57 protein-coding genes and 1 other RNA gene (2 of these 58 running past the window's edge) are annotated in these 55,070 nt (G+C 66.3%); 34 read left to right on the top strand and 24 right to left on the bottom strand.

All coding sequences use genetic code 11. The features are described 5' to 3' along the window. From QRN25_RS06340 to QRN25_RS06330, 3 genes are all read left to right on the top strand, one after another. Positions 1-1,069, top strand: the 3' portion of a protein-coding gene (locus tag QRN25_RS06340) for a potassium transporter Kup (protein ID WP_036522556.1). The gene continues 884 nt to the left of window position 1, outside the view; only the last 1,069 of its 1,953 coding nucleotides appear in the window; the start codon falls outside the window, past its left edge; its stop codon occupies positions 1,067-1,069. A 103-nt stretch (positions 1,070-1,172) separates the two neighbouring features. Beyond that, positions 1,173-2,288: a TonB family protein gene (locus QRN25_RS06335; protein ID WP_285018050.1), complete on the top strand. Its 1,116-nt coding sequence runs from the start codon at positions 1,173-1,175 to the stop codon at positions 2,286-2,288. A 126-nt stretch (positions 2,289-2,414) separates the two neighbouring features. Next, entirely contained in the window at positions 2,415-3,245 is an 831-nt protein-coding gene (locus QRN25_RS06330; protein ID WP_285018049.1) for a hypothetical protein, read from the top strand. 21 nt (positions 3,246-3,266) lie between these two features. Here the strand turns inward: QRN25_RS06330 and QRN25_RS06325 are convergent, their stop codons facing one another. After that, positions 3,267-3,932, bottom strand: coding sequence for an extensin-like domain-containing protein (locus QRN25_RS06325; RefSeq protein WP_285018048.1), 666 nt, complete (start codon positions 3,930-3,932; stop codon positions 3,267-3,269). A gap of 198 nt (positions 3,933-4,130) precedes the next feature. Here QRN25_RS06325 and QRN25_RS06320 point away from each other — a divergent pair, with 198 nt between their 5' ends. From QRN25_RS06320 to QRN25_RS06310, 3 genes are all read left to right on the top strand, one after another. Further along, positions 4,131-5,276: a phosphoserine transaminase gene (locus tag QRN25_RS06320; protein ID WP_285018047.1), complete on the top strand. Its 1,146-nt coding sequence runs from the start codon at positions 4,131-4,133 to the stop codon at positions 5,274-5,276. Between the two features lie 180 nt (positions 5,277-5,456). Continuing rightward, a complete protein-coding gene (gene serA, locus QRN25_RS06315; protein WP_271181702.1) occupies positions 5,457-7,040 on the top strand; it encodes a phosphoglycerate dehydrogenase in 1,584 nt (527 codons plus the stop codon). Positions 7,041-7,179: 139 nt separating this feature from the next. Further along, positions 7,180-8,088 carry a bifunctional helix-turn-helix transcriptional regulator/GNAT family N-acetyltransferase gene (locus tag QRN25_RS06310; protein WP_285018046.1) on the top strand — a complete coding sequence of 303 codons (909 nt, stop codon included), beginning with the start codon at positions 7,180-7,182 and terminating at the stop codon, positions 8,086-8,088. Positions 8,089-8,092: 4 nt separating this feature from the next. Here the strand turns inward: QRN25_RS06310 and QRN25_RS06305 are convergent, their stop codons facing one another. Further along, positions 8,093-8,836, bottom strand: coding sequence for an EF-hand domain-containing protein (locus QRN25_RS06305; RefSeq protein WP_285018045.1), 744 nt, complete (start codon positions 8,834-8,836; stop codon positions 8,093-8,095). Positions 8,837-8,994: 158 nt separating this feature from the next. On the opposite strand from QRN25_RS06305, the gene QRN25_RS06300 reads away from it, so the two are divergent. After that, on the top strand, positions 8,995-10,119 hold the full coding sequence (locus QRN25_RS06300; protein ID WP_285018044.1) for an ATP phosphoribosyltransferase regulatory subunit: 1,125 nt from the start codon (positions 8,995-8,997) through the stop codon (positions 10,117-10,119). Here QRN25_RS06300 and QRN25_RS06295 read toward each other — a convergent pair. Further along, positions 10,116-10,979 (bottom strand): alpha/beta hydrolase, encoded by an 864-nt coding sequence (locus QRN25_RS06295; RefSeq protein ID WP_285018043.1) that lies wholly within the window; start codon positions 10,977-10,979, stop codon positions 10,116-10,118. The two genes, QRN25_RS06300 and QRN25_RS06295, sit on opposite strands and share 4 nt — an antisense overlap. Positions 10,980-11,216: 237 nt before the next feature. Here QRN25_RS06295 and QRN25_RS06290 point away from each other — a divergent pair, with 237 nt between their 5' ends. The 7 genes from QRN25_RS06290 to QRN25_RS06260 all read left to right on the top strand — a co-directional run bounded on the left by QRN25_RS06290 (position 11,217) and on the right by QRN25_RS06260 (position 18,294). Continuing rightward, positions 11,217-12,506 carry an adenylosuccinate synthase gene (locus QRN25_RS06290; RefSeq protein ID WP_285018042.1) on the top strand — a complete coding sequence of 430 codons (1,290 nt, stop codon included), beginning with the start codon at positions 11,217-11,219 and terminating at the stop codon, positions 12,504-12,506. A gap of 5 nt (positions 12,507-12,511) precedes the next feature. Then, positions 12,512-13,006 (top strand): L,D-transpeptidase family protein, encoded by a 495-nt coding sequence (locus QRN25_RS06285; RefSeq protein WP_285018040.1) that lies wholly within the window; start codon positions 12,512-12,514, stop codon positions 13,004-13,006. Between the two features lie 168 nt (positions 13,007-13,174). After that, positions 13,175-13,627, top strand: coding sequence for a MarR family transcriptional regulator (locus tag QRN25_RS06280; RefSeq protein ID WP_271181697.1), 453 nt, complete (start codon positions 13,175-13,177; stop codon positions 13,625-13,627). Further along, positions 13,624-15,678 carry an FUSC family protein gene (locus QRN25_RS06275; protein WP_285018038.1) on the top strand — a complete coding sequence of 685 codons (2,055 nt, stop codon included), beginning with the start codon at positions 13,624-13,626 and terminating at the stop codon, positions 15,676-15,678. The genes QRN25_RS06280 and QRN25_RS06275 overlap by 4 nt, the downstream gene beginning before the upstream one ends. After that, a complete protein-coding gene (locus QRN25_RS06270; protein ID WP_271181695.1) occupies positions 15,675-15,890 on the top strand; it encodes a DUF1656 domain-containing protein in 216 nt (71 codons plus the stop codon). The genes QRN25_RS06275 and QRN25_RS06270 overlap by 4 nt, the downstream gene beginning before the upstream one ends. Then, on the top strand, positions 15,887-16,846 hold the full coding sequence (locus QRN25_RS06265; RefSeq protein ID WP_285018037.1) for an efflux RND transporter periplasmic adaptor subunit: 960 nt from the start codon (positions 15,887-15,889) through the stop codon (positions 16,844-16,846). The genes QRN25_RS06270 and QRN25_RS06265 overlap by 4 nt, the downstream gene beginning before the upstream one ends. Further along, positions 16,846-18,294, top strand: coding sequence for an efflux transporter outer membrane subunit (locus QRN25_RS06260; protein WP_285018036.1), 1,449 nt, complete (start codon positions 16,846-16,848; stop codon positions 18,292-18,294). The genes QRN25_RS06265 and QRN25_RS06260 overlap by 1 nt, the downstream gene beginning before the upstream one ends. A 205-nt stretch (positions 18,295-18,499) precedes the next feature. On the opposite strand, the gene QRN25_RS06255 is transcribed toward QRN25_RS06260, so the two are convergent. Continuing rightward, positions 18,500-18,667, bottom strand: coding sequence for a DUF1674 domain-containing protein (locus QRN25_RS06255; RefSeq protein WP_008832636.1), 168 nt, complete (start codon positions 18,665-18,667; stop codon positions 18,500-18,502). A gap of 54 nt (positions 18,668-18,721) precedes the next feature. Between QRN25_RS06255 and QRN25_RS06250 the strand changes: the two genes are divergently transcribed. Beyond that, a complete protein-coding gene (locus QRN25_RS06250; RefSeq protein WP_285018034.1) occupies positions 18,722-19,954 on the top strand; it encodes an RsmB/NOP family class I SAM-dependent RNA methyltransferase in 1,233 nt (410 codons plus the stop codon). A gap of 102 nt (positions 19,955-20,056) precedes the next feature. Here QRN25_RS06250 and QRN25_RS06245 read toward each other — a convergent pair whose 3' ends face one another. Beyond that, a complete protein-coding gene (locus QRN25_RS06245; RefSeq protein ID WP_285018033.1) occupies positions 20,057-20,965 on the bottom strand; it encodes a M48 family metalloprotease in 909 nt (302 codons plus the stop codon). Between the two features lie 167 nt (positions 20,966-21,132). Here QRN25_RS06245 and QRN25_RS06240 point away from each other — a divergent pair, with 167 nt between their 5' ends. Then, a complete protein-coding gene (locus QRN25_RS06240; RefSeq protein WP_285018032.1) occupies positions 21,133-21,708 on the top strand; it encodes a TetR family transcriptional regulator in 576 nt (191 codons plus the stop codon). 33 nt (positions 21,709-21,741) lie between these two features. Here the strand turns inward: QRN25_RS06240 and QRN25_RS06235 are convergent, their stop codons facing one another. Next, the gene (locus QRN25_RS06235) at positions 21,742-22,917 is read right to left on the bottom strand and encodes an amidohydrolase family protein (RefSeq protein WP_285018031.1); all 1,176 of its coding nucleotides are present in this window, start codon (positions 22,915-22,917) and stop codon (positions 21,742-21,744) included. Positions 22,918-23,086: 169 nt separating this feature from the next. Between QRN25_RS06235 and QRN25_RS06230 the strand changes: the two genes are divergently transcribed. Both QRN25_RS06230 and QRN25_RS06225 read left to right on the top strand, forming a co-directional pair. Continuing rightward, positions 23,087-24,067 carry an NAD(P)H-dependent flavin oxidoreductase gene (locus QRN25_RS06230; protein WP_285018029.1) on the top strand — a complete coding sequence of 327 codons (981 nt, stop codon included), beginning with the start codon at positions 23,087-23,089 and terminating at the stop codon, positions 24,065-24,067. Between the two features lie 20 nt (positions 24,068-24,087). Continuing rightward, positions 24,088-24,870, top strand: coding sequence for an enoyl-CoA hydratase-related protein (locus QRN25_RS06225; RefSeq protein WP_285018028.1), 783 nt, complete (start codon positions 24,088-24,090; stop codon positions 24,868-24,870). Between the two features lie 137 nt (positions 24,871-25,007). Here the strand turns inward: QRN25_RS06225 and QRN25_RS06220 are convergent, their stop codons facing one another. After that, on the bottom strand, positions 25,008-26,249 hold the full coding sequence (locus tag QRN25_RS06220) for a CaiB/BaiF CoA transferase family protein (RefSeq protein ID WP_285018026.1): 1,242 nt from the start codon (positions 26,247-26,249) through the stop codon (positions 25,008-25,010). Positions 26,250-26,394: 145 nt separating this feature from the next. Between QRN25_RS06220 and QRN25_RS06215 the strand changes: the two genes are divergently transcribed. Further along, entirely contained in the window at positions 26,395-27,177 is a 783-nt protein-coding gene (locus QRN25_RS06215; RefSeq protein ID WP_285018025.1) for an SDR family NAD(P)-dependent oxidoreductase, read from the top strand. On the opposite strand, the gene QRN25_RS06210 is transcribed toward QRN25_RS06215, so the two are convergent. Both QRN25_RS06210 and QRN25_RS06205 read right to left on the bottom strand, forming a co-directional pair. Continuing rightward, positions 27,174-28,085: a GGDEF domain-containing protein gene (locus QRN25_RS06210; RefSeq protein ID WP_271181683.1), complete on the bottom strand. Its 912-nt coding sequence runs from the start codon at positions 28,083-28,085 to the stop codon at positions 27,174-27,176. The two genes, QRN25_RS06215 and QRN25_RS06210, sit on opposite strands and share 4 nt — an antisense overlap. Positions 28,086-28,213: 128 nt before the next feature. Beyond that, positions 28,214-29,254 carry a substrate-binding domain-containing protein gene (locus QRN25_RS06205; protein WP_285018024.1) on the bottom strand — a complete coding sequence of 347 codons (1,041 nt, stop codon included), beginning with the start codon at positions 29,252-29,254 and terminating at the stop codon, positions 28,214-28,216. Between the two features lie 173 nt (positions 29,255-29,427). Between QRN25_RS06205 and QRN25_RS06200 the strand changes: the two genes are divergently transcribed. Beyond that, positions 29,428-30,615: an acyltransferase family protein gene (locus QRN25_RS06200; RefSeq protein ID WP_285018023.1), complete on the top strand. Its 1,188-nt coding sequence runs from the start codon at positions 29,428-29,430 to the stop codon at positions 30,613-30,615. 168 nt (positions 30,616-30,783) lie between these two features. Here the strand turns inward: QRN25_RS06200 and QRN25_RS06195 are convergent, their stop codons facing one another. The 6 genes from QRN25_RS06195 to QRN25_RS06170 form a co-directional block, all read right to left on the bottom strand. Then, positions 30,784-31,947, bottom strand: coding sequence for a thiolase family protein (locus QRN25_RS06195; protein WP_285018022.1), 1,164 nt, complete (start codon positions 31,945-31,947; stop codon positions 30,784-30,786). Continuing rightward, positions 31,947-32,351, bottom strand: coding sequence for a Zn-ribbon domain-containing OB-fold protein (locus QRN25_RS06190; RefSeq protein ID WP_271181679.1), 405 nt, complete (start codon positions 32,349-32,351; stop codon positions 31,947-31,949). Before QRN25_RS06190 ends, QRN25_RS06195 begins: the two co-directional genes overlap by 1 nt. 98 nt (positions 32,352-32,449) lie before the next feature. Further along, entirely contained in the window at positions 32,450-33,454 is a 1,005-nt protein-coding gene (locus tag QRN25_RS06185) for a TIGR03619 family F420-dependent LLM class oxidoreductase (protein WP_271182135.1), read from the bottom strand. 70 nt (positions 33,455-33,524) lie between these two features. Continuing rightward, the gene (locus QRN25_RS06180) at positions 33,525-34,229 is read right to left on the bottom strand and encodes an alpha/beta fold hydrolase (protein WP_285018020.1); all 705 of its coding nucleotides are present in this window, start codon (positions 34,227-34,229) and stop codon (positions 33,525-33,527) included. Positions 34,230-34,347: 118 nt separating this feature from the next. Further along, positions 34,348-35,100 carry an SDR family NAD(P)-dependent oxidoreductase gene (locus QRN25_RS06175; protein WP_285018019.1) on the bottom strand — a complete coding sequence of 251 codons (753 nt, stop codon included), beginning with the start codon at positions 35,098-35,100 and terminating at the stop codon, positions 34,348-34,350. Between the two features lie 114 nt (positions 35,101-35,214). After that, entirely contained in the window at positions 35,215-35,703 is a 489-nt protein-coding gene (locus tag QRN25_RS06170) for a flavin reductase family protein (RefSeq protein ID WP_271181676.1), read from the bottom strand. Between the two features lie 395 nt (positions 35,704-36,098). On the opposite strand from QRN25_RS06170, the gene QRN25_RS06165 reads away from it, so the two are divergent. From QRN25_RS06165 to mmsB, 6 genes are all read left to right on the top strand, one after another. Further along, positions 36,099-37,523: an aldehyde dehydrogenase family protein gene (locus QRN25_RS06165; RefSeq protein ID WP_285018017.1), complete on the top strand. Its 1,425-nt coding sequence runs from the start codon at positions 36,099-36,101 to the stop codon at positions 37,521-37,523. Positions 37,524-37,597: 74 nt separating this feature from the next. Next, positions 37,598-38,110 carry a hypothetical protein gene (locus QRN25_RS06160; RefSeq protein WP_285018014.1) on the top strand — a complete coding sequence of 171 codons (513 nt, stop codon included), beginning with the start codon at positions 37,598-37,600 and terminating at the stop codon, positions 38,108-38,110. 28 nt (positions 38,111-38,138) lie between these two features. Next, a complete protein-coding gene (locus QRN25_RS06155; RefSeq protein WP_285018013.1) occupies positions 38,139-39,281 on the top strand; it encodes an acyl-CoA dehydrogenase family protein in 1,143 nt (380 codons plus the stop codon). A gap of 10 nt (positions 39,282-39,291) precedes the next feature. Next, positions 39,292-40,335 carry an enoyl-CoA hydratase/isomerase family protein gene (locus QRN25_RS06150; protein WP_285018010.1) on the top strand — a complete coding sequence of 348 codons (1,044 nt, stop codon included), beginning with the start codon at positions 39,292-39,294 and terminating at the stop codon, positions 40,333-40,335. Next, positions 40,332-41,117 (top strand): enoyl-CoA hydratase-related protein, encoded by a 786-nt coding sequence (locus QRN25_RS06145; RefSeq protein WP_285018009.1) that lies wholly within the window; start codon positions 40,332-40,334, stop codon positions 41,115-41,117. The genes QRN25_RS06150 and QRN25_RS06145 overlap by 4 nt, the downstream gene beginning before the upstream one ends. A 232-nt stretch (positions 41,118-41,349) precedes the next feature. Further along, complete coding sequence (gene mmsB, locus QRN25_RS06140; RefSeq protein WP_036522587.1) at positions 41,350-42,219, top strand: 3-hydroxyisobutyrate dehydrogenase; 870 nt, start codon at positions 41,350-41,352, stop codon at positions 42,217-42,219. 357 nt (positions 42,220-42,576) lie between these two features. On the opposite strand, the gene QRN25_RS06130 is transcribed toward mmsB, so the two are convergent. Genes QRN25_RS06130 through QRN25_RS06115 form a run of 4 tightly spaced genes read right to left on the bottom strand, consistent with a single transcriptional unit; the run spans position 42,577 to position 45,231 of the window. Next, entirely contained in the window at positions 42,577-43,125 is a 549-nt protein-coding gene (locus QRN25_RS06130; protein WP_008830418.1) for an NUDIX hydrolase, read from the bottom strand. Next, complete coding sequence (locus QRN25_RS06125; RefSeq protein ID WP_285018007.1) at positions 43,122-43,805, bottom strand: TPM domain-containing protein; 684 nt, start codon at positions 43,803-43,805, stop codon at positions 43,122-43,124. Before QRN25_RS06125 ends, QRN25_RS06130 begins: the two co-directional genes overlap by 4 nt. Before the next feature lie 3 nt (positions 43,806-43,808). Then, positions 43,809-44,624 (bottom strand): TPM domain-containing protein, encoded by an 816-nt coding sequence (locus QRN25_RS06120; RefSeq protein WP_285018006.1) that lies wholly within the window; start codon positions 44,622-44,624, stop codon positions 43,809-43,811. A gap of 4 nt (positions 44,625-44,628) precedes the next feature. Further along, entirely contained in the window at positions 44,629-45,231 is a 603-nt protein-coding gene (locus QRN25_RS06115) for a LemA family protein (protein ID WP_285018005.1), read from the bottom strand. 200 nt (positions 45,232-45,431) lie between these two features. Here QRN25_RS06115 and mscL point away from each other — a divergent pair, with 200 nt between their 5' ends. From mscL to QRN25_RS06100, 3 genes are all read left to right on the top strand, one after another. Continuing rightward, on the top strand, positions 45,432-45,896 hold the full coding sequence (gene mscL / locus QRN25_RS06110; RefSeq protein ID WP_271181666.1) for a large conductance mechanosensitive channel protein MscL: 465 nt from the start codon (positions 45,432-45,434) through the stop codon (positions 45,894-45,896). Positions 45,897-45,964: 68 nt separating this feature from the next. Then, positions 45,965-46,328, top strand: a transfer-messenger RNA (tmRNA) gene (gene ssrA / locus QRN25_RS06105). Between the two features lie 93 nt (positions 46,329-46,421). Beyond that, complete coding sequence (locus QRN25_RS06100) at positions 46,422-46,772, top strand: GFA family protein (RefSeq protein WP_271181665.1); 351 nt, start codon at positions 46,422-46,424, stop codon at positions 46,770-46,772. 9 nt (positions 46,773-46,781) lie between these two features. Here the strand turns inward: QRN25_RS06100 and QRN25_RS06095 are convergent, their stop codons facing one another. Further along, positions 46,782-47,057, bottom strand: coding sequence for a hypothetical protein (locus tag QRN25_RS06095; protein ID WP_271181664.1), 276 nt, complete (start codon positions 47,055-47,057; stop codon positions 46,782-46,784). Positions 47,058-47,353: 296 nt separating this feature from the next. Between QRN25_RS06095 and QRN25_RS06090 the strand changes: the two genes are divergently transcribed. Together QRN25_RS06090 and QRN25_RS06085 are read left to right on the top strand one after the other, a co-directional pair. After that, positions 47,354-49,459 (top strand): malate synthase G, encoded by a 2,106-nt coding sequence (locus QRN25_RS06090; RefSeq protein ID WP_285018002.1) that lies wholly within the window; start codon positions 47,354-47,356, stop codon positions 49,457-49,459. Positions 49,460-49,569: 110 nt separating this feature from the next. Continuing rightward, positions 49,570-49,920, top strand: a complete 351-nt coding sequence (locus tag QRN25_RS06085; RefSeq protein ID WP_008830426.1) for a hypothetical protein — start codon at positions 49,570-49,572, stop codon at positions 49,918-49,920. On the opposite strand, the gene QRN25_RS06080 is transcribed toward QRN25_RS06085, so the two are convergent. Continuing rightward, complete coding sequence (locus QRN25_RS06080; protein ID WP_285018001.1) at positions 49,917-50,303, bottom strand: winged helix-turn-helix transcriptional regulator; 387 nt, start codon at positions 50,301-50,303, stop codon at positions 49,917-49,919. The two genes, QRN25_RS06085 and QRN25_RS06080, sit on opposite strands and share 4 nt — an antisense overlap. A gap of 99 nt (positions 50,304-50,402) precedes the next feature. Between QRN25_RS06080 and QRN25_RS06075 the strand changes: the two genes are divergently transcribed. After that, complete coding sequence (locus QRN25_RS06075; protein ID WP_285017998.1) at positions 50,403-51,176, top strand: SDR family oxidoreductase; 774 nt, start codon at positions 50,403-50,405, stop codon at positions 51,174-51,176. A 40-nt stretch (positions 51,177-51,216) separates the two neighbouring features. Here the strand turns inward: QRN25_RS06075 and QRN25_RS06070 are convergent, their stop codons facing one another. The 3 genes from QRN25_RS06070 to QRN25_RS06060 form a co-directional block, all read right to left on the bottom strand. Beyond that, positions 51,217-51,660 carry a nuclear transport factor 2 family protein gene (locus QRN25_RS06070; RefSeq protein WP_271181660.1) on the bottom strand — a complete coding sequence of 148 codons (444 nt, stop codon included), beginning with the start codon at positions 51,658-51,660 and terminating at the stop codon, positions 51,217-51,219. A gap of 13 nt (positions 51,661-51,673) precedes the next feature. Continuing rightward, complete coding sequence (locus QRN25_RS06065; protein WP_285017996.1) at positions 51,674-52,360, bottom strand: SDR family NAD(P)-dependent oxidoreductase; 687 nt, start codon at positions 52,358-52,360, stop codon at positions 51,674-51,676. A 188-nt stretch (positions 52,361-52,548) separates the two neighbouring features. Next, entirely contained in the window at positions 52,549-53,256 is a 708-nt protein-coding gene (locus tag QRN25_RS06060; RefSeq protein WP_285017994.1) for a TetR/AcrR family transcriptional regulator, read from the bottom strand. A 242-nt stretch (positions 53,257-53,498) separates the two neighbouring features. On the opposite strand from QRN25_RS06060, the gene QRN25_RS06055 reads away from it, so the two are divergent. Both QRN25_RS06055 and QRN25_RS06050 read left to right on the top strand, forming a co-directional pair. Next, complete coding sequence (locus QRN25_RS06055) at positions 53,499-54,026, top strand: nuclear transport factor 2 family protein (RefSeq protein WP_285017992.1); 528 nt, start codon at positions 53,499-53,501, stop codon at positions 54,024-54,026. A 20-nt stretch (positions 54,027-54,046) separates the two neighbouring features. Further along, positions 54,047-55,070: the 5' portion of an aromatic ring-hydroxylating oxygenase subunit alpha gene (locus QRN25_RS06050; protein ID WP_285017990.1), read on the top strand. Its footprint extends 302 nt past the window's final position; 1,024 of the gene's 1,326 nt are visible here — the first part of the coding sequence; its start codon is at positions 54,047-54,049; its stop codon lies beyond the right edge, outside the window.

The raw sequence follows: 55,070 nt of genomic DNA, 5'->3' as shown, positions 1-55,070 counted from the left end.
CGCGCAGGCGGCGGTCGCGATGGAGAACCCGTTCTTCAACCTCGCCCCCGAATCGCTGCGCCTGCCGCTGGTGATCCTGGCGACCTGCGCCACCTTCATCGCCAGCCAGGCGGTGATCTCGGGCGCGTTCTCGATCACCCATCAGGCGATGCAACTGGGCTTCATCCCCCGCCTTTCCACCCGCCACACCAGCGAGCACGAGGCGGGACAGATCTACATCCCCTTCGTCAACTGGGCGCTGATGACCGGCGTGATCGTGCTGGTCCTGGTGTTCCAGAACTCGTCGAACCTCGCCTCGGCCTACGGCATCGCGGTGACCGGGGCGATGCTGATCGACACCTGCCTGATGGCGGTGATGCTGCTGGTCGTGTGGAAATGGCACAAGGCCCTGGCGATCCCGGTGATCGTCACGTTCTTCGTGGTCGACGGCGCCTATTTCGCCGCCAACGCCACCAAGATCCCCGACGGCGGTTGGTTCCCGCTGATGATCGGCGGCATCGCCTTCACGCTGCTGACGACGTGGAACAAGGGCCGCCGCCTGATGCGCGACCGCATGACCGAGGCCGCGCTGCCGCTCAACGTCTTCGCTAAGAGCGCCCACGGCAGCGCCGCGCGGGTGCCGGGCACGGCGATCTTCATGGCCTCCAGCAACATGGGTGTGCCTTCGGCGCTGCTCCACAACATCAAGCACAACAAGGTGCTGCACGAGCGCGTCGTTGTGCTGACGGTGGAAGTGCAGGACGGCCCCTATGTGGAGCCGGAGGATCGCTTCACCGTCGTCGATCTGGGGCAGGGCTTCTACCGGTTGACGCTGCGCTACGGCTTCATGGAGGAGACCGACATTCCCGCCGCGCTGGCCCATGCGCCGATGTGCGGCGGCCCGTTCGAGATGATGAAGACCAGCTTCTTCCTCTCGCGCCAGACATTGGTACCCTCGGAGAAGCCCGGCATGGCGATCTGGCGCGAAAAGCTGTTCGCGTGGATGATGCGCAATGCGGCGAGCGCAATGGAATTCTTCCGCCTCCCGACGAACCGCGTGGTGGAACTGGGCAGCCAGCTGGAGATTTGATGCGTCGACTTCGGCGCCCAACCGCATCGATTGTGGCGCCGATCTGTCCTTGTCCTGTCTTGGCAACGTGTTAGCCTGAAATCTCCGGACAAGGAGATCAGGCATGGTGGCGGTTGCTCTGGCAGTTCTGATGGCGGTGGCGGCGCCTCCTGCGGTCCCTCCGCCGCCGGTCGTCGCCGATGAATTCCGCCGTTCGAGCGAACGCGGCCTTGCCGCCTGGACGCCCGGGGACGTGCGCTGCGATGGCGGCGCTCTCGTCTCCGGCGCGCCGCTGCGCCGGCCGCTCAACACCATCGGCTGGCGCGGGCCGAACGCGCAGCAGTCGGTGACGCTGCGTTTCGACATCGACGCCAGTGGCCGACCGGTCTCGATCACGCGCGGGGATGCCCGCTTCGTGCCCAACGACGACATCGCGCCCGCGCTCGCCGCCAGCCGGTTCCCGGCCAGAGCGCACAGTGCATGCTCGGTGACGTATGCGGTCGCGGTCGCGCCTTTCGCCACCGCCGCAGTGCCCGATCTGGTGTCCTACACGGTGACGCCGCTGAACGGACGGCTGCCGATGCCGGGCTGGGAGCGCATCCGCGAAGGCAGCAACTGCGCCGACGCCCCACGCCCGCAGCCTCTGGTGCGCGCGCTCCCCGACTTCGCCAAGCTCCCTGGCACCCCCGGCATGAAGGAATGGGCGCTGGTGACGTACGACACCGATGCGGGCGGCAAGCCGGTGAACGTGCGGATCGGCACCGGCACCGGCAACAAGGCGCTCGATGCGGCGGCGGTCAAGGCGATGCGCGAATCGCGCTTCACCGGCGGTGCGCGCAAGGGGTGTTCCTATCCCTACTGGCGCCAGCCCGAAGTGCTCCCCGCGCCGCCGATGCCGGAAAAGAGCGCGTTTCCCGCAGGCGACAAGTGCCCGGCCGGGCAGGACTGGGCGAGCCAGCCGGTGCTGCGCTTCCCGCAGGCCTACAACCGCCGCCGGATCGAGGGCTGGGCGGTCGTCAGCTACGACATCGCGCCGTGGGGGGCGGTGGGCAATGCCAAGGTGCTGGCCGCGCAGCCTTCTGACGATTTCGGGCGGCAGGCGCTGCAGGTGATCCAGTCGGCGAAGGCGGCGCCCTCGCAGGAAGGCCGCAGCGGCTGCATCGAACGCATCCGTTTCGCGATCCATCCAGACGCGGGGGACAGCGACGACACACCCGACCCGGTCATCCTCGGCGGCTGAGCGGATATCCGGAGATGCCGATTCCACGCTTCGGTCGGAGGGACATCTGACGATACTTGTCATCCCTCTTGCACCTAGCAGTCTGATAAAGCACACTTTTGCTTGTCAGAGCCCAGAGGGGAAACCATGCGTATTTGTCTGATGGCTGCCGGAGCGGCCGTTTTCCTGCCGTCGATGGCTCAAGCCGCCACTTGCGAGGAGAGCTTTGCCAAGGCCGGCTCGATCATCAGCGGCCAGCGTTTCACCGCCAGCGTGACCGTGCCCGCGCTGACCCCGGCCAGCGCCATCGGGCAGATGCGCGGCATCGTCGCGGGCAAGGGTTATGATGTTCTTGTGGCAGAGCCTGAGGACGGTTCCATGCTGATCGAGCAGCCGCAGACCGGCAAGGCGCGGGCCTTCCCGATCACCATCACCGCGACCAGCAGCGGCGGGCAGGGTACGGTGCAGATGGAGGCCAAGCTGCGTGCGGGGCAGACCGTTCCCGCCGATGCCGCCAAGACCGAGATGTGCGAGATGCTGGGCGGTCTCAAGGGCGGGAAGGCAGGCCTTGCCGCAGCGGCGAGCGGCATGAAAGCGGTCAGCACCGCGCCGCCGCTGGAGATGGACGCACTGTCGCTCTCGCAGCAGATCTCCAAGGATACCGAGCGCAATGCGGCGGCGATCCCGCTGCGCTATCAGGGCAAGACCTTCATCATCAAGGGCATGGTCGATCTGGTGACCAAGGATCGCGGCGAATACATCGTCACGTACAAGATCCCGCACCCCTACCAGCAGGGGATCCGTCTTCCGGGTCAGGCGGCGTTCAAGACCGACATCGCCTGCGTCATGGCCAAGGGGCAGGCTGCATTCGCGCTCCAGCTCAAGCCGGGCAAGAGCATCCGGATGAGCGGCGTGTATCAGAATTTCAGCCCCACCGATCACATCCTGCTGCTCGAGAACTGCCGTTCGGCCAGCTGAGGCTCGGCGGCTGACGGGGGCTTAACGGCAGAAGCTGGCCCCGTCGGCTTCCAGGTGGAAGTGGTTTTCATGGGCTGCGTTGTATTGCGGCCCCAGCGTGGTGCCGAAGCGCTTGCAGGCGCTGTCATGCACCACGCGCAGGAAGCGGCGCTCGGCAGGCGTGCCGCCGTTCCAGTCGCCCAGTACGGTGATCCGCCGCCCGTCGCCCAGCACGAAGCCCGAGACGTCGATTGCATTGGCGCTGGCATGGCCGGACCGGCGTGCGGTGCCCGCGACGTTGCGGCACGAATAGCTGCCAAACGTCTCGATCTTCACCAGCCTGCTGCCCAGGATCTGCTGCGCCGCGCGGTCCACGCCGTAGCGTGCCCATCCGGCGAACTTGGTCGACGTAGCGCATGTCACGGGGCCGAGGCCGGTGACGGTGATCGTGGCGCTGTCGGTGTTGAGCGCGGCCAGCTTCACCGTGCCCACGGTGGAGCAGGCGTGGCCGTACCAGCGGTCCTCTACCAGCGTGAACACCGCCTGCTGCGCGCTCAGCGTGGCAAGGCACTGGCGCAGGTCCGCGCTTGGCGGTGCAGGACGGGGGCGAGTCGCGGTGCGACTCGGCTGCTGCTTCGAAGGCGCCGGACGGTCGATGCACCCGCTCAGCACGGCGAGCAGGGGGAGGGTGAACAAAATTCTGCGCATGGGTCCAAGCTCTTGGGGGCAGTGCCTTAACCTGCGCTTATCCGTGCCTTACACGGCGGCAGGGCGCCATATGCATGCGACCGTTTTGCACAGTGAACTGGCCTGCAAGACGATTGACATCCCCGTAGGTGCCACTAGGAGCGGCTCCGGGCCACGCGGTCCCAACGCCGCGCGTGCTCTCTGTAAGGAGAGTCAGAAATGACTGATTTGATTGCCGTTCCCGCGCGTAAGCCTGCTCGTCCGCAGTTCTCTTCCGGACCTTGCGCCAAGCCGCCCGGCTATTCCCCCGAAAAGCTCGCCACCGAATCGCTGGGTCGTTCGCACCGTGCGAAGATCGGCAAGACTCGCCTCGCCTACTGCATCGACCTGATGCGCGAAGTGCTGCAGCTGCCGGATACCCACCGCATCGGCATCGTCCCCGGTTCAGACACCGGCGCCTTCGAGATGGCCATGTGGACCATGCTCGGCCAGCGCGCGGTGACCACGGTTGCGTGGGAAAGCTTCGGCGAAGGCTGGGTGACGGACGCTGCCAAGCAGCTCAAGCTCGATCCCACCGTGATCCGCGCCGACTACGGCCAGCTTCCCGACCTCACCCAGATCGATTTCAGCACCGATGTGCTGTTCACCTGGAACGGCACCACCTCGGGCGTGCGCGTCCCGAACGCAGACTTCATCCCCGACGACCGCGAGGGCCTGACCTTCGCCGACTCGACCTCGGCGGTGTTCGCCTACGACATCGACTGGTCGAAGATCGACGTCGCCACCTTCTCCTGGCAGAAGGTTCTGGGCGGCGAGGGCGGTCACGGCGTCCTCATCCTCGGCCCCCGCGCGGTCGAGCGTCTGGAAACCTACACCCCGGCATGGCCGCTTCCCAAGGTGTTCCGCCTCGTCTCGAAGGGCAAGCTCGCTGAGGGGGTGTTCAAGGGCGAGACGATCAACACTCCCTCGATGCTCGCCGTCGAGGACGCGATCTTCGCGCTGGAATGGTCGAAGTCGCTGGGCGGTCTCGAAGGCCTGAAGGCCCGTTCGGACGCCAACGCCGCTGCGCTGGGCAAGATCGTCGCCGAGCGCGACTGGCTCGGCCACCTCGCGGTGGACGAGGCGACCCGCTCGAAGACCTCGGTCTGCCTGACCGTCGAAGGCGCCGACGCCGACTTCATCAAGAAGTTCGCCGCCCTGCTCGAAAAGCAGGACGCCGCCTACGACGTCGCCGGATACCGCGATGCCCCTGCGGGCCTGCGCATCTGGTGCGGCGCCACCGTCGACACCCAGGACATCGAGGATCTCGGTCCCTGGCTCGACTGGGCCTATGCCACCGTCAAGGCCGAGCAGGTCGCAGCGTAAGAACACCGTCGTCATTCCCGCGAAGGCGGGAACCCAGCTGATGACGGTGCAACCTGAAACAGCATCAGTTGGGTCCCCGCCTTCGCGGGGATGACGAGGATCTTGCTGCGCGATCGAGTTTCACTCAGCGATTTTTCACTCCGCCATGGCCCTTACGGCCAGCGTGAAGGAACCTATTCCATGACCAAGCCCAAAGTCCTCATTTCCGACAAGATGGACCCCAACGCCGCCCGCATCTTCGAAGAGATGGGCTGCGACGTAGACGTCATCACCGGCGAGAACCCGGAACAGCAGATCGCCCGCATCGGTGAATACGATGGCCTCGCCATCCGTTCGTCGACCAAGGTGACCAAGGAAATGCTGGCCGCCGCCAAGAACCTCAAGGTCATCGGCCGCGCCGGCATCGGCGTCGACAACGTCGATATCCCTGCCGCCTCGGCGCAGGGCGTCGTGGTGATGAACACCCCGTTCGGCAACTCGATCACCACTGCGGAGCACGCCATCGCCCTGATGTTCGCGCTCGCCCGCCAGCTGCCCGAGGCGAACGCCCAGACGCAGGCCGGTACGTGGCCGAAGAACGGCTTCATGGGCGTCGAAGTCACCGGCAAGACGCTGGGCCTGATCGGCGCGGGCAACATCGGCTCGATCGTCGCCAGCCGCGCGCTGGGCCTGCGCATGAAGGTCGTCGCCTTCGACCCGTTCCTTACCCCTGAGCGCGCCGTGGAAATGGGCGTCGAGAAGGCGGACCTGGAAACGCTGCTGGCCAAGGCGGACTTCATCACGCTGCACACGCCGCTGACCGACCAGACCCGCAACATCCTCTCGGCCGAGAACCTCGCCAAGACCAAGAAGGGCGTTCGCATCATCAACTGCGCACGCGGCGGTCTGGTGGACGAAGCCGCGCTGAAGGCGGGCCTCGATTCGGGCCACATCGCGGGCGCCGCTCTCGACGTGTTCCAGACCGAGCCGGCCAAGGAATCGCCGCTGTTCGGCACCCCGAACTTCATCTGCACCCCGCACCTGGGCGCATCGACCACCGAAGCGCAGGTCAACGTGGCGCTTCAGGTCGCCGAGCAGATGGCCGACTACCTCGTCAACGGCGGTGTCACCAACGCGCTCAACATGCCGTCGCTGAGCGCTGAGGAAGCCCCCAAGCTCAAGCCCTACATGAAGCTGGCCGAAGTGCTGGGTTCGATGGTCGGCCAGCTGACCGTGGACTCGGTTCCGCGCATCTCGATCCACGTCGAGGGCGCCGCTGCCGAACTGAACCAGAAGCCCATCACCGCCGCCGTCCTCGCCGGCTTCCTGCGCGTGCAGTCGGCCACGGTGAACATGGTCAACGCCCCGTTCCTCGCCAAGGAGCGCGGCCTCGAAGTGCGCGAAGTGAAGACCGAGCGCGAGGGCGACTACCACACCCTGATCCGCGTTTCGGTGAAGACCGAAGCGGGCGAGCGTTCGGTGGCCGGCACGCTGTTCAACAACGTCGAGCCGCGCCTCGTCGAGATGTTCGGCATCAAGGTCGAGGCGGAACTCGACGGTTCGATGCTCTACATCGTCAACGAGGACGCGCCGGGCTTCATCGGCCGCATCGGTACGCTGCTGGGCGAGAACGCGATCAACATCGGCACCTTCAACCTCGGCCGCCGCGCGGCTGGCGGCGAAGCGGTGCTGCTGCTCTCGGTGGACGGCGATCTCTCGGCCGGGCTGCTGGAGCAGGCACGCGCGCTGCCGGGCGTGAAGACCGTCAAGGCGCTGACGTTCTGAGCTGACGCTTTAAGAAGCTCCCAACGGAAGAGGGGTCGGTGCCTTGTGGCATCGGCCCCTTTTTCGTTGGGGAGGCGTCGTTCGCCTCGCGGTTCTCGATATTGTTGACTCAGTCAACATAATCGATCAAGGCTGGCGCATGAACCAGGCCATCGACGCGATCCGCACCTTCAACCGCTTCTTCACCCGGCACGTCGGCGCCATCGACGCGCGCTTTCTCGACACCGACGCGAACCTGCCGGAAGCGCGCCTCCTGTTCGAGATCGCACGGCTCGGGCCAGTGCTGGCCAATGTCCTGCAGGCGGAGCTGGGCCTCGATCGCGGTTACCTCAGCCGGATGATCGCCCGGTTCGAGGATCGGGGCTGGGTCGCGCGGGACCGGCTCGACAGCGACGCGCGTGCCCGCCCGATCCGGCTGACGCAGGCGGGGCAGGCGGCTTTCGAGGAGATCGACGGGCGCCAGCGCGATGCCGTCGCGCACGATCTGGAACGCCTGAGCGCGACCGAGCGCGACGATCTGGTGCAGGCGCTGACGCGGGCGCGGCTGCTGCTGGATCGCCAGGCGCCCGATGCCTTCACGATCCGCGACGCGCGGGTCGGCGAAGTCAGTCAGGTGGCGGCGCGCCAGTCGGTGCTTTACGCCGAAAGCCACAGTTGGGGCCGCGGGCTCGAAGTGGTGGAGGCGGAAACCACCGCTGCGTTCCTGCGAAACTTCGATGCGGAGCGAGAGCGCTGCTGGGTCGCGGATCTGGGCGGTGTCATGGCCGGCGCGGTGTTCCTTACCGACGAGGGGGAAGGCACCGCTCGGCTGCGCCTGCTCCACGTCGAGCCTTTCGCGCGGCGGCGGGGCATCGGCGACGCGCTGGTCGCCGGCTGCCTCGATTTCGCGCGGGAGAAGGGCTACCGGCAGGTGGTGCTATGGACGCATACCGTGCTCGAAGCCGCGCGCCGCATCTATGCGCGCAACGGCTTCGAGTGCATCGACACCCAGGTCCACCATACGTTCGGCGAACCGGTTCAGGGCGAGACCTGGCGCGCGCTGCTCTGAAGCATCAGCGCGGCGGCGGGCCGCCCATCGGGCCGGGGCTGCCGGGACCGCGCATGCGCTCCCCGTCCTTGCCCTTGGGGCGCAGTTCTTCCATCGACAGGTAGCCGTCGTGGTCGGTGTCGGCAGCGTCGAACAGCTTGCCTTCGTAGGCCAGCAGTTCCTCCAGCGAGACGCCTGCGTCGTAATTGGTGTTGGCGCGCGCGATCACGGTGCCGCTGAGGGGCTCGATCAACCGCGCGAGTGCGCGATCTTCGCCGACGTCGGGCATGACTGCCTCGACGATCGGGCCGCTTCGGTCACCGGTCGCCGCATCGTCGCTGGTGGCGGCCGAGCCCATCTTGCTCTGCCACGCGCTGAATTCCGCCATGGAGATCGAGCCGTTGCGGTCGGCGTCGATTGCGGCGAAGCGTTCCTTGATGATGACTGCGCGTCGCGCCTCGACGAGCGCGTGCAATTCGTCGAGTGTTACGGTGCCGTCGCGGTTGGTGTCGGCGTCGTGGAACATGTCGGTGACGATCTTGTCGAAGCGTGCGCGCTTGATAGGCTTAGGCGGCTGAGGGGGACGAGCACCGCCGCCGCCGCCGGGAGGGCCTCCGCCGCCCATGTCGTCTCCGCCCATGCCACCGCCACCCATTCCGGCGCCGCCCATGCCGCCGTCTATGCCTCCCATGCCCTGGGCAAGGGCTGGCGGAGCCAGTGTTATCAGCAGTACGGCCAGAAGCGGGGTAATCGTGCGGGCAGGGCTCATGGTTGCGCCTTCGTTGATTGAAACAGGATGCGTCCCGCCAGACGCCTGGGTTCGACTTAGCGGCTGGACCTTACGGAGCCGATGGAAAATTCGTCGCCAATCGTCGCAAATTTGTACATTCGACAACCGCGCTTCGGCGGGCTAAGGGCGCGGCCATTATGCAGGAAAACGACCGCGATCTTCTGCCCGAGGGCTTGGGCGACCGTCTGCCGCAGCAGGCATGGGCATCCCAGACGGTGCGCCGCGCCGCGCACGACGTTCTTGCGAGCCACGGCTACGCGCGCGTCGAGACTCCCGTGCTGGAGTTCGAAAAGGCACTGGCGCACCGCATGGCGGGCGTTCAGGTGCGCCGCATGTTCCGCTTCGTCGATCCGGTCTCGATGCGGATGCTGGCGCTGCGTTCGGACATCACCGCGCAAGTCGCGCGCATCGCCGCGACCGGCCTTGCGCAGGCGCCGCGTCCGCTGCGGCTGTCCTATTCGGGGCAGGTGGTGACGATCAAGGGCGACGGCCTCGATCCGGCGCGCGAGCGGCTGCAACTGGGTGCGGAACTCGTCGGCGCCGATTCGACCGAGGCTGTGGCGGAGATCGTCGAACTGGCGATCGAGACGCTGCGCGCGGCGGGCGCGACGGGCGTTTCTGTGGACTTCACCCTCCCCGACCTCGTCGATACGCTGAGCGCAGGGGCACTGCCGCTGCCCTCCATGAACATCGAGGCGGTGCGCCAGATGCTCGACGCCAAGGACGCAGGCGGGCTGGTCGATGCGGGCGGTGAAGCCTATCTGCCTTTGCTCTACGCCGTCGGGCCGTTCGACAGCGCGATCGAGCAACTGGCAGCCTTTGATGTCGGCGGTGTACTCGCCAGCCGCATTGCCGCGCTGCGGGCGATCGCCGCGCGGGTGAACGGCAAGGCGCGGCTGACGCTCGACCCGTCCGAGCGGCATGGTTTCGAGTATCAGTCGTGGTTCGGTTTCACGATCTACGCCGACGGCGTGCCGGGCAGCCTCGGGCGCGGCGGTACGTATTCGATCCTTGGCCAGACCGGCCGTAATCCAGAATCCGCGACGGGCTTCTCGCTCTACCCCGATCCGCTGATCGAAAGCCTGTCCGCCGCTGCGGGCGAGGAGCGCCGCCTGTTCCTCCCACTCGGCCATGACCGCGAGGTCGCTAGTCGTCAGCGCGCGATCGGCTGGGTGACCGTCGCTGCGCTCTCGGAAGCGGACGATGCGCTGGCGCTGGGCTGCTCGCACAAGCTGGAAGGCGGCGAGGCGGTCGCGCTTTAGCCGAACACCCGGGCGAGCCAGCGATCGACCACGCCGGTCGCGGCATAGTCCGGATTGCCCAGTTCGCGGTTGATCTGCATGTGCCCCGGCAATCCGCGTCCGGGGAAGCCTTCGCGCTCGACCTTCGTGCCCGCCTTGCGCAGCGCCGCTTCCAGTTCCTGGGCTTGCCGCACGCCGTTGGTGCGCTGGACGTGGAGCAGCAGGAATTGCGGCGCATTGGGCGCGGCCGTCTGCAAGGTGGGCGAAAGCGCGCGCTGGCGCGACGGCTCGGTTCCGAAAGCTTGCCGATATGTACCGCCCATCAGGCGCCCCGCGTCCTGCATCTGCTCCGGCACGTCGTAAGCGGCGCCGTCGATCGGGATCACGCCGCGAATGTCGGAGTAGGACAGTCCGGCCTTGCGCAGATACTGCGGGTCGGTGCCGACCAGCGCTACCAGATGCGCGCCTGCGCTGTGCCCCATCAACACGACCTTGCCACGCGCGATGCCGAGCGAATCCGCCCGCTTGAGCAGGGTCGCCAGCGCATCGGCCACATCCTGCGCCTGCTGCTCCACGGTCGCCTCGGGAACCAGTCGGTAGTTGACGCTGGCGAAGGCGTAACCCTCGCCGGTGTAGTGCGCGACCTTGTAGCGGCCGGTGGCGCTGTCCTTGTCGCCGCGCTTCCAGCCACCGCCGTGAACGAAGACGACCAGTGGGGAAGGCTTTTTGCGCGCGGCCCCGTTCTGAGTTCCTGGCCAGAAATCGAGCGTCTGCAGCGCTCCGGTGCCGTACCTCAGAGTTTCCGTTCGCTGCTGCGCGAGGGCGGGTGTCGCTGCCGTCAGCAGCAGGGCACCGATCGTGATCATAGCGGTTTTCTTCATGGTCGCATGCTCCCGTGATATGTCTGCAGGGTCGCAGGCCGGAGCGGGCAGGGGCAAGTCGCCAAGTGTAATGAAGAGTAACCCGTTCGTGCCGGTGACCCTTGACTACCGCCCCCCCTTGCCCTTAGGGGCCCGACCGAAAAAGCCGGGGCCTCCTGCCCCACCGTAAATCCGTATCGTCGAGTCCTGTCGAAGGGCGATACCGGATCCACCGTGGCAGGGTGGAGGAGCATATCCATGGCAAATGTTACCGTGATCGGTGCCCAGTGGGGCGATGAGGGCAAGGGAAAGATCGTCGACTGGCTCGCCAGCCGTGCGGACGCAGTGGTGCGTTTTCAGGGCGGCCACAACGCGGGCCACACGCTCGTCGTCGGCGAACAGGTCTACAAGCTGAGCCTGCTGCCTTCGGGCATCGTCACCGGCACGCTTTCGATCATCGGCAATGGCGTCGTGCTCGATCCGTGGCACCTCAAGTCCGAAGTCGAGAAGCTGCGCGGGCAGGGCGTCGAGATCAATCCCGAGAACTTCGCGATCGCGGACAACTGCCCGCTGATCCTGCCGGTCCACCGCGAGTTGGACGGCCTGCGTGAAGCGGCTGCCGGTGCGGGCAAGATCGGCACCACCGGCCGCGGCATCGGCCCGGCGTATGAAGACAAGGTCGGTCGCCGTGCGATCCGCGTCTGCGATCTGGCGCACCTCGATGCACTGGAGCCGCAGCTCGATCGCCTCTGCGCGCACCACGACGCGCTGCGCGCCGGTTTCGGCCAGCCCCCGATCGACCGCGAGGCGCTGCTCAGCGAACTGCGTGAAATCGCGCCTTTCGTGCTGCAGTTCGCCCAGCCGGTGTGGAAGCGTCTCAACAAGGTCCGCAAGGCCGGTGCGCGCATCCTGTTCGAAGGCGCGCAGGGCGTGCTGCTCGACGTCGATCACGGTACCTATCCCTTCGTCACCAGCTCCAACACCGTGTCGGGCACCGCCGCCAGCGGTTCGGGCCTCGGCCCTTCGGCGACCGGCTTCGTGCTGGGCATCGTCAAGGCCTACACCACCCGCGTCGGCTCCGGCCCGTTTCCGACCGAGTTGGAGGACGAGACCGGCCAGCGTCTGGGTGAGCGCGGCCATGAATTCGGCACCGTCACCGGCCGCAAGCGCCGCTGCGGCTGGTTCGACGCGGTGCTGACGCGCCAGTCCTGCGCGATCTCGGGCGTCACCGGGATCGCCCTCACGAAAGTCGACGTCCTGGACGGCATGGACAAGGTGAAGATTTGCACCGGCTACCGCCTGCACGGCAAGGTGCTGGATTACTACCCGAGCCACGCCGCCGATCAGGCCGCGGTCGAGCCGATCTACGAGGAAATGGACGGCTGGCAGGGCACCACCGCCGGTGCCCGTTCGTGGGCGGACCTCCCCGCGCAGGCGATCAAGTACATCCAGCGCGTCCAGGAACTGATCGAGACGCCGGTGGCGCTCGTCTCCACCAGCCCCGAGCGCGAGGACACCATCCTCGTGCGCGATCCTTTCGTGGATTGATGATGATGCGGGGCGTCCTTCGGTTCGCCCCGCTGCTTCTGCTGCTGGGCGCCACTGAAGCGCCCCGGCCTTTGAAACTGCCTGACATCGACATGATCCGCGTACGCAAGGCGGCGCGGATCATGGAACTCTACTCGGAAGGCCGCCTCGTCCATGTGATCGAGCATATCCAGCTCGGCGACGAGCCCGTCGGCCCCAAGCGCTTCGAAGGCGACGAGCGGACCCCGGAGGGGCGTTACGTCATCGACTGGGGCAACCCGGCGAGCGCCTATCATCTCTCGCTTCATATCTCTTACCCCAACGCCGACGACCGCGCCTTTGCGGCGGGGCGTGGGCGCTCTGCGGGCGGGATGATCATGATTCACGGTCAGCCGAACGATTGGGCTGCGGGCCGTGTACCCGGCGACTGGACCGACGGCTGCATTGCGGTTTCCGACGAAGAGATTGAGGCTCTGTGGGAAGTCGTGGCCGACGGCACCCCCATCGAGATCGAACCCTGAGCCATCCTCCCCATCGCTCCGTGACAGGGAGGATCACGAGATACCAACGTCCCACTTGCGCGAATTGCAATTTCCGGCATTGCTGGTTTGTAAATCGCAAGGGTAACCCGGTTGCCCGATAATAGTTAGGAGCCTAAGTACCCGCCACCCCCGATCCCCCCAGGACCCATGACCGACCGATCGAGCCTTGCCCATGACCTCGCCACGCAACTCGCGCCTGTCGCGCGAGCGTGGCGACAGCTTGCCGACCGCATCCTTGCCTCGCTGGAGATTTCCAACTCGGCGGGATGGGCGCTGGTCCATCTCGAGCGGCTGGGCGCAGGGGCGAGGCAGGCGGATCTGGCGCGGGCCATCGGCATCACCGAAGCCTCGCTGACCACCACCGTGCGCCAGCTCGAATCGGCGGGCCTCGTCGAGCGGCTCGCCGATGCCGGTGACCGCCGGGCCAATCTCCTCCACCTGACCGGCGAGGGCGCGCGCATCGCCCGCAAGGCGGAAGCGCGGCTGGTGGCGCTGCGGGGGGAATTGCTGGGCGGCATTCCGGACGCCGACCTCGAAGCGGCCGTAAAGCTGATTACCACGGTCGGCAGCCGCGCCGCCGAGATGCGGGGGCGGGCATGAACGGGCCGGTCTTCGCGCGTTGGGGCGTCCCGGCGGCCATCTTTTCGATCAAGGCATTCCTCGCGGCGATCCTGGCGGCGTACATTTCGTTCTCGATCGGGCTGGAGCGACCGTACTGGGCCTTTCTCACCGCCTACATCGTCGCCGCGCCGCTGGCGGGTGCGGTGGTGTCCAAGGCGCTGTTCCGCGTCATCGGCACGTTCATCGGCGCGACCGCCTCGGTGCTCATGGTGCCGCCGCTCGCGCACTCGCCCGAACTGTTGACGCTGGCGCTCGCATCGTGGCTGGCGCTGTGCGTCTTCGTCTCGCTGCTCGACCGGACGCCGCGCGGCTACATGTTCGTGCTGGCGGGCTATACCGCCTGCCTGATCGTGCTGCCGACGGTGAGCACGCCCGACCTCATCTTCGAGGACGCGGCACTGCGCGTTCAGGAGATCACCATCGGCATCCTGTGCGGCAGCCTGATCCATGGCGTCGTCCTGCCGGGCTCGGTCTCGACGTTCCTGCTCGGCCGTGTGGCGATGATGCTGCGAGATGCCGAGCGCTGGAGCCGCGATTCGCTTGAGCTTGAGCCCGATCCCTCGATCGAGGCGGAAAAGCGTCGGCTGGCGCAGGACGTCACCGAACTGCACCAGCTTTCGATTCACCTGCCGTTCGAGACCAGCCGCCTCGCCCCGCGCGTGCGCACGGTGCGGGCGCTGCAGGACCAGCTCTCGCTGCTCATGCCGCTGGGGGCGGCGGTGTCCGATCGCATCGCAGCACTGCGCGAACGTGATGCGATGAGCGACGAGGCCGAGGCGCTGCTGGCGGATACCCGCGCCTGGCTTTCACATATCGAGAACGACCGTGAGGAACGCGAGCGCATAGGGACCGAACTCAAGGCCCGCTGCGTCGCACTGGAGCCGCAAGTGGACGGCGCCTCGGGCTGGAACGACATGCTTGTGCTCAGCCTGGGCTCGCGGCTGGCCAGCCTCATCGAAGCGCACCTCGATTGCCGCGATCTGGCCGACCAGATGGGTACGAGGAATCGCAAGCCGGTTTCCGCGCGCATTCCGCCGCTGCTGGAAGGGCGGCGCAACCGCGAGGTTCATCGCGACTATCGCGGCGCGGTGCGCGGTGCGGCCGGTGCGGCGCTGACGATCATCCTGGGCTGCACGCTCTGGATCGGCAGCGGCTGGAACGACGGCGCTACCGCCGTCATGCTGGCGGGCGTGTTCCTGGCGCTGTTCGCCGCATCCGACAATCCGCTGTTGCCGCTGTGGATGTTCTTCAACGGCACGCTCATCGCAACGATCCTGGGCATGATCTACGCTTTCGCGATCCTGCCACGCATCGACGGGTTTCCGATGCTCGCGCTGACTCTGGCGCCCCCTTTGCTGGTGCTGGGTTCGCTGATGCATTCTCCCCGCTACGCCGGCGTTGCGCTGCCCTCGCTGCTCGGCATGGGCAGCCCCTTCATCATCGCCGAGAAGTATACCGACAACTTCGCCACTTTCGCCAACGGCTCGCTGGCGCAGTTGCTGGGCACGCTGTTCGCGATCATCATGGCACGCCTGCTGCAGACGGCCGGGCTGGAGAGCGCCATCCGCCGCACCCTGCGCGCGGGCTGGCGCGATATCGCCGAGCGAGCCAACCTCTACGGACCGCCCGACGTGCGTGGCTGGATCAACCGCATGCTCGACCGTATCGCGCTGCTCAATCCCCGCCTTGCGCTCTCCGGCAAGCAGCCGGGCGCGCCGCTCTATGACGTGCTGCGTGATCTTCGCACCGGCGTGGCAATCGGTGAACTGCGCGAACTGCGTCTTGACCTGCCGCCCGCCCGCAGCGCGCCGCTGACCAGCGTGCTGGCCGACGTCGCGGCTTACTATCGCCGTCTCGAGCCCGATCACCGCCCGCCCGCAGCGCCCGAACTGCTGGGCGATATTGACGCGGCGCTCCACGTCTTCATCCGCGACGAGGACCGTTCGGTGCGCCGCAAGGCCGCTCTGGCGCTGATCTCGCTGCGCCGTAACATCTTTCCAGAAGCCGCCGCGCTGAAAGGCCAGCCATGAACGGCGAAGTCTCCATCCTGGGCGTCTACATGCCCGCCCTCCTGCTGATCGCGGTGATCGCCTCGGTCCTGACCATGCTGCTGATGCGTGTGGCGGACTTCGTCGGCTTCTACCGCATCGTCGCCTATCGCGCGCTCGTCGACCTGTGCCTTTATGTCATGGTGTTCGGTGCGCTTTCCTTCCTCGCCACCTGGTCCGGTCTCCACCCATGAAGAACCTGCTTCCCGCCATCGGCCGCAGCGCCGCCACTATCGTCATCGTCCTGCTCGCGGCCTTCATCGCGTACTGGATGTGGATGCATTACGAGCGCAGCCCCTGGACCCGGGACGGCCGGGTGCGTGCCGACGTGGTGCGGGTGACGCCGGACATCGGCGGCCTCGTGACTTCGGTGGCGGTGCGCGACAACCAGGTGGTCAAGGCAGGCGACCTGCTGTTCGTGATCGACAAGCCGCGGTATTCGCTGGCGGTCGAGGAAGCGCAGGCGAGCCTTGCCAGCGCGAAGGCGACGCTGGGGCAGGCGCAGCGCGAGGCTTCGCGCGACCTTGCGCTCGGCGATCTCGTCGCCACCGAATCCCATGAGCAGAACGTCGCCAAGGTCGCCACTGCCCGCGCCGCCGTGCAGGAAGCGGTAAGCGCGGTCGATCGCGCGAAGCTCGACCTCCAGCGCACGCAAGTCCATGCCTCGGTCAACGGTACGGTGACCAACCTCGACCTGCATCCGGGCGACTACGTGGCCGCCGGAAGCCAGGCGATGGCGCTGGTCGATGACGATTCGATCCGCGTCGAGGGCTACTTCGAGGAAACCAAGCTGCCGCTCATCCACATCGGCGCGCCGGTGAGCGTGAAGCTGATGGGCGAGGGGCAGGTGCTCAAGGGCCGTGTCGAGAGCATCGCGGCGGGCATCAACGACGATACCCGCAGCGATTCGGGCAACCTGCTGCCCAACGTCGCCGCAACGTTCTCATGGGTGCGCCTCGCCCAGCGCATCCCGGTGCGCGTGCGCCTGACGCATGTGCCGAAGAACGTGCGCCTGATCCTCGGCCGTACCGCGACGGTGACGATCGAGCAGCATGACGGCGAACCGAAGCGACAGGCGGGTCCGGCTCCGGCTCCGGCCCCGGCGGCGGCTCCCGCTCCCGCCGCGACGCAGAGCGCAGGAGCCCGCTGATGCGTCCCGCCCGCCTTCTCTGCGCCGCCGCGATGGCGCTGGCGCTGTCCGCCTGCGCCACCGCCGGGCCGGACTATCATCCGCCCGAGAACGCGGTGTCCGGCACGCCTTCCGCGCAGGGGGACTTCGTCGCGGCGCGCGATCCCGCCTTCGAGCAGGCGCCGCTGCCCGACCGCTGGTGGAGCCTCTACGCCGATCCCCGCCTCGACGCGCTGGTGGAGGAGGCGCTCACCGCCAACGCCGACCTGCGCGCCGCCGAGGCGAACATCCGCAAGGCCGAAGCGGTGCTGCGCGAGACGACCGGCGCGCGGGCGCTGAGCACCACCGTCAGTTCCGATGCCGATCTCGAGCGCGACTATTCCACCCAGTCAGGCGGGACCAACATCCCCGGTGTCGTGACGTACGACCTTGGGCTCTCGCTGAGCTATCCGCTCGACCTAAACGGCAAGCTGCGGCGCGCGGTCGAGGGTGCGCAGGCGGACCGCGAGGTGGTCGAGGCGGCGCGCGATGCGGTGCGCATCAGCGTGGCGGCGGCGACCGCCAAGGCCTATGCCGACGTGTGCGGCGCCAATTACCAGATGGCGACGGTCCAGAAGGTGATCGTGCTGCAGCAGCAGACACTGGATGCCACCACCCGGCTGCAGCGCGGCGGGCGCGGCACCGCCTTCGACGTCAGCCGCGCGCGTACCGCGGTGGACACCAGCCGGGCCAGCCTGCCCGCCTTCGTGGCGAAGCGGCAGGGCGCGCTGTTCCTGCTGGCGACGCTGCTCGGCCGGGCGCCGGCGGACTATCCGCAGGACGTGGCGAGCTGCGCGGTCCTGCCGCGCCTCGCCCAGCCGATGCCGGTCGGCGACGGCGCCGCGCTGATCCGCCGCCGTCCCGACATCCGCCAGGCCGAGCGCACCATCGCCGGCGATACCGCGCGCATCGGCGTGGCGGTGGCGGACCTCTACCCCAGCGTCTCGATCGGCGCGGGCGTCGCCAGCAGCGGGCAGTTGCAGAACCTCGGCAAGTCCGACAGCTTCGGCTTCAGCCTTGGCCCGCTACTGAGCTGGAGCTTCCCCAATCGCCCGGTCGTCAAGGCGAAGATCGATGCCGCCAAGGCGCAGGTCGATGTCGATCTCGCCAAGTTCGATGCGACCGTGCTCTCGGCCCTGCAGGGCACCGAGACGGCGCTGGAGACTTATGCCCGCGATCGGGACAAGGCCGCATCGCTGGGCCGCGCGAGCGACAGCGCCGGCATATCGGAAGGGCAGGCGGCCAAGCTGTTCCGCTTCGGGCGCAGCGACTTCCTCGACCTCCTGAGCGCGCAGGGCAGCCTCGCCTCGGCGCGGGTGAGCCATGCGGCGGCGGAAGCGGCGCTGGTGGACGACCAGATCGCCGTGTTCCTCGCGCTCGGCGGTGGCTGGGGGCAGGGGGAGGGGCAGGCCGCAGGCGCGACGAAGTAACCGCCTGCGAACTGCAGGGCGTCACCCTGAACTTGTTTCAGGGTCCATCCTGCCGTTGGGCTCCGAGGCAAAGATAGCAAACCGCCAGCACCGGCGGTGGATCGACCCGACGGTTTAAGTCGCCAGATGGACCCTGAAACAAGTTCAGGGTGACGGCGGAGAAAGCAAGCGGCAGGTGCGGCGGGCGCGCGCCTTCCCACTTCGATCAAAAATCGATCGCGATGCCCTTCTGCACCCAGTCGCCGTAGCGGGTGGGTGAAAGGCCGTCGGGGTCCTGCTCGTCCTTGGCCTTCACGGGCGGGGGAGCGGGGTCGTTGGTCCAGTGAGCGGGCTTGGTGAAGGCCGCCGGACGTTCAGTGGCGCGCTTGGTCATGGGCCCCATGTGGTGCGGGTGGCGGAAAAAGGCAATCCGGTATAGGGGCCGACGATGGACATACCCGGACTTCCTGCGCGCCGTGCCGCGCTCAACCTCATCGATGCCGTTCTGCGCAGGGGCGAGACGCTCGACCAGGCGGGCGGCTCCGCGCTCGCGCGCATCAAGGGCGATGCCGACCGCGCGCTCGCCCGCGCCATTGCCGGGGAGGTGCTGCGCTGGCGCGCCGACCTCGACGCGCTGATCGACTCCGCCACCCGCCTGCCGCTGGCGGACGACGCCAAGGCGCGCGCGGTGCTGCAGATCATGCTGGCGCAAGTCCTGCGGCTGGAGACGCCCGCCCACGCCGTCATCGCCACCGGCCTGCCGCTGCTGATGGGCGGCCCGCGCCGTCTGGCGCACGGCGTGTTCTCGACCCTGACCAAGCGCGCCGTGACGCTGCCCGAAGTGCCGACCCTGCCCGAGCCGGTGATGGAGCGCTGGGGCATCCGGGCCGAGACGATCGCCGCCGGTCTCGCCGTGCCGCCGCCGCTGGACCTCGCGCTGCGCGATGCCGCGGCGACGGCGGAGTGGGCCGAGCGCCTCGGCGGCATCTCGCTGATGCCGGGTCATGTGCGCCTGCCGCGCGGGATCGCGGTGGAGCACCTCGACGGTTTCCGCGAGGGTGCGTGGTGGGTGCAGGATCTCGCCGCCAGCTTGCCCGCGCGCATGCTCGGTGCGGGTGAGGGCCGGTCCGTGCTCGATCTTTGCGCCGCGCCCGGCGGCAAGACGATGCAGCTTGCGGCGGCGGGCTGGAAGGTGACCGCGCTCGACAACGCCAAGCGGCGGCTGGAACGCCTGCGCGAGAACCTCGAGCGCACTGCGCTGGAGGCGGAGGTGGTGCTCGCGGATGCCTTTACGTGGGAGCCGCAGGAGAAGTTCGACGCGATCCTGCTCGACGCGCCGTGCACGGCGACGGGCACCTCGCGCCGTCATCCGGACGTGCTCCACCGAATCGCGCCGCGCCAGATCGAGGAGATGGCCGAAATCCAGACGCGGATGCTGGCGCGGGCGGCCGAGTGGCTGAAGCCCGGCGGCACGCTGGTCTACGCGGTGTGCTCGCTGGAGCAGGAGGAAGGCGAGGACCGCGCGGCCGACGTCGAACTGACGCTCGCCCCGATCACGGCGGCGGAACTTCCCGAGGGCCTCTCGCCGACCGGCGAGGGCTGGCTGCGCACCGATCCGGGAATGCTGGCCGAGGCGGGCGGCCTCGACGGTTTCTTCATCGCGCGGTGGGTGAAAGGCTAAGGCCCAACCCGTTCGTCATTGCGAGCACAGCGAAGCAATCCAGGGCGGCTTGAGACTCCCCTGGATTGCTTCGCTGTGCTCGCAATGACGAGGTGTGCGGCTTCAGCGCCGGTTCGGATCGAGCGCCGAGCGGCCACGCGTCGCGCTACTGCGCGGCACCGAAGCCATCGCTGGACGCGGGGGTATAGCCCCGCCGTCCATCGCCATCAGCGCGGCGATGCGCTTCTCGGTCGCCGGGTGGGTCGAGAACAGGTCCGACACCGACGAGGGCACGATGTAGAGCTGCGCCGCCGCCGGGTTGCGCTCGACGGTGGGGTTGCGCAAGTGGGCGGCAGGCCCGGCGATCTTCTGCAGCGCCGAGGCCAGCGCGCGCGGGTTGCCGCTGATCTCGGCGCCCGCCTTGTCGGCGCCGTATTCGCGGGTGCGGCTGATCGCCATCTGCACGATCATCGCCGCGAACGGTGCCATGAACATCGCGGCGATCGCGGCCATCGGATTGGGACGGTCCTCCGAATTGCCCATGTGGCCGAAGAACATGCCGAAGTTGGCGATCATCGAGATGGCGCCCGCGATCGTCGCCACCATCGTCATCACCAGCGTGTCGCGGTTCTTCACGTGGCCCAGTTCGTGCGCCATCACGCCCGCCACTTCCTCGCGGCTGAGCATGTCGAGCAGGCCCGTGGTCGCGGCGACGGCGGCGTGCTCGGGGTCGCGGCCGGTGGCGAAGGCGTTGGGCGCCTCGGTGTCGATCACGTAGACGCGCGGCATCGGCAGTTGCGCCCGCTGCGCCAGTTCGGCGACGAGGCGGTGGAACTCGCTCTCCGGGCCAACTTCACGGGCGTTGTGCATCTTGAGGACGATGCTGTCCGCATTCCAGAAGGTGAACAGGTTCATGCCCGCCGCAACGACCAGCGCGATGATGGCGCCGCCGGTTCCGCCCAGCATGTAGCCCAGCCCCATGAACAGCGCCGTCAGCGCCGCCAGCAGCATGGCCGTCTTCATTCCGTTCACTTTCAATTGTCTCCTTGAGCGTTTGTCCCGGCGAATCTAGGGTCGGGCGGGAGGGTTTCAATGGCGCCCGCCGTTCCCGACACATGCAGTCACGCAAGCGAAACCGGCAGGACATATTGGCTAGCCCCGACCCGAAACCGAAACGTCGCCGCCGCTCTTCCGAGGAAGTGGCTGACCGCATCCTCGAAGCCGCCGCCGAGGAGTTCGAGGCTTCGGGCTATGCCGGGGCGACGACCGCCGCGATCGCCCGCCGCGCCGATGTGACCGAGGCGCAGATCTTCCGCTTCCACGACAGCAAGCAGGCGCTGTTCCGCGCGGCGATCTTCACGCCGCTGAACCGCCACTTCGCGGATTTCCAGGCGCGGACCGCCGGAGCGGGCGAGGGCAAGGACGTGGCGCGGGCCTACATCGGCGAACTGCTCGACTTCATGGGCAGCCATTCGAAGATGTTCCTCTCGCTGGCGGTCGCCAACGCCTATTCGCCCGAGGCTTCGGGCGGGATCGAGGCTCTCGACGGGTTGCAGGACTACTTCCGCAAGGGCGAGGCGATGAGCCAGGCGCGGGTCGGCGACGCGCCCCGGATCGCGCCGGAACTGATGGTGCGCGTGTCGTTCGCGGCGGTGCTGGCGAACCTGATGTTCCGCGACTGGCTGTTCCCGCCCGGCATGGCGAGCGAGGCGGAGATCAGGGACGCCATCGCGGCTTTCGTGATCCAGGGGATCGAAGCGAACGGGCCGGTGTAGCGCCATTCCCCCCCGAGCTTGCTCGGGGAGGAATTAGACGTCGAAGCCGAACACCCTTGCCGCGTTCTCCGACAGTGTCGTGCGGGTGTCCTGCGGCGTCAGGTCCGCCGTCATCTTCAGCGCCACGTCGCGAGAATGCGGCCAGATCGTCGCCGAGTGCGGGTAGTCGGACGAGAACATCGTCATCTTCGCCAGCCACGGCCAGAGCCCGGTCCGAATCATCTGGTAGCCGCAGTAGTCGTCCACGTTGGTGGTGAAGACGTTGCGGCCGATAAACTCGGTGGGCGAATGCCTGAGCTTCACCGGATGCCACGAGTTCTGGATTTCCCAGTGATGCTCCATGGTCTGCACCCAGAACGGCGCCCAGCCGCAGTCGACCTCGGCACCGACCATCTTCAGGTTCGGGTACTGGTCGAAGATCCCAGCGAAGATCAGGTACGAGAACGGCTTGAGGCACGAGAAGTACCGCGTCACGATCCCGCCGATGGAGACCTTGTCCTCCTGCAGCCGGTCCCAGTCGGTGGCATCGGGCGGGCCGCCGTGGTTGCGGTGCATGCACAGCGTCAGACCCAGTTCGTCCGCCGCCTGCCAGACGGGGTGGTAGTGCGTGGGGTGGTTGTAGGGGATCGTCGGATTGCCCGGAATATACATCGCCCGCGCACCCTTCCTCGCGCAGCGGCGCATCTCGGCGACGGCGTGCTCGATGCCCAGTTCGGTGGGATTGATGGCGAGGCCGCACAGGCGCTTGGGGTCGGCGGACTGGAAGTCGTCGAGGATCCAGTCGTTGTAGGCGACGAATCCGGCGGCAGCGACTTCCGGATCGGGATGGGTATAGAACGACGGGCTGAAACCCGGATAGGTCACCGAGGCCCATACCCCGTCGATGTCCATATCCGCGAGATGCGCGGCGCCATCGTAGTTGCCCCGCCTGAGGTCCGCGTGGCGCAGGCCGGACATGCGGTATTCGCTCTTGTCGTAGCCCGCCATGCATTCGAGGCCGTAGGTGCGCTTGGGCGGCGTGCCGTCCATGCTCCAGCCTTCGCCGCCGTCGCGGCCCTCGATCACGCGCGGTGCCTTGTCCTTCAGGTGCGCGGGGAAGCGGTCGATGAACAGGCCCCGCGGTTCGTTGATGTGGTTGTCGGCGCTGATGAGCTTGATGCCCAGTTCCTCGATCCGATCCTGAACAGGTTCCAGAGCGGCGGTTGCCATGGCGATTCTCCCTTCTCGTTTGCAGGGGATCATACGCTTCTCGATTTATGTAGCAAGCGCTTGGTTATTCGCTGGCGCGATGCCCGCTCGCTCCCGCACCCGCTGCTTGAAGCCCCGCGCGGCATGACATAGCCCCGCATGCAACCATCGAGAGGGAGCAGCGAGAACCATGCCATTCAAGACCCGCGTGACCGAGATGCTCGGCATCGAACATCCGATCGTCCAGGGCGGCATGCAGGGCGTCGGCTATGCCGAGCTGGCGAGCGCGGTGTCGAACGCCGGCGGCCTCGGCACCCTGACCGCGCTGACCCAGCCCAGCCCCGAGGCGCTGCGCGAGGAGATCGAGCGCTGCCGCTCGATGACCGACAAGCCCTTCGCGGTGAACATCACCGTCCTGCCCACGATCCTGCCGCCCGACTACAAGGCCTACGCGCAGGCCGTGATCGACGGCGGCGTCAAGATCGTCGAGACCGCGGGCACCCAGCAGGTGCGCGAGATCTGGGAGATGGTGAAGCCCCACGGCGTCACCGTGCTGCACAAATGCACCGCCGTGCGCCACGCGCTTTCGGCCGAGCGGCACGGCTGCGACATCATCTCGATCGACGGCTTCGAATGCGCCGGGCACCCCGGCGAGGATGACATTCCCGGCCTGATCCTGATCCCCTCGGCGGCGGACAAGGTGAAGATTCCGATGCTGGCGAGCGGCGGGATCGGCGACGGGCGCGGCCTCGTAGCGGCGCTGGCGCTGGGGGCGGAGGGCATCAACATGGGCACCCGCTTCTGCGCCACCAAGGAAGCGCCGATCCACGACAACGTGAAGGCCAGGTACGTCGAGAACGACGAGCGCGGCACCAACCTCATCTTCCGCAAGTTCAAGAACTCGGCGCGCGTCGGCAAGAACGACGTGTCCGACGAAGTGGTCGCGATTTCCGAACGGCCGGACTCGACCTTCGAGGATATCCGCCACCTCGTCGCGGGCGCTGTGGGCCGCGAACTGCTGCAGAGCGGCGATCTTACCAAGGGCATCTTCTGGGCCGGGATGGTGCAGGGCTTGATCCATGACGTGCCCACCTGCAAGGAACTGATCGAAAGGATCGTTGGCGAGGCCGAGGCAATCGTGAAGGAACGCCTGGGCGCCATGCTCGCCTGATCGACGGAGAGGGAGATTCCATGAGTTACGAGCACATCCTCTATTCGCTGGAGGACGGCGTCGCGCGCATCTCCCTCAACGATCCCAAGACCATGAACGGCGTCACCGAGGCGATGGGGCTGGAGATGGTCCACGCCCTCGACGTGGCGGCGCGCGATGCCCGCGCGGTGCTGTTGACGGGTGAGGGCAAGGCGTTCTGTTCGGGCGCGAACCTCGCCGCCGCGCAGGACATGCTGGCCGATCCGATGCGCGATATCGGCGGCCAGCTCGACCGTGCGTTCAACCCGGTCATCATGCAGATCAAGACGATGGAGCAGCCGGTCGTCACCGCGATCCGCGGGCCGGCGGCGGGCTTCGGCGCGGGACTCGCGGCGGCGGGCGACGTGGTGCTGATGGCGGAAGGGTCGTATTTCTTCTGCGCCTTCTGCCATGTTGGTCTCGTGCCGGACGGCGGCGCCACCTACCTGCTGGCGCAGGCGGTGGGCCGGGTGCGCGCCATGCAGATGATGCTGCTGGGCGAGAAGGTCGATGCCAGGACCGCGCTCGACTGGGGCCTCGCGACCAAGGTGGTGCCCGAGGACGACCTCGACGCCGAGGCGATGAAGCTGGCGAAGCGGCTGGCCACGGGCCCGCGCTCGCTCGGCCTCATCAAGCGGATGGCTTGGGACGCGCTGGATTCCAGCCTCGAAACCGCGCTTCAGGCGGAACGGCGCGGCCAGCGTGAGGCGGGGCGGACCGAGGACTTCCTCGAAGGCGTCAATGCGTTCCTCGAAAAGCGCAAGCCCGCGTTTAAGGGACGCTGAGGCTATATCCTCCCTGTTGCGCAGCAATGGGGAGGGGGACCGCCGCCGAAGGCGGTGGTGGAGGGGTAGCAGCCCCCTCCGTCAGCCCTGCGGGCTGCCACCTCCCCATTCCCTTCGGAACAGGGAGGATTGGGCGTTCACACCACCTTCGCGTCCCGCAGCGCGGCGACTTGCGCCTCGTCGTAGCCCAGCTCCGAAAGGATGGCGTCGGTATGCTCGCCCAGCATCGGCGGGGCCATGCGGATCGTCGCCGGGCTCGCCGACATCTTCGCGAGCGGGCTGGCGATGAGATCGACCGAGCCGCTTTCCGCCCAGGCATGCGGCGTCGTCGCCTTCAGGCCGCGATGTTGCACCTGCGGGTCTTCCCAGACGTCGGCCAGTTCGTTGTACCGCGCCGCCGGAATGCCCGCGCCGTCGAGCATGGCCTGAACCTCGAGGGTAGGGAAGCGGCCGCTCCAGTCGTTGATGATGGCCATCAGCTCGGCGCGATTGGTCTTGCCGCGCTTCAGGTTGGAATCGAAGCGCGGGTCGTCGTTCAGTTCCGGCTGCTCCATCAGCACCGTCAGGCGCCGCCAGTGCTCGTCGGTGCCGGCGGTGAGGTAGATGATGCCGTCCGCGCAATGGATCAGGTCCGCCGGGCCGCCGCCATTGCCGCCGTTGCCGAGGCGGGGCGGGGCGTTGCCGCTGATCAGGTAGTCCTGCATGATGTGGCTGACCATCGCCACCGAACTGTCGAGCAGGGCGATGTCGATGTACTGGCCCTCGCCGGTGCGGGTGCGGTGCATCAGCGCGCCCAGGATCGCCAGCGCGGTGTTGTGGCCGGTCACGAAGTCGACGAGGCTCGGCCCGGTCTTGAGCGGGCCGGAGCCCGGCTGGCCCTCGGGAATGCCGGTCACCGCCATCATGCCGCCGGTCGCCTGGAACAGCCCGTCGTAGCCCGGCAGCGCCGCCATCGGCCCGGTCTGCCCGAAGCCGGTGACCGAGCAGTAGATGAGGCGCGGGTTGATCTCCCGCAGGCTCTCGTAATCCAGCCCGAAGCGCTTGAGGTCGCCGACCTTGTAGTTCTCGATCAGCACGTCGGCGCTCTTCACCAGATCGCGCAGGATCGCCTGCCCCTCGGGCCGGGAATGGTTCAGCGTGATCGAGCGCTTGTTGCGGTTGGACACGGTGAAGAAGCTGGAGTGCCGCGTCTCGATCCCGTCCTTGCCGGGCACCCACGAGAAGCCATAGCCGCGCCCGTCGTCGCCCACGCCGGGGCGCTCGACCTTGATGACGTCGGCGCCGAGGTCGCCGAGGATTTGCGCACCGACGGGGGCGGCGAAGACGCGGCTCATGTCGATGACGCGGATGCCTTCGAGGGCGGCCTTGGGTGTGCTCATTGTGCCTGTTCGCTCGTTGTCTGAGCCTTCTGACTACCCCCGTGCGGCAGCGGGGCAAGGCGAGCTCCGGCAATACCGCCGGGGCGGTTCGACGCTTGCCGGAGCGGCGGCTAACACGATGCGGACAGCATGGGAGACAGGCGAAGTGAAGGTAGCGATCATCACGGGCGCGGGCAGCGGCATCGGCCTCGAAACCGCGAAGATCCTGCACGGCGAAGGCTTCGCGATCGTCGGTGTCGGCCGCTCGAAGGACAAGCTGGCGGCGCTGGAAGCCGCGATCGGCAATCCCGACCACGTCCTTGCCATCAGCGCTGACCTGACCGACCCGGCCGCGCCCGGAGCCATCGTCGCGCAGGCGCTGGCCCGCTTCGGCCGCATCGACGCGCTGGTGAACAACGCGGGCGTCGGCAGCCCCAAGCCCCTCGACGAGACGGACGACGAGACGCTCGACGACTTCCTCGACATCATGCTCGTCGCCCCGTTCCGGCTCTGCCGCGACGTGATCCCGCATCTGGGGGAGGGCGCCAGCGTGGTCAACGTGACCAGCACGTTCGCGCATATCGGCGGACGGCGCGGCGGGGCCTATTCGGCGGCCAAGGGCGGGCTCAAGTCGATGACAGAGCACATGGCCTGCGAGTACGGCCCGCGCGGCATCCGCTCCAACTGCGTGGCGCCGGGCGTGACGATGACCGACATGGTGCGCCACCGTTTCGAGGATGAGGGCTTCAAGCGCGCCAATGTCGAGACGACGCCCTATCCGCGCCTGGCGCAGCCGGAGGACATTGCCTCGGTCATCGCCTTCCTGTGCCTGCCGGGCAGCGAGATGATCAACGGGCAGTCGATCGTGGTGGACGGCGGCTGGACGGCAACGAAGTATCTCTCACCCCGCGTTACCCGCACGACATGGGTGGAGCCGGAGGGGGCTTAGGCCGCCACCCGCAGCACGTTGCGGCCGCTACGCTTGGCGGCATAGAGGGCGGCGTCGGCGGCTGCGAAGGTGGCCTCCGGCGACCCGCCGATGAAGGCCAGACCGGCACTGACTCCGATCGGGATCAGCGTGCCTTGCCACTCGACCCGGGTGACGAGGCGGTTGATGCGGCGGCGCACGGCGCTTTCCAGCGTTGCGGCGGGCATCGTGGCGGGCAGCAGCGCCGCGAATTCGTCTCCGCCGATGCGGGCGATCAGGCGGGCGCCGGGGAAGGCGGTGGCCAGCCGCTCGCCGAAGCGGGCGATGCAGGCGTCTCCGGCGGCGTGGCCCCAGCGGTCGTTGATGCCCTTGAAGTCGTTGAGGTCGAACATCGCCAGCGCACCGATGCGCGCGAGTCGCTCCGATCCGGCGGGAAGGTCGAGGAACTCCGACTGGAACCGCGCGCGGTTGCCGAGCCCGGTGAGCGGGTCGTTTTCGGCAAGGCGGCGGAGCTGTTCCCATTGCAGGCGCTCCTGCGTGATGTCCTGCTTCATGCCGTAAAGCTGCACCGCGCGGCCGTTCTCCACTCGCGTATTGGCGGCCAGCCGCAACCAGCGCGTCTCGCCGCCCGGCTGGACTATCTGCGCCTCCATCGAGAAGCCGGAGCACGCCTCGATCGCCTGCGCGCGCAGGCGGAGCATGATCTCGCGCGATTCCTCGTGATAGAGGGCGACGGTGTCGCGGCGTTCGAAGTGCATGTCGTGGCTCAGGCCGAAGATGTCGAACACGCCTTCGGTCCATTCGAGCTGTTCGGTCGCAAGGTCACAGCTCCATGCGCTCAGGCCGACCAGCGCGGCGGCCTGAGACACGAGGCGACCGTCGGTCAACGGGCGAATGGCGGTGCGATGCCGGTCGGTCTGCAGATACAAGATTGGCCCCCTTGCGCCATCCATCCGCCAAATGGATCCACAATGGTTTAATCTCTTATGGTAAAATGTTGCCTAACGGAACTGCCATTCATTCGAGCGCTTTGCCCGTTGGGGCAAAGTCGGGAATTTCATCCGATTGGGCCGAGCGAAGCACGCTCCATCAGGTGCGGTTCGAAAGGTTCGAGCGAGGCGGAACTTTCTGCCAGTATCCACTTCGCGGCCTCTTCGCCGATGCGGTTCCACGGCACGTGGACCGAGGCGAGCGGCGGGAGGAGGCGGTGGGCGAGGGAGGTATCGTCAAACCCGACAACGGACAGCGCCTGGGGAACCGGCACATCGTCCTGCGCCGCGGCGTGGAGGACGCCGGCGGCCATCTCGTCGTTGCAGGCGAGGATGGCGGTGGGGCGAGGGCTTATTTCCAGGAGCAGCCGTCCGGCCGCGATGCCGGATTCGAAACTGTTGTCGCCCGGTACGATCAGAGCGGGGCCACGATCGAGCCCGAGTTCGGCCATGGCGTCAAGATAGCCGAGCTCCCGCTGCCGGGCTCCGGCCGAGCTTTCCGGGCCGGCGACGAGACCGATCCGCGTATGGCCGAGCGTCACGAGGCGGCGCACGACAAGTGCTGCGCCGCCGCGCTCGTCGCAGGACAGGCCGGGCTGGGCGCCGACCCGAAGACAGCGCGCCTGTGCGCGGAGGCACAAGTCGGCCAGATCCTCGCGTGCGGAAAGGGGAGGCATCAACACCACGCCCGCGGGCCGGTGCCTTGCCAGTAGCCGTGCGAAAGCTGCGGGGATCCCGTCAGGCTTCATGGCATTCGCGCCCAGAACATGTGGGGCGAACAGATGCGTCCCGGCCTCCACGGCGTTTGCCATGGCTTTTGTCATCGCATCCTGCACGGCGTCCCGGATGGCGTGCTCGCTTCCGTCATACACAAGCAGCACGAGGGCATGGTTCGCAGGCACCGGATCGGCGCATTCCGGCGAGCGTAATGGCCCGCGAAAGTCGGGAACGTAGGCAGCTCGTTCCATCCCGGCCCGTTCTGTCACGCACGGTTCGATAGCGGCGCGTTCGATCGAACTGGCGGGGCGCCTGCGGGTCGGCCGGGTGGCTACGGTCGTTTCGGGGGACGTCATGCCTGCGATGTTCGGCGTTTCGGCACGGCGTACCAACCACAGTTGCCTCCGGAACCGACGAAATGCGGGGCGGCATCCCGGATACCCTCTGTTACAAGCGCGCGATTGCAGAGCGGTGACAACGCGCCTAATGAGCCCCCGACAATTATACGCCGCTGCATGCGGGCACCCCTGACCCGCGTGGCGGGCCGAAGACTTGACGGATAGCGATGAACCCCGCCCCCAGCCAGCGCCACTACGGAATGGATTGGCTGCGCGTGGGCGCTTTCGTGATGCTGATCTTCTACCACGTCGGATTTTCGTTCACGCCCTGGGGCTACCAGACGCCCTCGCGCGGGGTGGTGTGGTGGGCCGAAATCCCGCTGCTGGGACTGAGCGCCTGGCGGCTGGCGCTGCTCTTCGCGATTTCGGGATATGCCAGCGCGGCGCTGTTCGCGAAGGAGCGGGACGCCGGGGCCTTCCTCAAGAGCCGGTTGCTGCGGCTCGGCATACCGCTGCTGTTTGGCCTGACGGTGATCGTGCCGCCGCAGCCATACATGGGACTGCTCAACAGCGGTTACACGCATGGCTACGGCTACTTCCTGTTCCATGATGCCTTCAGCTTCCGCCGGGTCATTCACGAGAACCTGCCGGCGATCATGCACTTGTGGTTCGTGATCTACCTGCTCGCCTACACGGTGGTGCTCTGCGCGGCGCTGATGGTGCTTCCTGCACACTGGCGCGCGGGACTGGCGCGTGGGGCGGAGAAGGTCCTTTCCGGGCCGTGGCTGCTGCCGTTCGGGTGCCTTGCCGTCTACGCCGTGCGCGCGCCGGGTGATGGCTGGACCGACACCCACAGCGTGCTGACCGACTTCTGCGCGCATCTCCATTATGGCGGCATGTTCCTGTTCGGCTACCTCCTGCGCGGGTCCGAGACCTTGCGGCAGGCGATCGCCCGGCAGTGGAAGGCCGCGCTGGTCGTCGGGCTGGCCGGTTACGCCTTCGTGGCGCTGGAAGCGTGGTACTTCCCCGGCAACGTGCGGACGCCGCGCGCGTGGATGGAACCGCTGGATTTCGCCAAGTCGGTGCAGTGCTGGGGCACGGTGATCGCCCTGTTCGGGATCGCCGACCGCTTCTGGAACCGCGACGCGCGCTGGCGGGGCACTCTGGCGGAGGCGGTGTTCCCGGTGTTCATCGCGCACCAGACCGTCATGGTGCTCGTCAGCTACTGGCTGCGCGACAAGGGGCTGACGGCACTGCCGGAATTCCTGGTGCTGTGCGCGACGGTGGCGGGCGGTTCCTGGCTGTTCTACCTCGTCGGGCGGGAAGTCGGCCCGCTGCGCCCGCTGATCGGCCTCAAGCGCGCCAAATCGGTGAAGCGGCCGGGTGCGAAGACGCTGCCGTCGACGGTAGTGTGACGTCGCATTGTAACTTCAATCGTCATTGCGAGCGTAGCGAAGCAATCCAGGGCAGTTTTGAGCCGCTCTGGATTGCTTCGCTACGCTCGCAATGAAGAAGCGTGTCCACGAAAAATGGAAATGCCATCCCCGGCCCCGCAGGAGGAGAGCCCGCGAGGCCGGAGCCGTTCAGTCCTTTGCCAGCAGCAGCGCTGCCGCCAGCGGTCCACCGCCGGACGTAGCCACTGCCACCTTCGGGTCGCCCGGGATTTGCCGTTCGCCCGCATTGCCCCGCAGCTGCGTCACAGCTTCGTGCGCGAAACCGAAGCCATGCAGACGCCCGGCGCCCAACTGGCCGCCCGCCGTGTTGAGCGGCAGTTCGCCGTTTCGCGCGATACGCGTGCCGCCTTCGATGAAGCGGCCGCCTTCGCCCTTCTCGCAAAAGCCCAGGCCCTCCAGCCAGGTAATCGGCAGGTACGCGAAGCCGTCGTAGAACTGCACGGTGTCGACATCGTCGATGGTGTAGTCGGTATGCTGCCACAGGTCGCGGCCCGCATCGTAAGCGGCAGGCCACTCGACCTGGTCCCACGAATAGCGGTCCACCGAGCCTGACATCGCGGCGATGCGGATCGGCTCGCACTTGATCTCGTCGAGGGCGTCGCCCGCCGAGACGATCACCACCGTGGAGGCGTCGGAGAAGCGGTCGCAGTCGTAGAGGCACAGCGGGGTCGAGATCATCCGTGCCGACATGTAGGTGTCGAGTGTCAGTTCCGCCTTGGTGATCGCGCGCGCGCGCGGGTTGAGCATGGCGTTCTTCGAAGCGTTGATGGCGATCTGGCCGAGTTGCTCGCGCGTCAGGCCATACTTGTGGACGTGGCGCGCGGCGTATTGCGCGGTCCAGCAGGCGGCCGACGTCGCCCAGAACGGGCTGGTCCACTGCGAGGCTCCCGAGACGGTGTCTGGCCGCGGCGGCATATAGGTGGCGGGGTCGGCCATGCCGCCCGCCTCGTAGACGGTGCGAAAGCACAGGACGTGGCGGCAGATGCCCTGCTTCACCGCCCAGGCCGCCATGCCGATGGCGGAAAGCTGCGCGGGCTGCTCCATGCCGCCCATCTGCCACTTCGACTTGATGCCCAGCGCCTCGATCACCTCGTCGGTGCCGACAGGCGAGAAAGCGAGGTAGCCGTTGACCTTGCCGGGGAAGGAGAACACGCCGTCGATCTGCCCGAAGGTGAGGCCCGCCTCGGCGATTGCCTCCTTCGCGGCGTCGAGCGTCAGCAGCAGCGGATGGCGCGTCAGGCGCACGCCGACCTCGGACTGGCCGACGCCGGTGATGTAGGCTTCGCGTGCCATCAGATCGCTCGCTCGAAGAGGGGATAGAATATGCCGTCCTGTTCCTCGAACAGGACGCGCACGGGGTCGCCGAACGCCACGGCATCGACCGGGCAGTTGACGATGTTGGTGGTGAGGTAGACTCCCGGCACCCCGTCGAGCGCGACGCGGGCGATGACGTAGGGGACGGGCAGATCCTTGGCCCAGGGCTGGTGGTTGATCGTGAAGGTATCGATCACGCCGGTGCCCGCCACGGCGCTGGCAGCGATGTTCTCCGACTGGCAGTGACGGCACAGGACGCGCGGAGGATGGGTGTACTGCCCGCAGTCGCCGCAGTGTACGATCCGCAGTTCGCCCTCGGCGCCGCCGGTCCAGAACGCAGTGTTCTCCTGATCCAGCTTGGGCCTTGGCCTTGGTGGGCTCATGATCATCTCTCCCCGGCCTTTGTGCCGTTGTGTGCCGTTAAGTGCCGCTGTGTGCCTGAGGTCAAGCATGCCCCGTCAGGCATCGCGGCGACGTTCGCTCAGCGGATGGCGGGCATGATCTCCTCGGCGATCCACTGGGTGTAGTCGTAGTAGGCCGCGATCGCGGGGAGGGCCGGAATGGGTACGGAACTCCATGTAATACCAAGGGATTTCAGCCATCCGAGCCGATCGATGATCTCTTGCTTGGTCTGTCCGGGGCGGGCCGTGGGATCATCGATCACCGCATGACCCTCGCCGACACGGCTGGTGGACATGCCGTAGTAGACGTCCGCCAACTGGCCATTGTAGTCGGGCCGCGATCGGATGAAGTCGATGCGCGCAGGAATGTCCTCGGGCTTGGTCAGGAACGGCCACCAGCCCTGCGCGTAGCGGGAGACGCGCTTGAGGACCGCATCGGCGTCGCCGCCGAACCACACGGGAAGATGGGGTTTCTGCACGGGCTTGGGTTCAAAAGCGACATCTCGGAAGGAAACATATTTTCCTTCAAATTCAGGATTTTCCTGAGTCCACAGGACGATGATCGCCTGGATGTACTCTTCCGCCATGGCACCGCGTTCGTGGAATGGAACGCCCAGCAGTGCAAACTCCTCCTCCAGCCAGCCGACCGCGAAGGTGATCGTCACCCGGCCGCTGGAAAGCCAGTCCATCGTCGACAGCGCCTTGGCCGTGACAATCGGATTCTGGGCGGGCAGAATCGCGATGCACGAATTGACCCGCACCCGCTCGGTCGCTCCGGCGATATAGGCCATCGCGGTGTAGGCGTTGAAGTAGAACGGGCCCGAAAGCTCGATGTGCTTCCGCGGGATGATGTGGTGCTCGGGCACCGCGATCATCTCGAAGCCCAGCTTTTCCGCCCATTTCGCAAGGCGGGTCTGGTCGGCGCCGGTCACTTCGGTTTCCCATGGCTGCATCGTCGCCTTGAGCCGCAGCATGTGTGGCATCGCGAAGCCCAGCTTCATGTCTTTTGCTCTCCTCTCCGCCCTTGTGCGCCGCCGGCCAGTTTGGCTCCGGTCGATCACAATTCGCGCGAGAAGAGTGTCCATTCCCAGCAAGGGCGGCAACGCGATGGCGTCTCCGATCGCATGGGCGATGCGATTGCCGCAGTTTCATTCGTCAAATGAGGAACCGCTCGATCTCCCTTGCAATGACTTCCGGGATTTCGAGGTTCAGCATGTGGCCAGCGCCTTCGTGGTCGATGCGGGTGACGTCCTGGCCCATGGCGGCGATCGCATCGCCGATCATGCGGAAGTCGGCGGTGTCGCGCGCACCGGTCAGCAGCAGGGTTGGGATGGAAAGCTCGCCCAGTCGCTCGCTGTCGGGGAGGGCAGGGTGCTGTTCGTCGAGAACCCACTGGCGCCCGTGGAATGCCTCGATCGATGCGCGCATGACGGCTGCGGCAGAGGTGTCACGTAGCGCATCGAACAGCGGATGGCTCCACCACAGGTCTCTCGCCCGCTGCATATCGCCAGCGCGCGCGGCGCGGCCGATGGCTTTCCAGCGTTCGATCCACTCGCTCGTCCATGCCCAGCCGACCATCAGTGGGCTCACCAGCACCAGCCGCCTTATCCGCCTCGGGTGATCGAGCGCGAAGTTGAGGGCGGTCGCCCCGCCCAGCGACATGCCGCAAAGATCGGCCTCGGCGATATCAAGTGCGTCGATAAGGGCGAGCAGGTCGTCGGCGTGGGAGTAGGGGCCGCCTGCTGCTTCGGAGGCACCAAAGCCGCGCTGGTCGTAGGTGATCAAAGGGCGGTCGGGGGCAAGCCCGGCAACCAGCTGGTCCCAGTCGCGCCGCGATCCGCCGAAGCCGTGGGCCAGCACCAGAGGCGGGCCTGGACCCTCGCGTCGCTCTCCTGAAAGTACGGCGCCATCTACGGCTATGCGAAACGGAATCGGCATCTCGGCACGCTAGCGCGCGGGGATGCCGTAGCAAGCCCCCTCAGGCCGAGCCCATGTATCGGCCGCCGTTGGTGCTGATCGTCTGCCCGGTCATGTAGCTGGCTTCCTCGGAGGCCAGGAACGCCGCCGCTGCGGCGATGTCCGCCACTTGCCCCAGCCGCCCGACCGGCAGCGAGGCGCCGTAGGCATCCGCGTCGATCGGTGCGCCGCGCAGCATTGGGGTGTCGATCGAGCCGGGCGGGATCATGTTGGCGGTGATGCCGGTCTTGCCCAGTTCCATCGCCAGCGCCTTGGTGAGGCCGAGCAGGCCGCCCTTCGAGGCGACGTAATGGCTTTGCGCGAAGGAGCCCGACTGCGTGGACGAGGAGGTGATGTTGATGATCCGCCCCCAGTTCGCGGCCAGCATGTCCGGCACGATTTCCTTTGTGACCAGCCAAGGGCCCTTGAGGTTCACGCGGATGACTTTGTCGAACTCTTCGTCCTCCACGTCCATGAACGGCGTAAAGGGCGCGATACCGGCGTTGTTCACGAGGATGGTGATGGCGCCGAACTTGCCGCGTGTCTGGTCGGCGGCAGCCTTGATCGCGGCCTTGTCGGAGCAGTCGAGGGTGATGGCGAGAGCCTTGCCGCCCGCTGCCTCGATCTGGCTCACGGTCTCGGCGGCGCCTTCGGGGTTGAGGTCCCACACGGCGATGGCCGCCCTGTCTTCGGCCAGCCGCAGCGCGATGCCCCGGCCGATGCCCGAACCCGCGCCGGTGACCACGGCGACCTTGCCGTCAAGCGAACGTGTCATGTGAAATACTCTCCCGGATCGTAATGCTGAACATGTGAACAGCATGTAGGTCGGGAAAGTCAAACCGCCGAAGCGATACGTCGTCCCGGAGCGAGGCCAGGACGACGAAAACCCTTACATCTTCTCCGCGAAGCTGCCGTAGCGGCCGCGGTGGAACAGCATCGGTTCGTCCTCGCGCACGGTCTCCATGCGCAGGATCTGGCCGAGCACGAACCAGTGATCGCCCGCTTCGGTCACCGAGTAGAGCTTGCACTCGATCGCGGCGATCGAGTCGGCGATGACTGGCAGGTTGTGCTCGGAAACCGCATATTCCACACCGACGAACTTGGCGTCACCCTTGGCGCTGACGGCCTTGCAGACCGGCCCCTGGTCGCTGGCCATGACGTTGACGCAGAAGTGGCCAGCCTTCTCGATCAGCGGCCACGAAGTCGACGACTTGTCGGGGAAGAAGCCGACCAGCGGCGGGTCGAGCGAGACCGAAGTGAAGCTGCCGACGACCATGCCGGCGGGCTTGCCCTCGTCCAGCGCGGTGATGACGCAGACACCGGTGGGATAGCTGCCGAGCACCTTGCGGAATTCTGCCGGATCGATCGTCTCACTCACGCGCCTGTTACCTTTTCCATTGCCCCGGCGGCGACCCCCGCCCACCCGGCTATCTTGGTTGTGTCGAAATCGGGCGGGCATCTCCGGTCTGGAGCGCCTCCGCGATATTGCGGCCCTCTACTGCCCGGAACCCCTGTGCCGGGCAAGGGGCAACGACTATTCTCGGGCAAATCCTCCGGCCATCGATCATTGCGTGATCTGCGCATCAAGATGATGTTTTTGCAACCTTACGATTTAATCGCTCGGTTAATTAAACTTGCGCAGGCCTCGCCAAAGGTGCAGGTGAGCAAGGTGTGTCGGATCGCCTAACTCGGGGAACGAGGGGTGATCCGGATGCCAGCGTAAACGCAGGGTCTGCCGGGCACCTGCGCGCAGAAATCTAAGGGAAGATGCACATGGCTACTGCCGAACTGATCGCCGAAACCCCTGTCGCCGCCGAAGTCGCCGAACTGGTCGCCCGTTCGCGCGCCGCGCAGGCGCAGATCGAGAACGCCACGCAGGAGCAGGTCGATACCTGGATCCGCGGCATGGTCTACGCCGTGTGCAAGCCCGGCATGGACGAGGAAATCGCCCGCGAGACCGTCGAGGAAACCCAGCTCGGCAACTACGAGGGCAAGTTCAAGAAGATCTCGGTCAAGACCCGCGCCACCCTTTACGACATCATCGACGACAAGTCGGTCGGCATTATCGACGAGATCCCCGAGCGCAACATCGTCAAGCTGGCGAAGCCCGTCGGCGTGATCGGTGCGCTCTCGCCCTCGACCAACCCCGAGGCCACCCCGGTCATCAAGGCGATCAGCGCGGTCAAGGGCCGCAACTCGATCATCATCTGCCCGCACCCGCGCGCCAAGTTCATCAACGCCAAGATCTGCAACCTGATGCGCGATGCACTGGTCAAGATGGGTGCGCCCGCCGACCTCGTAATCCCGATCGAGCAGCCCTCGGTCGAAAAGACCAACGAAGTCATGAAGCAGTGCGACCGCATCCTCGCCACCGGCGGCACGCCGATGGTGAAGGCGGCCTACTCCTCGGGCACCCCGGCGCTGGGCGTCGGCGTGGGCAACGCGGTCATCACCGTCGACGACACCGCCGACCTCGATGACGCCGCCGCCAAGATCCTGCTGTCGAAGACGCTGGACTATGCCGCTTCGTGCTCGTCGGACAATGCGGTGATCCTGCTCGACGCGATCTACGACACCATGCTCGAAAAGCTGAAGGCCAAGGGCGGCTTCATCATCGAGGGTGAGAACAAGGCCAAGCTGCAGAACGCCATCTGGGAAGACGGCGAGCACATCAACGCCAAGGTCGTCGCCCAGTCCGCCCAGTTCATCGCCGATTATGCCGGTTTCGCGATCCCCGAAGGCACCGCCTTCTTCATCGTGCCCGAAACCGGCTACGGCCCGGACTACAAGTTCTCGGGCGAGAAGATGACCGTCACCATGGCGCTCTACCGCGCCAAGGACATCGACGAGGCGATCCGCCTGACCAACGCCATCCAGGGTTACCAGGGCCAGGGCCATTCCTGCGGCATCTACTCGCAGAGCGACGCCAACATCATGAAGCTGGCCGAAGGCACCAAGACCAGCCGCGTGATGGTGAACCAGCCGCAGTCGGCCTCGAACTCGGGCAACGTGTGGAACGGCATGCGCCAGACCTTCTCGCTGGGCTGCGGCTCGTGGGGCGGCAACGGCACCAACAACAACGTGACGTGGCGCGATCTCATCAACGAGACCTGGGTGTCGAAGCCGCTGGCGCAGCACAAGGTGATCCCGTCGGACGAAGCGCTGTTCGGCAAGGATATCATCGCACTGGTGGGCTGATCTTCGTGCGGCAACCGGGTAGAGGGGTGGAGCGTTCCAGCACCTTTATCCGGTGCCGCGCATGGAGATGACCGATGACCCGCACGCTTCCCTTTCTTGCCCTGACCGCCGCGCTGGCGCTGGGTGCCTGCTCGAAGCAGCCTGACGCCACCGCCACCACGGCGGCGCCGACCGAGACCGAGGAAGTGTTCCAGGAATCGCCCGCCCCGGTTGAGGCGAGCGAAGCGGGGCTCGATGCCGGCGGCCTCGGTACAGATAGGGGGGCGAGCGCATCGGAAATCCCCGAGACGATCCGCGGCCGCTGGGGCCTCGTCCCGGCCGACTGCACCAGTACGAAGGGCGATGCGAAGGGCCTGCTCGAAGTCTCGGCCGACCAGCTCAAGTTCTACGAGTCAGTGGCGAAGCTGGGAGAGATCAAGGAAGCCGGCGAAAGCCGCATCCGGGGCACCTTCGACTACACCGGCGAAGGCCAAAGCTGGACCAACGATGTCGTCCTCGACGTGCAGGACGATGGCAAGACGATGATCCGGCGGGACTACGGCAAGGACGCGATGCCGGGACCGCTTACATACACCCGCTGCGGATGACAGCGCCCATGACGAAACAGGGATAGAGATGACCGAACAGTTTGGCCTCACCGAAGACCAGCTCGCGATCCAGGAAACGGCGCAGCGGTTCACCGCCGACCGGATCACCCCCTTCGCGGCGGAGTGGGACGAGAAGCATCACTATCCCGTCGACGTCTGGAAGGCCGCGGGCGAACTGGGCTTCGGCGCGATCTACGTGTCCGAGGAAAGCGGCGGCATCGGCCTTGGCCGTCTCGACGCGGCGCTCATCATGGAGGCCATGTCCTACGGCTGCCCGGCGACCAGCGCCTATATCTCGATCCACAACATGGGCGCGTGGATGATCGACAAGTTCGGCGATCAGCAGCTCAAGGACCGCTACCTGCCCGATCTCGTGTCGATGGAGAAGATCGCCTCTTACTGCCTGACCGAACCCGGCTCGGGTTCGGACGCGGCGGCGCTCAAGACGACCGCGCGGCTGGACGGCGACCACTACGTGCTGAACGGCACCAAGCAGTTCATCTCGGGCGGCGGCGTCAACGACGTCTACGTCGTCATGGCCCGCACCGGCGAGCACAAGTCGCGCGGCATCTCCTGCTTCGTGGTCGACAAGGACACCCCCGGCGTCAGCTTCGGTGCGCCGGAGAAGAAGCTGGGGTGGAACAGCTCGCCTACCGCGCAGGTCGTCTTCGAAGACGCGCGCATTCCGGCCGAGAACCGCGTCGGCGCCGAGGGTGACGGCTTCAAGTTCGCGATGGCGGGCCTGGACGGCGGCCGCCTCAACATCGGCGCCTGCTCGCTCGGCGGAGCGCAGCGCTGCCTCGACGAGGCGGTGCAGTACGCCAAGGACCGCAAGCAGTTCGACCAGCCGATCGCCGAGTTCCAGAACACCCAGTTCCGCCTCGCCGACATGGCTGCCGAACTGGAGGCCGCCCGCGCGCTGCTCTACCTTGCTGCCGCCAAGGTGACGGCGGGCGCGCCCGACAAGACGCGCTTCTCCGCCATGGCCAAGCTGATCGCCACCGACACCGGCTCCTCGGTGGTGGACCGCGCACTGCAGGTCTTCGGCGGCTACGGCTACCTCAAGGACTATCCGATCGAGCGCTTCTGGCGCGACTTGCGGGTCCATCGCATCCTCGAAGGCACCAACGAGGTCATGCGCATGATCGTCGGCCGCGAACTGGTCAAGTAAGGGGGCCTTCATGACTGACGAAGTGCTGTTCCGGCGCGAAGGCGTCGCAGGCGTCATCTCGCTCAACCGCCCCAAGGCGATTCACGCGCTGACCCTTGCCATGTGCGAGGCGATGAGCGCGCAGCTGACCGCTTGGGCGAGCGACGACGCAGTGGAAGTCATCCTGATCGACCACGCCGAAGGGCGCGGCTTCTGTTCGGGCGGCGACATCAACCTGCTGCGCCATTCCGCCCTCAACGATGGCGGGGTAGAGGGGCGCAGGTTCTTCTTCGAGGAATACCGCCTCAACCACCAGCTGTTCACGTATGCCAAGCCGATCGTCGCCTTCATGGACGGCATCACCATGGGCGGCGGCGTTGGCATCTCGCAGCCCGCCAAGTACCGCGTGGCGACCGAGAATACCCGCTACGCCATGCCCGAAACCGGCATCGGCCTGTTCCCTGACGTCGGCGGAGGCTGGTATCTCTCGCGCCTCGACGGCCGCGTGGGGCAGTTCCTGGCGCTGACCGGCGCACGCTTCGACGGCGCGGAATGCCTTTGGGCTGGCCTTTCCACCCATTACCTACCCTCCGAAGCACTGGCCGAGGCCAAGAGCCGGATCGCTGCGGGCGACGAGATCGGCGGCGTCCTCGCCGCGCTCTCGGTCAAGGCGCCCGAACCCAAGGTCGCCGCCAACGCCGGTGCGATCCGCAAGCACTTCGCCTTCGACACGCTGGAGCAGGTGCTGGCCTCGCTCGAAAGCGACGGCGGCGAATGGGCGGCGAAGGAACTCGCCACTCTGCGCACCAAGAGCCCGCAGGCCTGCAAGGTCTCGCTGCGCCAGCTCGAAGCCTCGCTGGGGCTGGAGACGTTCGCGCAGAACATGGCGATGGAATACCGCCTCGGCGCCCGAGTGCTGGTCCTGCCGGACTTTGCTGAAGGGGTGCGCGCGGTCATCGTCGACAAGGACCAGAATCCGCAATGGAACCCGGCTACGCCCGAAGGCGTGACCGAAGAGATGCTGGACGCGATCTTCGCGCCGCTTTCCCCCGAAGAGGAATGGAAGCCCCTATGAGCACGTACGAAACGATCCTGGTCGAGCAGAAGGGCGGCGTCACGCTCATCACGCTCAACCGTCCGCAGGCACTCAACGCGCTGAATTCGAAGGTTCTGGCCGATCTGATCGCGGCCTTCGCCGCCTTCGAGGTAGACCCGTCGCAGGGCTGCGCCGTCATCACCGGCTCGGGAGAGAAGGCCTTCGCGGCGGGCGCCGACATCAAGGAGATGTCGGACAAGCCCAGCGCCGAGTTCTATTCGGAGGACTTCTTCGCCGGCTGGACCAGCCAGGTCGTCAAGACCACCCGCAAGCCCTGGATCGCGGCCGTCAACGGCTTCGCGCTGGGTGGCGGATGCGAACTGGCGATGATGGCGGACTTCATCATCGCCTCGGAAAACGCGAAGTTCGGCCAGCCCGAGATCAAGCTCGGCGTCGCGCCGGGCATGGGCGGCTCGCAGCGCCTGACCCGCGCCGTCGGCAAGTCGAAGGCCATGGACATGTGCCTCACCGGCCGCATGATGGATGCTGCGGAGGCGGAGCGTTCGGGCCTCGTCAGTCAGGTCGTGCCGCTTGCCGACCTGCTGGAGACGGCGCTGAAGTCTGCCGCGACGATCGCCGCGATGCCGCCGCTCGCCGCGACCATGAACAAGGAAATGGTCAACCTCGCCTTCGAGACCACGCTCGACACCGGCCTCGTGCTGGAACGCCGCATGTTCCAGGTGCTGACCGCGACCGAGGACAAGGCTGAGGGCATGGCCGCCTTCGTCGAGAAGCGTCCGGGGGTGTGGAAGGGCAAGTAACGCCGCCGCCGCGTTGTCCCGGCGCAGGCCGGGACCGGCGGCTGTCTTTAGGCGCGGCCTTGCTGCGGCCCTTCGACAAGTTCAGGATGAGCGGAGGGAATGCAAAATCCTCTGAAATCCGCTCAGGCTGAGCTTGTCGAAGCCCGCTCGGCAGGCGCCTGATCCGCAAGGTGGGCTGGTCACGGCCAGCGGTCCCGGCCTTCGCCGGGACGACGAATTTGGAGAGCATGCTATGAAGATCGCATTCATCGGCCTTGGCAACATGGGCGGCGGCATGGCCGCGAACCTCGTCAAGGCGGGCCACGAAGTCCACGCCTTCGACTTGTCCGCCGACGCGCTGGCCAAGGCGGCCGAGAACGGCTGCGCCACTTACACCGCCGTCCCCGACGCGGTGAAGGACGCCGAAGCCGTCGTCACCATGCTGCCCAACGGCGGCATCGTGAAGGCGGTCTACACCGCCGACGTCATCGGCAAGGCCCCGGCGGGCGCATTGTTCCTCGACTGCTCGACCATCGACCTCGCCACCGCGCGCGAAGTGGCCGAACTGGCGACGGCGGCGGGCTACGAGATGGTCGACGCCCCGGTTTCCGGCGGCATCGCGGCGGCCAACGGCGGCACGCTGACCTTCATGGTGGGCGGTCCGGCAGCCACGTTCGAGAAGGCCAAGGTCGTGCTCGAACCGATGGCAAAGGCCGTCATCCTCGCGGGCGAGAGCGGCGCAGGCCAGGTTGCCAAGATGTGCAACAACATGCTGCTGGCGGTCCACATGATCGGCACCTGCGAGGCGCTGGCGCTGGCCGAGAAGGCGGGCCTCGATCCGCAGAAGTTCTACGAGATCAGTTCCAAGTCTACCGGCTACTGCTGGTCGCTCAACGACTATACCCCGGCACCGGGCGTCGGCGCGGCGAGCCCGGCGGACAATGGCTATGCGGGCGGTTTCGCCTCGGCGCTGATGCTCAAGGATCTGCGCCTTGCCATGGGTGGCGCGGAGACGGCTGGTGCCACCGTGCCGATGGGCGAGCACGCGACGAAAATCTACGAAGCCTTCGTCGAGGCCGGTAACGGCGGCAAGGACTTCGGCGCGATCTTCACGACGCTGTAATCCTCTCCGAGACGGGGAAGGGGGATCAACGGAAGGTTGGTGGAGAGGCACGCGGGAGATTGCGTGTCCTCCCCGGCCGGGTGCTAAAGGTGCCGTTCTTCGAGTGTCGGCGAGTTTGAGGGTGCCCCTCCACCATGCTGCGCATGGTCCCCCTCCCCCGAGGGGGAGGAGGCGCGCCTTTCCAGTTCGAACTTCGGCAGTTTCATGCCTTTGGTTCGGCTGGTCAGGTGATACCTGCGGCATAATCCGCACTTGTACGGCCGTAGCGGGAAGGGCGCCCGCGCGGCGACTTCCAGCGCCTCGGCCTCGCTGGCGTAGCGCGCCTTGCGCTGGCAGACGCCGGGGTTGGTGCGCACGTCAGCCGAGGATGGACGGGCCGAGCAGCGTGAGCATCTTCACGTCGATCGCGTATCCCTCGCCGCGCCATTTTTCGAGCGCCTGCGCAAGTCCGGAAAGCGGGACGCGGTGCACCACGATGTCCTCGCTGTCGACGCCGCCGCCTTCGCCGACCTTCACCAGATCGTGCGCGCGGAACAGCGTGAAGCTTTCGGAGACCATGCCGGGCGAAGAGTAGAACTCGCCGAGGTTCTCGATGCGGCCTGCGTGGTAGCCGGTTTCCTCCTCCAGTTCGCGTGCGGCGGCCGTGGCGGCGTGCTCATCGGCCTTATCGTCATCGTCGCCGACGAGGCCCGCAGGCAGTTCGATGCAGCGCTTGCCGAGCGGCACGCGGTACTGGTCGACGAGGATGACGTGGTCTTCCGGGTCGATCGCCAGGATCACCGCGGCGCGGATGCCGCGCGCGCGGCCGACGTATTCCCAGCGGCCCTTCTTCTTCGCGGTGATGAAGCGGCCTTCCCACATCGTTTCGACGGGGTGATCGGCATCGTAATGATCCGGCATGCTCATAGTTCGATGGTTCCGTCGGGCAGTTCGTTGACGTCGTCCGGCAGGCGGGGGACGTGCAGGGAGAGGATCGCGCCGACTTTGCCGACGCCGGCGATCATGGCGTCGGCGGTGCGGCCCTCGCGCAGTTCGCCCAGCATCGCGGCGATGGCGTCGGCCCAGGTGCCGGGCTCGACTTTGCTGGCGATGGCCTCGTCGGCGAGAATCTCGACGCGGTGTTCGCGCATCGAGATGTAGATGAGGATGCCGGTGCGCCCGGTGGTGCGCCGCTCCGCGCTCATGCGGAAGGCGCGGGTGGCCTGGCCGTGGACGCGGGTGGTGCGGATGGGCGCCGGGATCAGGAAGAACTTGAGCGGCTGCCACAGTTGCAGCAGCGTCATCCCCGCGAACTTGATCGTCGCCACGCCCAGCGCCAGCGAGAGGATCATTCCGGGCGACCACTCATGGCCCCAGTCGGCGATCAGTGCGTCGTAGAGACCCATGTAGAAATCAGGCGCGATCGCCAGCGCGGAGAGGGCCAGGAACGCCACGAAGGCCGACCACGCCAGCGCGACGTCGGTGTAGCCGTCCGATCGGTCGGTCAGCATCGTGACGATCTCGCCCGAGCTGAGCAGTTCGGCCTCGGTCACTGCGGCGCGGATGCGCTCGTGGCCCTCGGGTGTGAGGTATGTGGGTCTTGCCATGGCCTACCAGTCCCCGCCTGCGCCGCCGCCGCCGAAATCGCCGCCGCCTCCCGAGAAGCCGCCGCCGTCTCCGCCGCCCCAACCGCTGCTTCCGCCCCAGCTGTCGCCGCCGCTGGAGGGGAACCAGATGATGGGCGTGTCGATGCCGCCGTAGCGGCTGCGTCGTCCGCCCCGGCTGGCTGCCCGCATGATCGGCAGCACGAAGAAGAAGATCACGACGAGAATGAAGATCACCGTGCCGGGCGAGATGTCGTCGCCCTGATCGGCGCGCGCCCTATCAGCCTGTGCGGCGATCTTCTGCGCTTCTTCGGGCGGCAGTGTCAGTTGCTTGATGATCGCGTCCGTGCCGGCCTCGATACCGCCGGGTAAATCTCCCGCCTTGAAACGAGGCAGGATTTCATTGCGGACGATCAGAAAGGAAAGCCCGTCGGTCAGCGTGCCCTCAAGGCCATAGCCGACGGTGATCCAAACCTTCCGCTCGTTGGGCGCAACAACAAGAATGGCGCCGTTGTTGTCGCCTTTCTGGCCGATGCCCCACTTGCGTCCAAGCTGATAGCTGTAGTCCGAGATTTCCTGACCTTGCAGGTCAGGGATCGTCGCCACCACCAGCTGGCGCTTCGACTGCTTCTCCAGCGCCTCCAGCTTTTGCGTCAGTTGCGCTTCCTCGGCGTCGGGGATGATGTTCGCGGCATCGACGACGCGCCCCGTGAGTTTGGGGAACTGCAGTTGCGCGGCCTGCGCCCATGCGCTGCCAGCCCCCGAAACGAGGGCCAGCAGGCACAGAAGCGCGGCCAGCGAGACGGCCCGGATGCGGGCCATCGGATCAGAGCTTTCCTTCGAGGCTCGGGGCGGCTTCGGCGCCGGGCGTCACGGCCTTGTAGGGCACCAGCGGATCGGCTCCGCGCAGGCGCGCGCCGATCATCGAGGGGAAAGTGCGGACTTCGGTGTTGTAGTCCTGAACCGCGCCGTTGTAGTCGCGGATGGCGACGCGGATGCGGTTTTCCTGGCCCTCAAGCTGGCTCTGCAGCATCTGGTAATTGGTGCTGGACTTGATGTCCGGATAAGCTTCCACGCTGGCGAGCAGGCGGCCGATGCCGGCGCCGAGGTTGGCCTGCGCCTGCTGGAACTGCTCCATCTTCTTCGGGTCGCCGAGGTCGTCGGCGCTGATCTGCACCGAGGTGGCCTTGGCGCGCGCCTCGGTGACGCCGACGAGGATCGACTTTTCCTGCTCGGCCGCACCCTTGGCGACGGCGGCAAGGTTGGGAACGAGGTTCGAGCGTTCCTGGAAAGCGGCCTCGACATCGGCCCATTTGGCCTTGGCGGCTTCCTGCTTGGTCGGCACCGAGTTGAAACCACAAGCGGACAGCGAAAGCGCGGCCGCGATAACCAGACCGGTCTTTGCCGAGCGGGCGTTGAAGAGCGTCATCGGACTTCGTTCCTCCACTGCACGCCGGGCGAACCGGCGGCTTCCACGCGATAGATAGCGCTCCGCGATGGCGGATCAAGGACGCCGGGCGGGCTCGGTGGAAACCCGGTCGGTTAACAAACGTTTGAGGGGCTGGGTGGAGTGTGTCAAACAGCACTCAGATTTATTTCCATTTGGCCGGCAAAAGGGGAACCAGGCGCATGGCAATCGTAGACGAATTCAAGAAGTTCATTGCACGCGGCAACGTGCTGGACCTCGCAGTCGGTGTGATGATCGGTGCCGCCTTCGGCAAGATCGTGTCGTCTCTGAACGAGAACATGATCATGCCGGTGATCGGCTGGCTGTTCGGCAGCATCGATTTCTCGAAGTATTTCTTCCAGCTGGGCGACGCACCGGCGGACTACAAGGGCAGCCTTACCGACTATGCCGCGCTGAAGGCGGCCGGCGTGCCGATGATCGGCTACGGTGAGTTCATCACCCAGGTGGTCAACTTCCTGATTATCGCCTTCGTGCTGTTCCTGCTGGTCCGTTCGGTCAACAAGATGATCGATTCGGTGAAGAAGCAGGAAGCCGAAGCCGCTGCAAATGCACCGGCGCCCGAGGCTCCGGTCGATCCGCAGCTGATCGCGCTCAAGGAAATCCTCGAGGAACTGCGCAAGAAGTAATCTGAAAATCCGCCGCAGCCGCAACGGGAATGCCCAGCATGGGCATTCCCCAAACAACTCATCCACTTTCACTTCACATTCAGGCGGGAGCCCCTATATGGGCTCCTGCCGGTTTCGACCGGCTATGAGGATAAATTGCGCCGTGCAATAGACGCAGCGGACCCGGGGGCGGTACCCGGCGGCTCCACCACCACCCGTTTCCTTTGGGAAACAACCCTGTTGTCGCAGGGGTGATGACGGGGCCGAACTAGGATCGACGTGTGTTGAAAAGCGGTGTTTTCTTCCGGGCTGAGTAACCCGTTCAAGGCTCAAAACTCATAAGTGCCAACGACAACGAAGCACTTGCTCTCGCGGCGTAATTCTAGGGGCTAACGCCCTGAAGTTACAAAGTTAGAACACGGTTGGACCCACCGGGTAACAGAAGCGGATTCCGGGGGCTGGGGGCGAGCCTATCAACAGAATCGCCCCACCTGCCACCGCTCGGTTCCCGATTTTCGGCCGCTATAGGGAAAGGACGGGTCAGTGATGACATTTTCGGGCAGCTGCCACTGCGGCAAAGTGGCGTTCACGGTGATGGGCGAACTTCCGCACGAGGCGATGAGCTGCAATTGCTCGCACTGTCGTCGCAAGGGCTTCCTGCTCGCTTTCATACCGCATGACGCACTTGCGATAGAGCGCGGAGCCGACGAACTCACCGAGTATCGCTTCTACAAGCATGTGATCGGGCACAAGTTCTGCCCAACATGCGGGGTGGAGCCTTTCGCACAGGGCGAGGCGCCGGACGGAACGAAGATGACGGCGGTGAACTTGCGCTGCGTGCCAGCGGCGGACCTCGATGCGCTTACGATCACGAAAGTCGACGGCGCGCGATTCTGACGATCTGGTCTAGGCGGCTTTTCGCTCGAGGTCTTCTTCGGGGGATGGGCCTTCCGCCTTCGCCATCAGGGCGGCCTTCTCATACTTGATGCAGTCGAGGATCTTGGCACCCGCCATGAACACGGCGCCGGTGCACGCGAGGAACAGCAGCTTACCGCCGAAGCCCGGAAAGCGTGTGAGATAAACGCTGCCACGCTCGATCGCGCCGAGGGCAAGCGCGTAGATCACCATGTAGGCTTCCCAGTTGCTCTTGATCACGAACAGGCGACCGACTTTTCGGAGCATTTCCATCCCTTTGCAGTGGTCACAGATTAGCAACGTTCGTGCCAGTTCCGCGTTCCCGCCGAGTCTCATGCTTAACGTGAGCTTGAATGTAAGGGTTTCCGACGGTTAAGGAAATCCGGGAAAGGTCCGGATCCCGTCCCGGTCTGCAACCGTCTGATCCATGACGATACTTTCGGCGCAGTTGCCAATCGCGCGCGCATCGGTCATACGGCGCACATCCTTCCCCAGGGCAATTTGGTTTTTGACGTGGACGTGGCACGATGTTCGTGTGCGTTCGAACCAGTGCGAGGAAGGCAATGACTGACAGGGTTGATCGTTCGGGGCTGCAGGTCGATGCAGGACTGGCGAAGTTCGTGGAGGAGCAGGTGCTGCCCCCCATCGCGCAGGACGTCGCCGCGTTCTGGGCAGGCTTCGCCGCGCTCGTGGCCGAATTCGCCCCGCGCAACCGCGCGCTGCTCCACAAGCGCGATTCGCTGCAGGCGCAGATCGACGCATGGCACGGCGAGCGGGCAGGCAGGCCCATCGAACAGAACGAATACCAGGCGTTCCTGCGCGAAATCGGCTATCTCGTTCCCGAGCCGGCGGCATTCACCATCGGCACGCAGGGCGTCGATCCCGAAATTGCGACGATGGCAGGGCCGCAGCTGGTCGTTCCGGTACTCAATGCTCGGTTCCTCCTGAACGCGGCGAATGCGCGCTGGGGCAGCCTCTACGATGCATGGTACGGCACCGACGCGCTCGATGCGGCCCCCGCTCAGGGACCGGGCTACGATGCGGCGCGCGGCGCGGCGGTCATCGCGGCGGGTCGGGCGTTCCTCGACCGGGCGGTGCCGCTCAAGACCGGGTCGTGGGCGGATCTGGCCGACGTGGACGGCGTCGAACCCGCCGATGCGGCGCAATTCGTCGGTCGCACGGGTAAGGGCCTGCTGTTCGTTAACAACGGGCTCAACATCGAGGTCGTCGTCGATGCCGCGAGCCAGGTCGGCAGCACCGACAAGGCTGGTATCGCCGACATCGTCCTCGAAGCGGCGCTGACTGCCATCGTCGATCTGGAGGACTCGGTCGCGGCCGTCGATGCCGAGGACAAGATCGCCGCCTATGCCAACTGGCTGGGCGTGATCCAGGGCGACCTGACCGACACGTTCGAGAAGGGCGGCCGGACGCTCACGCGCGAACTGGCGGCCGACAAGACGGTGACGCTTGCGGATGGGGCTGAGAAGGCGCTGTTCGGGCGCTCGCTGCTGTTCGTGCGCAATGTCGGTCACCTCATGACCAACCCGGCGATCCTGCTGCCGGACGGCTCGGAAATCCCCGAGGGCGTCATGGACGCGGTGATCACCAGCGCAATCTCGACGCAGGACGTTCGGGGCCTCACAAAGTACGGCAACAGCCGCGAAGGCAGCATCTACATCGTCAAGCCCAAGATGCACGGGCCTGAGGAGTGCGCCTTCACCAACGCGCTGTTCGATGCGGTGGAGGACCTGCTGGGCCTTTCGCGCTACACCATCAAGGTCGGCGTCATGGACGAGGAGCGCCGGACGTCGGCGAACCTTGGTGCCTGCATCGAGGCGGTGAAGGACCGTATCGTTTTCATCAACACCGGCTTCCTCGACCGTACCGGCGACGAAATCCACACTTCGATGCGGGCGGGTCCGATGATCCGCAAGGCCGCCATCAAGGGCTCGGCGTGGATCGCCGCCTACGAGAAGCGCAACGTCGCCATCGGCCTGCGGCATGGCCTTTCGGGCGTGGCGCAGATCGGCAAGGGCATGTGGGCAGCACCCGACATGATGCGCGACATGATGGAACAGAAGATCGGCCACCCGAAGACCGGCGCGAACACCGCCTGGGTGCCGTCGCCGACCGCCGCGACACTCCACGCGATGCATTATCATCAGGTCGATGTCTTCGGCCTGCGCGAAGGCATTGCCAATGAGGACATTCCCGGGCTCGACCTGCTACTGTCGGTGCCGCTGGCCGAAGGCATCAACTGGTCCGAGGAGGAAGTGCGCGAGGAACTCGACAACAATGCGCAAGGGTTGCTCGGCTATGTCGTGCGCTGGATCGACCAGGGCGTCGGCTGCTCCAAGGTGCCGGACATCAACGATGTCGGGCTGATGGAGGACCGCGCGACGCTGCGCATCTCCAGCCAGCACATGGCGAACTGGCTGCTGCACGGCGTCTGCTCGAAGGAGCAGGTCATGGAATCGCTGCAGCGCATGGCTGCCAAGGTCGATGCGCAGAATGCGGGCGATCCGCTCTATGAACCGATGGCGGGCAACTGGGACACCAGCATGGCCTTCCAGGCGGCCTGCGACCTCGTGTTCAAGGGCGTCGAGCAGCCGAGCGGCTATACCGAGCCGCTGCTGCATGCCTGGCGCCTTAAGAAGAAGGCGGCCTGATCCACGCTCCCGGCCCGCCGTGAAGGCGGGCCGGGATGTTAAAGGCGATTTAACTCCGTTTTAGGCATTCATCCCGTATACTCGGACCCGGTTCTTTGCAGGGAGCGGGCATGTTCATTCACCGTCAGCGGATGGAAACGCGCACGATGCTGGCCATCAAGGCCAACATCCGCATCGGTAGCCGCGTTGCCGAGGCGACGCTGGCCAATGCCTCCTCGCGCGGTGTGCTGGCGCTGGTCGATGCACCTCCGGCACGCGGCGTCGCGGTAGAGCTTGTCGTCGGCGATCAGGTGATCAAGGGACAGGTCCGCTGGCGCGCGCATGACCGCTGCGGCATCGCGCTCAAGGAAACCATCGACGTTGCCGAACTGATCGAGGGCAAGGCCGTCCCGGTCGTCTACGTGCCGGAGCGACTGGCCCGGCGCAGCGCGATGGAACTGCTGCGCAGCCTTCTGAATTAACGTGCGTCGAATTCCTCCCGCGCGCGTTCGACGCGCTCGAGGTTTGCTTCCGCCCACATCCATACGCCGCAGAACGCTTCGCTGAGGGTTTCGCCCAGCGGGGTTAGGGCATAGTCCACTCGCGGCGGGACTACGGGATGGACGGTGCGCGTCAGCATCCCGTCCCTCTCCATGCGGCGCAGTGTCTGGGTCAGCATCTTCTGGCTGATATCCGGCACGGCGCGGGCAAGCTGGGTAAAGCGCTGCGTACCGTTCTCCTCCAGGATTTCGAGCAGGATCATCGTCCACTTGTCCGCCACCCGCCCGATCAGCTCGGTGACGAGCGCTTCCACGCGCGGGTCGATGTGCTCGCAATTCTTGTCAGGGGTGGGACGGGCGGCCATTGGGTCACTCTCTTTCGGGTACGTATAAATCTTTTGGGTGCCTTCTTTCCGATAGAATGTGGAGTGCTAGATCGGAGGCGTCAACCAAGGAGTGTCCCCATGAAGACCACCGGAAACACCATGCTCATCACCGGCGGCGGCTCGGGTATCGGCGAGACGCTGGCGCAGCGCTTCCACGACGCGGGTAACACCGTGATCGTCGCCGGGCGCCGCCTCGACGCGCTGGAAGCGGCCTGCGCGGGCCGCGTGAACATGCATGCGATCACGCTCGACGTGGAAAGCGCCGCAGGCGTCGCCGCATTCGCCGCAGAAGTGCTGGAGAGGTTCCCGGCGCTCAACGTGCTGGTGAACAATGCGGGAATTATGCGCTATGAGCGGCTGGACCGCGCGCGCGACTTGTCGGACGCCGAGGCGACGATCACCACCAACCTGCTCGGCCCGATCCGGCTCATCGACGCGCTGGTGGATCATCTTGTGGCCAGGGGCGACGGGACGATCGTCAACGTCACGTCGGGCCTCGCCTTCGTGCCGCTGCCGGGCACGCCGACCTACAATGCGACCAAGGCTGCGATCCACAGCTACACGATGTCGCTTCGCGAGATGCTGCGTGACAAGGTCGAGGTTATCGAACTGGCACCGCCCGCCGTGCAGACCGACCTCACCCCCGGGCAGAGCACGCGCGAGGGTTACCAGCCGCTCGGCGAGTTCGCCGATGAGGTCATGGCACTTTTCGCGCAGCAGCCGACGCCCGAGGAAGTACTCGTCGAGCGCGTGAAGCCGCTGCGCTTCGCGGAAGTGCAGGGCACCATTGCGCAAGTCATGGCTCACATGAGCGCGATGACCCGCAAGATGTTCGAGCAGTTGGGGCTGTGAAGCCGTCGTCGTCCCGGGTTTGGCCCGGGACGACGGGGCATCAATCCTCGCGTGCGTCGAAAGTCGTGTATTCGCGGCGGGTGAAGCGCCACTGGCCGTCCGCTTTCGCAAGTTCGTCCACGTAGCGGCCGCGAAGGCGCATGGTCTTGCCTGAGGCCGGGTCCTCGAAGATTTCCGAGGTGTAGGAGATCGCCGAGGCCCGGTCGCCGTCGACGCGGATTTCGCCGGGGTGGGCGACGTAGACCATGGGCTTGGCGGCGTTTCCACCGAGGCCGTAGTTCTTCATCGATTCCACCCATGCGGAAACGATCGTTTCCTTGCCGGTGAAGCCGCCGAGGTCGGGAAATTCGGGCAAGGCCCAGTACGAATCCTCCGCCCAGGTCGAGGCCCATGTCTCGGCATCGCGGGTCATCACCGCGTGGGCATAAGTATCGAGCAATTCGCGGATAAGGATGCGGTCTTCCAACGGTCCGGTGAACGCCATGGTCGAAGTCTCCTTACCAAGCGTGCTTTTCGCCGTTCCACTTGTAGAATTCGCCGGTCTCCTCGATCGCCCAGCCGTCGGTCAGGGCCATGATCGAGGACGCGCTTTCTTGCGGGGAGATGTCGGCGCCGGGGCCGCTCATGTCGGTGGCGACGTAGCCGGGGTGGATGACGCCGACCACGATGCCGCGTTCCTTCAGGTCGAACGCGACCGAGCGCATCATGCGGTTCAGGCCCGCCTTGACCGCTGCGTAAGGCCAGTAGCCCCCGTAAGGCCAGGTCGATGCGCCGAGCTGGCTGGAGAAGTTGATGACCTTCGAACCGTCGTGCAGGCGCGGCAGGAATACGCTGAGCACGCGCAGCGGGCCTTTCAGCATGATCTCGATCGAATTGTCGAAGTCGTCCCAGTCGATCCCGTCGAACTGCGGTTCCGCCTTACCGGTGACGCCGGCGACATTGTACAGCACGTCGATCGGTTCGCCGCCGGTCTCCGCCGCGCCCGAGGCGACCGAGGCATTGTCGCCCACGTCCATCGCGTGGACCGTGATCCTGCCGTCCGAGGAGGCTGCCAATTCGTTGAGCGCGGCCGCGCCCGAGGGATCGCGGGCGAGGGCATAGACCCGGTCGCCGCGCTCGGCATGCTGCTTGACGAGTTCGTACGCGATGCCGCGCGCTGCTCCGGTGATTGCCACTGTCGCCATCGGGATATCCTTTCCTTCGATGCCCGGTTTTCGGGATTCGTTATCGGGAGCAACTCTGGAAGAGGGAGCGGGCTGGCGACACCTGTGACTTTTGAGAGAAGCGTGGGTGCGGCTGAGAGAAGCGTGGGTGCGGCGACCCTTCGACAAGCTCAGGGTGAGCGAAGGTAGGGCTGTGTTCCCGATGCCGCTCAGGCTGAGCTTGTCGAAGCCCCCGCCGCATCCTCACTCAGCTTCTGCATCGTGCGTGCGGCGAAGCGGCGCAGGCGGTCGATCCGCGTGTCGTCGAAGATCGGCTTGTGCAGGAGCATCCCGGCATGCATCGCGCTGGTGAAGTCGTGCGCGAGTTTCAGGTTGTCCCAGTCCTCTCGCCATTGCGGGAAGGCCTCGATCATCTCGCTCGCCCAGATGGCGTCGTAGCGGCGCGCGGCGGGTTCGAAGATCGCCGCCAGTTCCGCGTCGGTGCGGGCCGCGACGGCCAGTTCCAGCCATGCCGCATAGTCCTGCGTCTGGACCGAGCGCCAGTGGGCATCGCAGGCCAGTTCGATCATCGGCTCGTCCGTGCGGCGCGAGACCGCGTCGAAGTAGTCGGCGAGGAACGTGCGCATCCGGTGGTAGACGACCTGATCGACGACGGCGGACACGAGTTCCATTCTGGTCTGGAAGTGATGGTGCATCGTCCCGCGCGACACCTCGCTGGCGCTCGCCACCGCGGCGGTGGTGAGGCCGGGGTAGCCGCTCTCCACGAGGCAGTCGATCGCTCCGGAAACCAGCCGCTCGCGCATCATCGCGCTCTTGCGTTTTTGCCACTTTTCGGGGACGCCATTCTCCGGCAGGCGAGCATGGAGTTCGGGCATGAGCGCGTTGAGCATCCGGTCCTGCAGTGCCTCGGCCTTCATCGTCCTTCCCCCGTATCCCTTTGTTTCCCTGCGCTATCAGCGGGTTCGCCCGAACCTATCCTAAGTCGCAGGTTAGCAGATGCGCCCGAGCGTAGCATAAAAACCGGCAGTTGAGCCGGTTTATTTATCGCCGGCCGCACTCAAGGCCAGAGGCGCGCAAGAAAACAGACGCGCCCTGTCCGGGAACGGGAGATGGAAGGCATGCTCAGTACACGCGCGCAATCCGTCCGGAGGCCAGCCTCTTGGACACTCTGACGACCACCCGCTTCGACCTCGAGGCTGAGGTCCGCGACCTGGCCGCGCGGCGCGACATCGCCGATGCGGCGGCGCGCTATATGCGCGGGCTCGACCGGCTGGAACCGGACATGCAGCGCAGCGCCTTCCATGACGATGCCGTGATCGACTGCGGGTTGATGCAGGGCGACGCCGACGAATTCGTCGCCTTCTCGCAGGGTTTCCTCGCCGACATGAACGCGACGCATCACCTGCTGGGCCAGTCGCGCATCGCGGTGGAGGGCGAGCGGGCTTCGGGCGAGTGGTATTTCCAGGCCTGGCATTCGGCGCCTTCGCCCGATGGCGGCGTGCGCGACCTGTTCATTTCGGGCCGCTACCTCGACGAATACGCCTGCCGCCAGGGCGAATGGCGCATCGTGCGCCGCGTGCTGGTGACCGACTGGGTCAAGGACGATCCCGGCACGCTCGACTTCTTCGCCGCCAACCCCGGAGCCCCGCGCGGCGGCCGCCGGGGTGCGGACCCCAGCCAGACATAATCGACAGGACGAGAGGCACCATGAACATCCAGACCAAGGTTTCCCGCTACTCGCAGGAATTCGATCCGCCCGTCCGCGGCGACACCATCACCGCCGACCGCTACACCACCAAGGAATGGATGGACGGCGAGATGAAGAACCTGTGGCCCAAGGTCTGGCACCTTGGCGGGTTGCTGGCGGAACTGGAGGAGCCGGGCGACATCATCCGCCACAACTTCGCCAAGGAGTCGGTCATCATGGTCAAGCAGGAAGACGACTCGATCAAGGCGTTCTACAACTCCTGCCCGCACCGGGGTAACCGGCTCGTGCTGGGCGAGATGGCCAGCGTGCCGCGCATCGTCTGCGGCTATCACAACTGGACCTTCGACCTCGACGGCACCCTCGCCAAAGTGCAGGACCCCGACGATTTCGAAGGCGGCACGCCCTGCGGCAAGGTCCACCTTTCCGAACTGCGCTGCGAGACATGGGGCCCGTTCGTGTTCTGGTGCATGGACGACGACGTCGCCCCGCTGCACGAATGGCTCGAACCGTTCCCCGAGCGCCTGAAGGGCTACGGCATCGAGAACTGGGTGCGGGTGCTCAACGTCTCGGCCGATGCGGACTTCAACTGGAAGATCATCCGCGACAACTTCAACGAGAGCTATCACCTCCCGACGATCCACCCCGAACTGGCGACCTTCATCAACGACGGCTTGCCCGATACCCTGTTCGAGATGTACCCCTCGGGCCACAACTCGATGTGGATGAAGGGCCATCAGGCGACCACCCGCGTCGATTACCACACCTCCGAAGTGCCCGCTCCGCTGGGCGAGGCGGCGCGCGCGTGGGGCATCGATCCCGAGGAATACAACGGTCGCACGGGTGATCTGCGCGAAGCGATCATCGAGGCGAAGCGCCGCCTCGGTCCGGGGCGCGGCTACACCAATTACGACAACATGAGCGACCAGCAGCTGGTGGACTACTTCCACTGCACGCTGTTCCCCAACCTGACGCTGACCATGAGCCCCGAGCAGTTGCAGGTCCTGCGCACCGAGCCGCACCCCA

The sequence above is a fragment of the Novosphingobium sp. fls2-241-R2A-195 genome, assembly GCF_030209485.1.
GTDB lineage: Bacteria > Pseudomonadota > Alphaproteobacteria > Sphingomonadales > Sphingomonadaceae > Novosphingobium > Novosphingobium resinovorum.
The sequence above is the reverse complement of the archived record's forward strand: the minus strand, read 5'-3'. Positions and strand labels throughout refer to the sequence as shown.

Bases quoted from the DNA above. Each gene is read 5' to 3' on its own strand.
- QRN25_RS06335 (WP_285018050.1), top strand. From the start codon at position 1,173: ATGGTGGCGGTTGCTCTGGCAGTTCTGATGGCGGTGGCGGCGCCTCCT.
- QRN25_RS06330 (WP_285018049.1), top strand. From the start codon at position 2,415: ATGCGTATTTGTCTGATGGCTGCCGGAGCGGCCGTTTTCCTGCCGTCG.
- QRN25_RS06325 (WP_285018048.1), bottom strand. From the start codon at position 3,932: ATGCGCAGAATTTTGTTCACCCTCCCCCTGCTCGCCGTGCTGAGCGGG.
- QRN25_RS06320 (WP_285018047.1), top strand. From the start codon at position 4,131: ATGACTGATTTGATTGCCGTTCCCGCGCGTAAGCCTGCTCGTCCGCAG.
- serA (WP_271181702.1), top strand. From the start codon at position 5,457: ATGACCAAGCCCAAAGTCCTCATTTCCGACAAGATGGACCCCAACGCC.
- QRN25_RS06310 (WP_285018046.1), top strand. From the start codon at position 7,180: ATGAACCAGGCCATCGACGCGATCCGCACCTTCAACCGCTTCTTCACC.
- QRN25_RS06305 (WP_285018045.1), bottom strand. From the start codon at position 8,836: ATGAGCCCTGCCCGCACGATTACCCCGCTTCTGGCCGTACTGCTGATA.
- QRN25_RS06300 (WP_285018044.1), top strand. From the start codon at position 8,995: ATGCAGGAAAACGACCGCGATCTTCTGCCCGAGGGCTTGGGCGACCGT.
- QRN25_RS06295 (WP_285018043.1), bottom strand. From the start codon at position 10,979: ATGAAGAAAACCGCTATGATCACGATCGGTGCCCTGCTGCTGACGGCA.
- QRN25_RS06290 (WP_285018042.1), top strand. From the start codon at position 11,217: ATGGCAAATGTTACCGTGATCGGTGCCCAGTGGGGCGATGAGGGCAAG.
- QRN25_RS06285 (WP_285018040.1), top strand. From the start codon at position 12,512: ATGCGGGGCGTCCTTCGGTTCGCCCCGCTGCTTCTGCTGCTGGGCGCC.
- QRN25_RS06280 (WP_271181697.1), top strand. From the start codon at position 13,175: ATGACCGACCGATCGAGCCTTGCCCATGACCTCGCCACGCAACTCGCG.
- QRN25_RS06275 (WP_285018038.1), top strand. From the start codon at position 13,624: ATGAACGGGCCGGTCTTCGCGCGTTGGGGCGTCCCGGCGGCCATCTTT.
- QRN25_RS06270 (WP_271181695.1), top strand. From the start codon at position 15,675: ATGAACGGCGAAGTCTCCATCCTGGGCGTCTACATGCCCGCCCTCCTG.
- QRN25_RS06265 (WP_285018037.1), top strand. From the start codon at position 15,887: ATGAAGAACCTGCTTCCCGCCATCGGCCGCAGCGCCGCCACTATCGTC.
- QRN25_RS06260 (WP_285018036.1), top strand. From the start codon at position 16,846: ATGCGTCCCGCCCGCCTTCTCTGCGCCGCCGCGATGGCGCTGGCGCTG.
- QRN25_RS06255 (WP_008832636.1), bottom strand. From the start codon at position 18,667: ATGACCAAGCGCGCCACTGAACGTCCGGCGGCCTTCACCAAGCCCGCT.
- QRN25_RS06250 (WP_285018034.1), top strand. From the start codon at position 18,722: ATGGACATACCCGGACTTCCTGCGCGCCGTGCCGCGCTCAACCTCATC.
- QRN25_RS06235 (WP_285018031.1), bottom strand. From the start codon at position 22,917: ATGGCAACCGCCGCTCTGGAACCTGTTCAGGATCGGATCGAGGAACTG.
- QRN25_RS06230 (WP_285018029.1), top strand. From the start codon at position 23,087: ATGCCATTCAAGACCCGCGTGACCGAGATGCTCGGCATCGAACATCCG.
- QRN25_RS06225 (WP_285018028.1), top strand. From the start codon at position 24,088: ATGAGTTACGAGCACATCCTCTATTCGCTGGAGGACGGCGTCGCGCGC.
- QRN25_RS06220 (WP_285018026.1), bottom strand. From the start codon at position 26,249: ATGAGCACACCCAAGGCCGCCCTCGAAGGCATCCGCGTCATCGACATG.
- QRN25_RS06200 (WP_285018023.1), top strand. From the start codon at position 29,428: ATGAACCCCGCCCCCAGCCAGCGCCACTACGGAATGGATTGGCTGCGC.
- QRN25_RS06195 (WP_285018022.1), bottom strand. From the start codon at position 31,947: ATGGCACGCGAAGCCTACATCACCGGCGTCGGCCAGTCCGAGGTCGGC.
- QRN25_RS06190 (WP_271181679.1), bottom strand. From the start codon at position 32,351: ATGAGCCCACCAAGGCCAAGGCCCAAGCTGGATCAGGAGAACACTGCG.
- QRN25_RS06185 (WP_271182135.1), bottom strand. From the start codon at position 33,454: ATGGACACTCTTCTCGCGCGAATTGTGATCGACCGGAGCCAAACTGGC.
- QRN25_RS06175 (WP_285018019.1), bottom strand. From the start codon at position 35,100: ATGACACGTTCGCTTGACGGCAAGGTCGCCGTGGTCACCGGCGCGGGT.
- QRN25_RS06165 (WP_285018017.1), top strand. From the start codon at position 36,099: ATGGCTACTGCCGAACTGATCGCCGAAACCCCTGTCGCCGCCGAAGTC.
- QRN25_RS06160 (WP_285018014.1), top strand. From the start codon at position 37,598: ATGACCCGCACGCTTCCCTTTCTTGCCCTGACCGCCGCGCTGGCGCTG.
- QRN25_RS06155 (WP_285018013.1), top strand. From the start codon at position 38,139: ATGACCGAACAGTTTGGCCTCACCGAAGACCAGCTCGCGATCCAGGAA.
- QRN25_RS06150 (WP_285018010.1), top strand. From the start codon at position 39,292: ATGACTGACGAAGTGCTGTTCCGGCGCGAAGGCGTCGCAGGCGTCATC.
- QRN25_RS06145 (WP_285018009.1), top strand. From the start codon at position 40,332: ATGAGCACGTACGAAACGATCCTGGTCGAGCAGAAGGGCGGCGTCACG.
- mmsB (WP_036522587.1), top strand. From the start codon at position 41,350: ATGAAGATCGCATTCATCGGCCTTGGCAACATGGGCGGCGGCATGGCC.
- QRN25_RS06130 (WP_008830418.1), bottom strand. From the start codon at position 43,125: ATGAGCATGCCGGATCATTACGATGCCGATCACCCCGTCGAAACGATG.
- QRN25_RS06125 (WP_285018007.1), bottom strand. From the start codon at position 43,805: ATGGCAAGACCCACATACCTCACACCCGAGGGCCACGAGCGCATCCGC.
- QRN25_RS06120 (WP_285018006.1), bottom strand. From the start codon at position 44,624: ATGGCCCGCATCCGGGCCGTCTCGCTGGCCGCGCTTCTGTGCCTGCTG.
- QRN25_RS06115 (WP_285018005.1), bottom strand. From the start codon at position 45,231: ATGACGCTCTTCAACGCCCGCTCGGCAAAGACCGGTCTGGTTATCGCG.
- mscL (WP_271181666.1), top strand. From the start codon at position 45,432: ATGGCAATCGTAGACGAATTCAAGAAGTTCATTGCACGCGGCAACGTG.
- QRN25_RS06100 (WP_271181665.1), top strand. From the start codon at position 46,422: ATGACATTTTCGGGCAGCTGCCACTGCGGCAAAGTGGCGTTCACGGTG.
- QRN25_RS06095 (WP_271181664.1), bottom strand. From the start codon at position 47,057: ATGCTCCGAAAAGTCGGTCGCCTGTTCGTGATCAAGAGCAACTGGGAA.
- QRN25_RS06090 (WP_285018002.1), top strand. From the start codon at position 47,354: ATGACTGACAGGGTTGATCGTTCGGGGCTGCAGGTCGATGCAGGACTG.
- QRN25_RS06085 (WP_008830426.1), top strand. From the start codon at position 49,570: ATGTTCATTCACCGTCAGCGGATGGAAACGCGCACGATGCTGGCCATC.
- QRN25_RS06080 (WP_285018001.1), bottom strand. From the start codon at position 50,303: ATGGCCGCCCGTCCCACCCCTGACAAGAATTGCGAGCACATCGACCCG.
- QRN25_RS06075 (WP_285017998.1), top strand. From the start codon at position 50,403: ATGAAGACCACCGGAAACACCATGCTCATCACCGGCGGCGGCTCGGGT.
- QRN25_RS06070 (WP_271181660.1), bottom strand. From the start codon at position 51,660: ATGGCGTTCACCGGACCGTTGGAAGACCGCATCCTTATCCGCGAATTG.
- QRN25_RS06065 (WP_285017996.1), bottom strand. From the start codon at position 52,360: ATGGCGACAGTGGCAATCACCGGAGCAGCGCGCGGCATCGCGTACGAA.
- QRN25_RS06060 (WP_285017994.1), bottom strand. From the start codon at position 53,256: ATGAAGGCCGAGGCACTGCAGGACCGGATGCTCAACGCGCTCATGCCC.